This is a genomic window from Kitasatospora sp. NPDC002965 (genome assembly GCF_040611255.1).
Taxonomy (GTDB): domain Bacteria; phylum Actinomycetota; class Actinomycetes; order Streptomycetales; family Streptomycetaceae; genus Kitasatospora.
In genome coordinates this window covers 1-44,270 of record NZ_JBEXNT010000079.1, presented here as the reverse complement: position 1 = coordinate 44,270, position 44,270 = coordinate 1, and the positions used below count along the sequence as shown (strand labels likewise).

The window sequence follows — 44,270 nt, the reverse complement described above, 5'->3', positions numbered from 1 at the left end:
GCCGGGCAACCCACCCACCGGGCCCACGACAACGCCGCTGCACCGACCACACCACCGGTCAGGTCCAGCGGCGTCGTGCATCCCCCACACCCCCCACGGATGCGCAAAACCCCCACCACGCGCGAGACGGACCCGAAAAGGTGTCGCCGCCCGGCCACCGTTGTGGAAGGGTTCGGCCGGTCGGACCGGACGGTCCGGTGCCGCGCCCCTGCCCGCGCCCGGCGCACAGCTCGCACGCGCGCCCATCGGAGGAACGTCCGGATGACCCTGCCCGCACGTCTGGTCCCCCTGCTGGAACAGTTCGACTTCGCGCACCGCCGCCTCTCCGACCGGCTGGCCGGACCGGTGATGGACAGCGGCAACGGCACGGACGTCCCGGTCGGGCCGCTCACCGACGACGAGTACCTCTGGGAGCCGGTCCCCGGCTGCTGGTCGGTCCGCCGCCACGCGGACGGCCCCGGGGAGCGCGCCACCCTGCTCGTCGGCCCCGGCACCTGGGGCCGCGACGCCTCACCGGCCCCGCACCCCGTCCCGCCTCCCTTCACCACCCTCGCCTGGCGACTGAGCCACCTGACCGAGATGCTGGCGCTGCGCGCCGACCACACGACCGGCACCCGCTCGCTGACCAGGGACGACCACCCGGTGAGCGGCGACGCCGACTCCGCGGTCAAGGGCTTCGACAGCGCGGCGGGCGCCTGGCGGGCGACGCTCCTCGCGACCGACGACGCCGCGCTCGACACCGTCGGCCACAGCGCGTACCCGTACGGCAGCGACCCGGAGGATCCGTTCCTCGACATCGTCTGGTGGGTCAACCAGGAGCTGCTGCACCACGGCGCGGAGATCGCCCTGCTCCGCGACCTCCACCGCTCCCGCGCGCGGTCGGAACCGCTCTCCTGACCGGAGCCGCCGGGCCGGACCGGTCACCCGGACCGGTTACGCGGGCCGGTCGCGCGGGCCGGTGGTCACGCGGGCCGGGCCGGCAGGGGGAGCGGCAGCGCGGGCAGCCCGTCGAGGCTGGTGCCGACGTACGGCTTGCCCTCGCAGTAGGTGTTGAACTCCTCGTCGGTCTTCCGCCCGAAGTACTGCGTGTGCAGGTCGCGGTCGCCCTGGTAGTCCATCAGCGGCACCGCGAACCCGCAGGAGTCGCTGACCCGCTCCGCCACCACCAGCACGATCGCCCGCAGCCCCGCCCCGTCGACCGCCGGGTCGAACTCGCCCAGCAGCCCCGCGAACCGCGGGTCGTCGCGGAACACCGCCTCGCCCTTCCCGTGCACCCGGACGACCGTCGGCGGCCCGTCGAACGCGCACCACATCAGCGTGACCCGCCCGTTCTCCCGAACATGGGCGAGCGTCTCCGCCGTGGAGCCCCCGAAGTCCAGGTAGGCGAGGGTGAGTTCGTCGATCACCACCAGCGTCCCCGCCCGTCCCTTCGGCGAGACGTTGACGTGCCCCTCGCCCGCCAGCGGAGCGCTGGCGACGAAGAACACGGGCTGTCGCTCGATGAACCCGCGCAGGCGGCCGTCGATCTTCTCGTATGTCTTTCCCATACGACCATTCTGGCGACTGCGCCGGCCGGGCCGATCGGATATTCGCCATCCGAGACACTCCGGGGCGGCGCTCCCGCCTGCGGCTTCCCGCCCCGACCGGCCGCGACCCCGCCGGGTTGACTATCCTTTGGGGCCTGTTCGCTTCCGATGTTCTACCAGGGTGAGGGGAGTCGGGTCTTGGCCGACACCGGGCTGCTGGCCCACCAGCGTCAGGCGCTGATCGCCGAGATGGTGCGCCGCAGCGGGGCCGTGCGCGTCGCCGAGCTGGTCGATCAGCTGGGCGTCTCCGACATGACCGTGCGCCGCGATCTCGATGCGCTGGAGCGTTCGGGTGTGGTGAAGAAGGTGCACGGCGGCGCGGTCGCCGCCTCGGGCACCGCCATCGACGAGCCGGGTTTCGAGGCGAAGTCCGGTCTGGAGTCCGCCGCCAAGGCCGCCGTCGCGGAGGCCGCGGCGACGCTGGTCGAGCCGGGGAGCGTGATCGCCGTCGCGGCGGGGACCACCGCCTACGCGGTGGCGGCCAGGCTCCTGCACGTGCCGCGGCTCACGGTGGTCACCAACTCCCTGCCCGTCGCCGAGCTGATCCGCTCGGCCGGTGAGAAGGGGGAGCCGGGCTCGCCCTCGCTGCTGCTGACCGGCGGTTCGCCGACGCCGTCCGCCGCGCTGGTGGGCCCGCTGGCCGACCTGGCCGTCCAGTCCCTCCACGTCGACCTGCTGATCCTGGGGGCCCACGGGGTGTCCGAGAAGGCCGGCCTGACGACGCCCAACCTCGCGGAGGCCCAGACCAACCGGGCACTGGTCGCCTCCGCCCGGAGGGTCGCCGTGGTGGCCGACCACACGAAGTGGGGGGTCGTCGCGCTCAGCGGCTTCGCCACGCTCGACGAGATCGACGTCTTCGTCACGGACTCGGAACTCAACGCCCAGGCCCGCAGCACGCTCGCGGAGACCGTCGGGGAGCTGGTCGTCGCACCGCTGCCGGAGGCGTGACCGCTGCCGGAGGCATGACCGCCCGACCGGCAGCGGCGGCCGGGCGCCGTTCCGCCGGACCGAGTCGGCGCCGCCGGCGACGAGACCGCGCCGCCGTTCCCGGACGCCGGGGACGGCGGCGTCGAGCGCCCTCGCACACCCTTCACGCGGTCGCCCCGGGCGGTGCCGAGCCGTGGCACGAGACCGGCCTCGGCGCAGGCCGGGCCGGGACTCCGCGCGCACCCGGCCGTCGGAGGCCGGCCGCGCCGTCCCGACCTCCCGGGCAGCCCGAACGGCCTGCGGTCCCACCGCTGGTTCGCGCCACAACGGACCGCCTCAATCAATCAGAACCCAACCCATTCAAACGTCATGTGAAATATCACACCTTGCAGGCGCTCGCCGTCAAGTCCTGGCAGCTGTCGAGATCGAGCCGTGACAGGCCATATGGGACAAGCAAGTCGCGACTGGACAGGTCCATGCACACCTCTTGAGGGCGCCTCACGGGCATGCCTATGCTGCGTTGCTTTCCGTTTGAAAAACAGACAGAAAGCACCACCTGGCTCCCCCACCCACCTTGGAGCACCCATGCGCAGACCCGCGCCGCGCCTCCTGCCGCGCACTCTGCTCGCCCTCACCCTGGCCGCGTCCGGGCTGGCCGCGACCGTCCTCGGTCCCGCCGCGGCGACGGCCGCCACCCGCCACGCCCCGACCGCCGGACAGGCCGGCCCGACCTCCCCGGAGGCGACGGGTACGGCCCAGGACGGCGGACTCGCCCCCACCCCGCCCATGGGATGGAACTCCTGGAACACCCTCGGCACCGGCGTCACCCAGGAGGAGGTCGTCCAGACCATCGACTTCATGTCCTCCCGCGGCCTGGTCGCCGCCGGCTACGACACCGTCACCGTCGACGACGGCTGGTCAGTGGGCCACCGCGACGGCCAGAGCACCGACCTGGTCAAGAACTCCCACGGCGCGATGCAGCTCTACGACGCCGCGGGCAACCCGGTCAGCGGCACCGACGGCACCGGGTCCGACCCGACCACCGGCCACCTGGTGCCCCACCCGGACCGCTTCCCCTCCCGCGTCGTCGACGGCCGGACCGTCAACGGCATCGAGTACCTGTCCTGGTACGCCCACCGCAAGGGCATGAAGTTCGGTCTCTACGCCACGACCACGTACACCACGTGCCAGGGCCGTCCCGGCAGCCTGGGGCACGAGAGCGTCGACGCCGCCGACTTCGTCGCCTGGGGCGTCGACTTCGTCAAGTACGACGACTGCCCCTACGGGCCGCCCGTCCTGGGTCCCGACGGCCACAACTACGGCACCCAGGGCCAGGGCAGGGAGCTCACCCGCTCGATCTACGCCCGGGTCCAGGACTTCCGCCGCGCCCTGGACGCCGCCTCGGCCGCCCGGAACAGCCCCCGGGTGACCCTCAGCGTCTCCGCCCAGCCCGTCCACACCGGCGTGCCCCACCTGCTGGCCGGCGACGACCCGGCCCGTACCGATCCGGTGGTGGTCGCCGCCGGAACCCCCGCCCGCGAGGCGCCCGGGTACGCGCCGACCGGCGTCTGGTGCGGCCAGGTCGCGAGCCTCTGCCGGATCGGCGGCGACCGCGGCCCCGACCTCGAAGGCGTGCTGTACAACGGACAGTTGCGGACCTCGCTCGGCTACCCCGGCAACGTCCGGCCGGGCAGCTGGAACGACATGGACATGATGTTCGCCGGTTGGCAGGACCCGTACGGCCTGTACGGGGTCACCGACCACTGCACCTGTCACAAGCCGATGACCGACACCGAGTCGCGCAGCGAGATGGCGATCCTCGCCATGATGGCCTCCCCGTTGATCTCCGGCACCGATCTGCGCACCGCGGCGGACTCCGTGCGGACCGACGAGGGGTACACCTGGTCCACCGGCATCTCCGACTCCGCCCTGGCGATCTACAAGAACGCCGACGTCATCGCGGTCGACCAGGACCGTCTCGGCAAGCCCGCCACCCTGGTCGGCGCCCCGCCGACCAGCAGCACCGCCCCGCTCGTCCTCAAGCGCCCCCTCGCGGACGGCGACACGGCCGTCCTGCTCGTCAACCAGGACCCGGCCGGCTCCCGCACGATCTCCACCACCCTCGCCGAACTCGGCCTGACCGGCCCGGGTTACACGTCCAAGGAGCTCTGGACCGGGGCCACCGGCACCGTGACCGGCGCGCTCGGCACCCAGGTCGCCCCGCACGGCGTCGCCATGTACCGCCTCAAGGCGCTGCCGACCACCGTCCCGGCCGCCGTCATCGGCGACGGCCGGTACCACGGCATCAGCGCGGGGGGCACCGGCGGCCAGGCCCTGGAGGTGCGCGGCACCTGCAGCTCGCCCGACGGCTCGACCGTCGGCGTCAACACCTGGTGGAGCTGGCACACCTCGGAGCAGTGGATGTTCAGCCCCAACCCCGACGGCACCGTGCACATCACCGACAACTGCCGCACCGACACCCAGGTGCACGGCACGCTGACCGGAGGCAACGGGCCCGGCTGGGCCGCCTGGGTCCTCAACCGGTACGACCCCGCCAGCCCGCACCAGAAGTGGCGGGTCGTCCAGAACACCGCGACGGGCGCGCTGACCATCACCAACGTCGCCACCGGGCTGGCCCTGAACGCCCCGCAGGCCGCCCCGACCTCCACGGTCGTCATCAGCCCGCCGGACCCGGCCGCCGCAGGCCAGTCCTGGACGCTGCTCTCCTGAGCCACCGCTCCCGCACAGCCGCGTTCCCGCGTTCCCGCACAGCCGCACAGCCGCACAGCCATGGTTCCCGCTCCCCCGCACCAGGGGCGCCGGGCCCGGCCCTCCGGCCGCCCGGCGCCCTCCCCGAACCAACTTCCCCGTGCACCAGCCAGTTCGGTTCCGACCCCATGGAGGACTCGTGCGATCCCCCAACCGCAGGCCGGCCCGCCGCGCAGCGACGGCGCTGACCGCCCTCGCCCTGTTGGCCGGCGGCACCGCCCTGACCACCGGGCTCCAACTCGCCGCCGCGCCCCCGGCGGCAGCCCTCGACAACGGCCTCAACCTGACGCCCCAGATGGGCTTCAACAACTGGAACTCCACCTACTGCGGCGCGCAGTTCAACGAGGCGATGATCAAGGGCATCGCCGACATCTTCGTCAGCAAGGGCCTCAAGGCGGCCGGGTACCAGTACGTCAACCTCGACGACTGCTGGGCACTGCCCGACCGCGACGCCGCCGGCAACCTCGTCCCCGACCCGGTGCGCTTCCCCCACGGCATCAAGTCCCTCGCCGACTACGTCCACGCCAAGGGCCTGAAGTTCGGCATCTACTCCAGCGCCGGCGACCACACCTGCGACGTCAAGGGCTTCCCCGGCGGCCTCGGCCACGAGCAGCAGGACGCCGACCTGTGGGCCTCCTGGGGTGTGGACTACCTCAAGTACGACAACTGCAACAACCAGGGCGTCAACGCGCAGACCCGCTACAAGGCGATGGGCGAGGCGCTGAAGAAGACCGGCCGCCCGATCCTCTACAGCATCTGCGAGTGGGGAAGCACCGGCCCGTGGAACTGGGCGCAGCCGGTCGGCAACTCCTGGCGCACCACCGGGGACATCAGCGACACGTGGCAGAGCATGATCTCCATCGCGCAGGCCAACCAGGGCCTCGCCGGATACGCCAAACCCGGCGCGTTCAACGACCCCGACATGCTGGAGGTCGGCAACGGCGGCATGACGGGCACCGAGTACCGGACCCACTTCAGCCTCTGGGCCCAGATGGCCGCCCCGCTGATGATCGGTACCGACCTGCGCACCGCCGAGCCGGAGACCTTCGAGATCCTCACCAACACCGACGTGATCGCGGTGGACCAGGACCCGCTCGGCCGGCAGGGCACGGTGGTCTCCCGGGAGGGCGGGCTCGTGGTCATGAGCAAGCCCCTGGCGGACGGCAGCCGCTCGGTCACGCTGACCAACGAGGGCTCCTACGACACGACCGTCACCACCACCGCGCAGGCCGTCGGCATCGGCGGCGCGACCTCCTACACCGTCAAGGACCTGTGGTCGAAGAAGTCCACCACCGGCGACGGCACCCTCAGCGCCGTCGTGCCCGGACACGGCACCGCGATGTTCCGCGTCACCCCGCGGTCGCCGGTCTCGCCGCCGAACGGGATGACCCAGCTCAGTGACCTGCCGTTCGGCTCCGTGACCAACATGTGGGGGCCGGTCGAGCGCGACCGCAGCAACGGCCAGCACGAGCGGGGCGACGGACAGACCATCAGCATCCGCGACACCGCCTACCCGAGGGGCCTGGGCGTGCACGCCGGCAGCGACATCGCCTTCCACCTGGGCGGCACCTGCAAGAACCTCGTCACCGACGTGGGGGTCGACGACGAGGCCTACGGCAACGGTTCGGTCGTCTTCCAGATCTACCGGGACGGCACCAGGGTCGCCGACAGCGGCACGCTCACCGGCAAGGACCGGGCCAAGCGGCTGACCGCCGACCTCACCGGCGCGAACGAGCTGCGCCTGGTGGTCACCGACGCCGGTGACGGCACCAGCTGGGACCACGCCGACTGGGCGGGTGCGCGGATCGCCTGCGGCAACGGCCCGGCGGCCGGCACGCACCAGCTCTCCGACCTCGCCTGGTCCTCCGCGGGCAACAGCTGGGGCCCGGTCGAGAAGGACATGAGCAACGGCGGCAACCAGGCCCGGGACGGCCGGACCATCACCATCGCCGGCACGACGTACGCCAAGGGCCTGGGCGTCAACGCGTTCAGCGAGATCGTCTACTACCTCGGCGGCGCCTGCTCCTCGGTCACCACCGAGGTCGGGGTGGACGCCGAGGCGGAGGGCCGGGGCACCGTCTCGTTCGAGATCTACAAGGACGACGTCAAGGTCGCCGACAGCGGCCGGGTCACCTCGGCGACCCCAGCGAAGCGGCTGACGGCCGACCTGGCCGGGGCGAACGAGCTGCGACTGGTCGTCACCGACGGCGGTGACGGCACCAACAGCGACCACGCCGACTGGGCCGCCCCCGTGCTCACCTGCTGACACCGGCACGACGACGGGAGCCCCCGCGCCGGACGGCGCGGGGGCTCCCCAGTGGCCGGGCGCGGCAGGACCGCGGCGTCACCGCTTCATGTAGACGCTGTCCATGAACTCGATGATCTGCCGGTCGGTCAGGCGCTGTCCGTCGCGGTGGCCCATCGCCAGGTCGGCCTCGCTGATCATGCCGACCAGCCGCTCGCCGTCGATGACCGGGATCCGGCGGATCTGGTGCTGCTCCATCTTCCTCAGCACCGCGTCCATGCTGTCCTCGGCCCTGACGCAGTGCAGGTGCCCGGCGAGTTCCATGGCCGTCATCCCGGCCGGGTCCCGCCCTTCGGCGATACATCGGAGGACGATGTCGCGGTCGGTGATGATGCCCTTCAGCTTCTGGTCGTCACCACAGATCGGGAGGGCGCCGACGTTCATGTCGCGCATCATCATGGCGGCCTCGGCGAGCGTCTGGTCGGCGCGGATGCACTGGGCGCCGGTGTGCATGATGTCTCGGGCAGTCGTCACGGGGACTCCTCCTCAGGATCTCCCCCCGAGCACCGGGCAGTCCGGTGCGTTCACCATAGGCACGACGCCGCGGGCCCGCGAGCCCACCGCCCGCGGGCCCGGTGACCGGCCGGTCACCGCCGGGGCCCGGACGGGCCGATACTGGAAGCGTGACGGAGCAGCCGGCCGGTACGTCCGGTGGAGCGACGACGACCCGCGACGTGGTGGACGAGGCGGTCCGGGCCCGGCCCGCGACGGCCCTGCGCCCGTACGTGGCCTGGTACTCGGGGTACCGCCAGCGCGGACTGGCGCCCGCCCTGCACCGGGGCCTGCCGTCCCCGTACCTGACCTTCATCCTCACGCTGGACGAGCCGCTCACCATGGCGGGCCACCCCGACCCGGCGCAGCCCCCCGGGAGCTTCACCACCCTGGTCGGCGGCCTGCACACCGCCCCGGCCCTGATCACGCACGACGGCCGCCAGTCCGGCATCCAGCTCTCGGTGCACCCGCTGGCGGCGCGCGCCCTGTTCGGTCTGCCCGCCGGGGAGCTCGCCGGGCTGGACGTGCCGGCCGAGGCCGTGCTCGGTCGGACCGTCGAACGGCTCCAGGACGCCGTACGGGCGGCGGCCGGGTGGCCGGAGCGGTTCGCGGCGCTGGACGGCGCGCTGCTCCGGCTCGCGCGCCCGTCCGGCCAGGTGCCGCCGGAGGTCGTCCGGGCCTGGCACGTGCTGCGGCGCAGCGGCGGGGCGCTTCCGGTCGCGGACCTCGCCCGCGAGACCGGCTGGAGCGGGCGGCACCTCCAGGACCGGTTCCGCCGGGAGACCGGGCTGACCCCGAAGGCCGCGGCCCGGGTGATCCGGTTCGACCGGGCCCGCCGGCTGCTGGTCCCGACCGGCCCGGTGCCCCGGCTGGCGGAGCTGGCCGTGCGGTGCGGCTACTTCGACCAGGCGCATCTGGCCCGCGAGTTCCGTGCGCTGGCCGGGTGCGCGCCGAGCGTCTGGCTGGCCGAGGAGGGCTCGGACGAGGTGAAGTTCCGAAACGTCCAAGGCGAGCCGGTCGTGGCGGCGCCAGAGTGGGACGCATGACGGCCGACCGGCCGGGCGTCCGCCCCGTCCCGGCCGCCGCTATCCCGAGGAGGCATCCGCCATGGACACCGAGACCACCGACACCGGGGCCACGAGCACCGGGACCACGAACGCCGGGACCACGAGCACCGCGGCCGCGAGCGGCGGGGCCGCACCGGCCCCCCAGGTCTGGCCGAGCCTGCGGGCCGCCGACGCCCGGGCGCTGATCCGCCACCTGGTGGAGGCGTTCGGATTCGAGGAGGTCGTCGCCTACGGCGAGGGCGACTTCGTGACGCACGCCGAGCTGGCCTGGCCGGAGGGCGGCGGGGTGATGCTGGGCTCCGAGCGGCCGACGCCCGAGGGCTCCGCCCCCTGGCCCGGCGGTCCGGGGTCCTTCACCGCGTACGTGGTCACGGCCGACCCGGACGCCGTGCACGCGCGGGCCGTCGCCGCCGGGGCGCGGATCACCGCGGCGCCCGCCGACACCGACTACGGGTCGCGGGGCTTCGCCGCCGCCGACCCGGAGGGCAACCACTGGCACTTCGGAAACTACCCGGGCGCGCCCCGCCCGTCGGCCGGGTGACCCCGGTGGCCGACCACCCACCGGCCGGCCACGCACCGTTCGACGGCGGCCCGGCCGCCGTCGAACGGCTGCGGGCGATCTGCCGGGCGCTGCCGGAGGTCGACGAGCGGGTCAGCCACGGCGAGCCGACCTGGTTCGCGGGCACCGGCCGGCGGGCGCGGGTGTTCGTGATGCTCGCCGACCACCACCACGACGACCGCCTCGCGTTCTGGTGCCCGGCGGCGGCCGGTGCCCAGGAGTTCCTGACCGCCGAGGACCCCGACCTGTTCTTCCGGCCCCCGTACGTCGGCCACCGGGGCTGGATCGGCGTCCGTCTCGATCTTCCGGCGCTCGACTGGGAGCGGGTCGAGGACCTGGTCGCGGACGCCCACGCACTGGTGTCGGGCCGGGCCGGCCGGCCGAGCTAACGCCTCTTTTAGGTCGGGTGACCTATTTTTCTCTCATGACCACCTCCGACACCACCGAAGCCACCGCGGCCACCGCGGCCACCGGCAGCACCGACCACGCCGGCACCCGCCCCGCAGGCGTCCACGACGCCCTCACCCACGACCCCGACGGCCCCGTCCTGCTGGTCGGCGGCTACGGAACGGTCGGCGGGGAGCTGGCCCGCCTGGTCGCCGCCGACCACCCCGTCCTGCTCACCGGCCGGACGGAACAGCGCGCCGCCGCCCTCGTCCAGCAGCTCGGCGGCGCCCCGCACGCGGCCTTCCGCCGCTGGGACCTCGCCGACCCCGCGCCGTTCACGGCTGCGGTGCGCGCCGTCGTCGGCGTCGTCAACGACCCCGACGACCGGGTCCTGCGGGCCGCCGTCCGGGGCGCGGTCCCGTACGTGGACGTCACCCGCTGGACGGCCCGGCTCCAGCGGGCCGCCACGGTGGCCGCCCTGCTGCGCCCGGCCGCCCCGGTCCTGCTCTCCTCCGCCTGGATGGGCGGGGTCACCAGCCTGGTCACCGCCGCCCTGGCCGAGCGGCTCGGCGGCGCGGAGCACGTCGAGACCGCCGTCCGCTGGGACCTCGCCGACCGCGCGGGCGCCGACTCCGTCGAGTTCATGGACCGCCTCGGTCTGGACTACGAGGTGATCCGTGACGGCCGCCGCCGCCCGGTCACCCCGCTCAGCGACGCCCGGACCGTCCGGATCGGCGCCCACCCCACCCGGGTGGCCTGCATCGACACGCCGGAGCAGTTCACCCTGCCACTCGTCCTGGGCACCGCGACCGCCGTCACCCGGATCGGATTCAGCTCCCTGACCAGCACCCGCGCCCTGCTGGCCGCCAAGCACAGCGGCTTCTTCCGCTGGGGCCGGGGCGACCGGTGGGAGCCCGCCCGCCGGGCCCTCCTCCACTCCCCCGGCGAGGGCGGCACCGCCCTCGTGCGCGTCGACGTCTCCCACGCCGGCCGGACCCTCAGCGCCGTGATCGAGGACCGCGCCGGACAGGCCCACCTCACCGCCGTCGGCGCCCTGCTCGCCCTGCGCCGCGTCCTCGGCACCGACGGCGCCGCGCCGCCCGTCGGTGCGGCCTTCCCCGAGCAGACCCCCCGGCCCGCCCGGGTCCTCCCCGACCTGGCCGACCTCGGCGTCACCGTCGAGGTCCGGTCCGCCCACGACACGAAGGCGGCCGCATGACCTCCGCACCCGGGCCCGGCCCCGACGCCGAAGCCACCCCCGTTCCCGACCCCCTCCCAGACCCGCCTCCCGGAACTGCGGCCGGCGGCCGGGGACGGAAGGGGGCGCAGCGGCGGACGGAACTGCTCGACGCGGCGGAGGAGGTGCTGGTCACCGGGGGCGGGGCGGAACTCTCGATGCGGGCCGTGGCCACGGCCGCGGGGGTCCGGCTCGGGCACCTGCAGTACTACTTCCCCACCCACGCCGACCTGGTGGCAGCCGTACTGGAGCGGGTGCTCGGCCGCTCGGCGGAGCGCCTGGCACCGCTGCTGGCGCCGGGCACGGACGACCGGGCCGGGGAACTCGTGACGGCGTTGCTGGCGGAGCAGGAGGACGCCCGGCTGGTGCGCCTGTTCGCCGAGGTGTGGGCACTCGCGGCGCGGGACACGGCGGTGGCGGGCGCCGTCCGGCGGTTCTACGACGAGTACCGGGAGCAGGTGGCGGCGTTCCTGGCCCGGACCCGGCCGGAGCTGCCGGAACAGGTGCGCCGGGCCCGCGCGGCGGTCTTCGTCATGCTGGTGGAGGGAGCCGCCCTGTTCCGCTCCGGGGTGGCGGGCGACCGGGAGCCCGCCTCCGACGGGGAACTGCTCCGGGCCGCGCTGGCGCTGCTCGGCCCCTGAGTCGGCGGCTCCCCCGGACAGGGTCGCGCCGGGTCGGGAGTGCGGGCAGACTGGCCGCAGGGGGCCCGGCCGGGACGCCGTGCCCGCCCGGGCCTGACGACCGGTGCAGGCTCGGAGGCGGCGATGCCGCAGATGCTGGTGGACGGGCGCACGCTCGCGCTCTCGCACCTGGACAAGGTCTACTTCCCGCGGACCGGCACCCTCAAGGGCGAGGTGCTGCGCTACTACGCGGCCGTCCACACCGCACTGCTGCCGCACCTGCGCGACCGGCCGGTGTCGTTCCTGCGCTGCCCGGACGGCGTGGCGGGCGAGGTGTTCATCGCCAAGAACCCGCCCGCCGGGACGCCCCGCTGGGTGCGCACCGTCGAGGTGCCGAGCAGCGGCGGGGACCTCCGTCAGGTGGTGCTGGACGACGGGGCCGCGCTGCTCTGGGCGGCGAACCTGGGCTGCCTGGAACTGCACGTCCCGCAGTGGCACGCGGCAGAGCCCGGGACGGCCGACCGGTTGGTGCTGGACCTCGACCCGGGCGCCGGAGCCACCGTCCTCACCTGCCGGACGGTGGCCGGGCTGCTGCGCGACCGCCTCGCGGAGGACGGGCTGGAGGCGTGGGTGAAGACCTCCGGCGGCAAGGGACTGCACCTGCTGGTGCCGCTGGAGCCGACGCCCAGTCAGCAGGTCTCCGGGTACGCCAAGGCGCTGGCGGCCGAGCTGGAGGCGGCCCACCCGGACCTGGTCGTGCACACCATGGCGAAGGCCCGGCGCACCAACCGGGTGCTGGTCGACTGGTCGCAGAACGCCGCCCGGAAGACCACCGCCGCTCCGTACACCGTCCGGGCGCAGGACCGGCCGACGGTGTCGACGCCGCTGACCTGGGAGGAGCTGGGACGGGCCCGGTCGGCGGAGGCGCTGGTGTTCACGATCGCCGAGGTGCCGGAGCGGCTGGCCCGGCTCGGGGACCTGTATGCACCGCTCCTCGACCCGGAGCGGGCCCGCCCGCTGCCGCGCGCCACCGCCGCCCCGGGACCGACCGGCCCCGCTTCCGCCACCGCTTCCGCCACCGCACCCGCCGCTTCCGCTTCGGCCCGGACGGTGCGCCGGCCCGCCGTGGCGGACCGCGCCGTCCTGGAACCCCCGGTGGAGGTCATGCGCCCGGCCGCCGTCCCGGCCGTCCCGGCGGCGGACGGGCTGGGCGGTTCGGGCGTGCTGTACGAACTGAAGCTGGACGGCTTCCGATGCGTGGCGTTCGCCCGCGGGGAGCGCGTGCCGTACCTGCAGACGCGTTCGGGCCGGGACCTCGCGGCCGACTTCCCGTCGATCGCCGCCGCCGTCGCCCGGCTGCCCGCCGGACTGGTGCTGGACGGGGAGCTGGTCGCCTGGCGCGGCGGCCGGTTCGCCTTCGAGGAACTGCTGCGGACCCGGCAGGCGCGGGCCTCGGAGGACGTGGCGCTCGGGTTGATCGCCTTCGACCTGCTGGCCCTGCCCGGCCGGGACGTCCGGCGGCTGCCGCTGACCGACCGGCGGCGGCTGCTGCTGGCCGCCCTGGCCGACGTGCCGCCGCCGGTCCAGCCGGTGCTGGCGACCACCGACCGGGCGGAGGCGCTGGCCTGGATGGAACGGCTGGCCGACACGGGGGTGGAGGGGCTGGTCTGCAAGGCGGCCGGTTCGAGCTACCGGGCGCGGGGCGCGGGCCACGTCTGGGTCAAGTACCGGCGCGGCGACACCCTGGACGCGACGGTGCGCGCCGTGACCGGACCACCGGCCCGGCCGCGCGCGCTGGTCCTGGAGCTGGACGACGGACGGGTGCTGTTGTCGTCCCCGCCGCTGTCGCCGCTCCAGTCGCGCCGGGTGGCGGAGGCCGCGGCCGGCCGGCTGGGCCCCGCGGTGCACGATCCCCGGTACGGGGCCGTCCGGCCGCTGGCCACTCCGCTGCGGGCCGAGGTGACGGTCACCGGGCGGACGGCGACCGCGACCTTCGTGCGGTTGCGCGGAGACTGATCCGGGCCCGCCGAACGGCCCGTGACTACTCCGGCGTGCGCGGGGCGGGGCGTTCCGCGGCGGGCAGTTCCGTGACCGGGCCCGCCGTGACCGGGCCCGCCGTGACCGAGCGTTCCGTGACCGGGCGTTCCGCGGCGGGCGGTTCCCCCGTGGCCGGGTGACCGGCGGCGGTGTGGCGCGAGGGTTCGGGCGTGTGGGCGGTGGGCCACGGCGGGGGCGGGCCCTTGCCGGCGGGCGCGTGCGCGAACTCGGTCACCAGCACCTCCTCGAAGGCCGGCAGGTCTGCCGGCTTCCGGCCGGAGACCAGCACGCCGGGGCCGTCGCGGCAGACATGGACCGGTTCGTCGACCCAGTGGGCACCCGCGTTGACCAGGTCGGTGCGGATGCCGGGCCAGGACGTGAGCGTGCGTCCGCGCACCGCGTCCGCCTCGATCAGCGTCCACGCGCCGTGGCAGATCACCGCGACCGGCCGACCCGCGGCGCACAGGTCGCGGACGAATCCGACGGCGTCCCGGTCCAGCCGCAGCCGGTCGGGGCCGGCGACGCCGCCGGGCAGCACCAGCGCGTCGTAGTCCGCCGGGTCCGCCTCGCCGACCACGTCGTCGACGGGGAAGGTGTCCGCCCGCTCCAGCCCCCGGAAGGCCTGGACGCGCCCGGGACGGGTGGAGAGCAGCCGGGGCGTGCCGCCGGCCTCGGCGACCGCCTGCCAGGGAGAGGTCAGTTCCACCTGCTCGGCGCCCTCGGGCGCGACCAGGAACGCGACCGTCCGCCCGGTGAGGACGACGAAGGTCATCCGTCCCACCCCGCTCTCGTCAGCTCCGGTCCCGGAAGGGTCCCGGCGGCCCCGTACGGGCCGTTTCCGTCAGGGACCGGGAGTGCCGGTCCGGTGTTCGTCCTGCACGTAGTGGTCGTCCAGGGCCGCCCGGCCGTGCGCGGTCAGGCCGCCTCCGGTGTGGTCGACCGCGGCGGGCGGCGGGGCGGAGCGGATCCGGGCGCGCGGGCAGTCGAGGTGGACCACCAGCTCCAGGTGGTCGATCCGGGCGACGAGCCCGACCGGGACCAGCACGGGGGCGCCCGGCACCCACGGCCGGGTGTCCACCAGCAGATGGTCCCCGGCATCCTGCTCGACCCGGCCGAGCGGACCGTCGGTCGCCTCGACCTCGTAGCCGACCAGCGTCAGGTCGGTGCTGTGGTGGGAGCCCGGACGGTACTCCCACAGGTCGGTCGTCATCACGCCTCCGGGTCGTCCCAGGGCCGCCGTTCGCGGTGCTGCCGGTGCTCGCGATCCTGGCGGCGGTCACCGTGCGGGCGCCGGTCACGGCGGTCGCGGCGTTCTCGGCGGCGGCGGGAGCCGCCGCGGTCGTCGGGTCCACCGGCCCCCTTGGCGAAGTCCGGGCCGCCGGCGGGATACCGCCCACCGGGATCCCGTCCGCCCAGGTCCGGACCGCGCAGGTCCGGCCGGCGGGCCGAGTCGCCCAGGTCGTCCACACCGCCCTGCTGGTGCCGGTGCTGGTGGTGCAGCAGCGCCGCGATGCCGGCCGCGAGGGCGACACTGCCCGCCCACAGCACCGCCACCCCGATCAGCACGGCCGCCGTGGGCTTCCGCACCGCGATGCTGAGGCACACCGCGGACATCACCAGCCCCGTCATCGCCACCCCGGTCGGTACCCGGCGGGCGAGGCCGCGTACCGCACGCCGGCCGCGGCTCGGACGTTTGGCGCCCATCGTGCTCAGCCGCCGGTCGAGGCGGCTGTCCTGGCGCAGGTCGTCCTCGATCTCCTCAAGGAGACGTCGCTCCCGTCCGCTCAACGCGGGTCCGTCCATCTCGGTCACCTCCGGGCTTCCGGTGACGGTGTCCACTCCTCCGGGCGAATGCCCGGTCCGGTATGTGCTAACCGCTCCGGCCCCCGGGCGCGACGGCGGCCGGGAGACGGCCGGCGCCGAACGCCCGGGGCCGGGCGAGCAGGCTGTCGTCCAGCACGCGCAACAGGGCGACGGCGTCGCGGTGCACCTCGGCCGCGCCCGCCGCCCGCAGCTCCGGGGCGGTCGCGCCGCCGCCCCGTACGGCGACACAGGGCACTCCGGCCCGGCGCGCCGACCGCACTTCGGGAACGCTTCCGGCGACGAACACCGCGTGGGACGGCGTGCCGCCCACCAGACCGAGCCCGGCTCCGAGCGGATCGGACCCCGGCGCGGTCACCGTGAGTACCGGTGCGCCGACCGGTCCGGGGGCGGTGAGGACCACCGTCCAGCCCCGCGCGGCGCACTCGCGCAACAGTTCGGCGGAGCCGGGCGACGCACCGCGCCAGTCGGTCCCGAAGAGTGCCGCCGAGATGACCGTCATGGCTCACCGATCCCGTTCCGCACCGCGTACCGGCGCGCCCTTCCAGACTAGGCCCGCACCCCCTGCCTCCGCCCGGCGCGACGGCGTCCGCGCAGCTCGGGGCGGGACCGGAGCGGTGGCGCCGCCGGGTGGACCGGGACGGGAGCACGGGGCCGGCCTCCGCCGCGGCGCGCAGCGCGCCCGCCCGCTCACCCGGAGTGATCGCGGCCACGGGACGGGCGGTCCGGCGGGCGAGCGGCCGGGCGGTCCGACGGTCGGGCGGGCGGAGCGCGCGGGTCGGTGGCGAGGCGGCGCGGGCGGTGTTGCCGAGCAGCCCCCGCCGGCCCGGTCGACAGCGGCGAAGGCGGCGGCGTCCCCGCTCCTCCGGCCGACGGCGCGTCGGTGGTGCGGAGCGGGTGCCGGAGGGCGAGGTCCGGGTCGGCCGGGGCCGACGGCGCGACGCGGCGCACGGGCGTGCCACGATCGGGGCATGCGCGACCTCGTCACCGTCCACACCGCCCGGTTGGACCGCGCGGCCCGGGAGGCGGTCCGGGGCCTGCTGTCCGAGGAGTTCGACGACCTCGCCGAGGAGGACTGGGAGCACGGACTCGGCGGCCTGCACGCGCTCGTCCGGGAGGACGGCCTGCTGGTCGGCCACGCGTCCGTGGTCCAGCGCCGGATGCTGCACGGCGGGCGCGCGCTGCGCACCGGCTACGTCGAGAACGTCGTGGTCCGGGCCGACCGGCGCGGGCGCGGCCACGGCGCGGCACTGATGGCGGCGTTGGAGGAGGTGATCCGAGGCGGGTACGAGCTGGGGGCGCTCTGCGCGGCGGACGATGCGGCGCGGTTCTACGCCGCGCGCGGGTGGCTGCCGTGGCGAGGTCCGCTCGCCGTGCTCGCTCCGCAGGGCCCGGTAGCGACCCCGGAGGAGGAGGGCGCGGTGTTCGTGCTGCCGGGGGCGGCCCCGCTGGACCTCGGCGGGCGGTTGGCCTGCGACTGGCGCGACGGCGACGTCTGGTGACGGGCTCCCGTCCGGTGGCCGCCGGGGTCGGACGGGAGCCCGCGGACCCCCCGGCCCCGGCCCGGCCGGAGCCGGGGTGACGGGCTCGGGCCGGGCCGGAGCAGGGGTCAGATGCGGGCCAGGTACCCGTTGTCGACGAGCCAGAGCACGTTCAGCCTGGACGGGCCGTTCGGCACCAGCGCGGCGTCGAGCTGGTACTGGAAGCCGTAGCCGGGCTGGCCGAACCAGGGCGCGATCGGGCCGGCGTGCACCTTGAACGGCTTCAGGACCTTGTAGTCGTGGTAGTTGCAGGGTGCGGCCGGGTTGCTGTCGAGGCTCTGCGGCGGGATGGAGCGGCTGGCGTAGGGCAGGCCCTCGGGGGCGAGGAAGGAGCCGTACTCGCTGCCGTAACGGTCGATGTTCTGGTTCGGGTAGAGGGTGATCTCGAACTCGATGGGGGTGCCGTCGGGCAGGGTGACGTACCCGTTGGCGGGCGGGTAGATCCAGCCCGGGGCGCCGTTGTTGGCGGTGGGGCTGTAGTAGGTGGCGAGGAACTGCTCCTCGGTGAGGTTTCCGGTGCGCTTGTAGCCGATCAGCTCTCGGCCTACCGGGCCCCGGGTCGGGAGGTCGGCGGGACCGAGCCGAGGGTCCCCGTGGTGGTCGGCCTCCGAGCACTCGTTCGAGGGAGTCGTCGCGGCCGCCCGGGCGGCGAGCACGTCGGGGGCCGAATCGGCGGCCGCCGGGATGCTCGGGACTAGCAGGGCCACGACCGCGGCGAGCGGTGCGGCGAACAGGCGAAGGCGAAGGCGCACGATGTCTCCGTCGTGAAAGTCGTCGGGTGGGTCGGGTGGGTCGGTGGTCCGGTGGCCGGTCGGGAACCGGCGGCCGTTCGGCGCCGGCCGGGGCGGCCGGTGACGGACGGTGGCAGGCCGCAGGGCGCGGCCGGCCGGATCCTCCCGGACACCGGGCGATCAGTCACCCTCCGTGTCCGGGCCGCGACCTAGGCAAGCGGATCATCTGACCCCGCGTCAACACGCCAGGCCCGCAGCGCCGTCGATTCCCCCGGATTCGGCCAACCTGCGCACGCCGGCCACCGGGGGCGCGCAGACTGGAGGGTCACGCCCCCTCCCGTCGCGGTCTCCGCCGCGCGGCGGCCGGAGCGGACCGGCGGCGCGAGTCCTCGCCGCGGGACCTGGCGGTCAGCCCCGGCTGCTCGGCGCCAGCCGACCCAGCAGATGGAGCAGCCGGTCCAGCGCGTCGCGGGAGTTGGGCTCGGTCAGGTTGACCATCAGACGGAACGCCACCTTCAGCACGGCCGGGTTGCCGAGTCCGGCGGCCCCGGCCGCGCCGAGCAGCCGGGGGCGGCCCAGGGCCTCGGCGACGAGCCTGCCGAGCGCGAAGTAGCCGTCATAGGCGGCGCGCAGCGCCTGCGGGTAGGCGCGCAGGGCGAGTTCGCGCCCCCGGTCGGTGCGCCGCGCCAGCGCCTGGACGACCGTCTCGGCGGCGAAGCGGCCGGACTCCATCGCGTAGGCGATCCCCTCGCCGGTGGCCGGGCTCACCGTTCCGCCCGCGTCGCCGACCAGCAGGAGTCCGTCGGCGTAGTGGGGCTGGCGGTTGAGCCCCATCGGGAGGGCGGAACCGCGGACGGGCTCGGTGACCCCCTCGGGGGTGTAGCCGTACTCGGGCGGCAGGTCGGCGCACCAGCGGCGGAGCAGCTCGCGCCAGTCCACCTCACCGGCCACGGCGCCGGTGTCGAGCACCCCCAGGCCGACGTTGGCGGTCCCGTCGCCCATCCCGAACACCCAGCCGTAGCCGGGCAGCAGGCGCCGTGCCGGGTCGCCGGGGTCGCGCAGGTCGAGCCAGGCCTCCAGGTAGCGGTCCTCGTGGCGCGGGGTGGTGAAGTAGGTCCGGTACGCGACGCCCATCGCACGGTCGGTCCGGCGGTAGCGCTTCATCGCGAGCGAGAGCCGGGTGGAGTTGCCGTCGGCCGCGACCACCAGCGGCGCGCGGTAGACGACCGGGCGGCGTTCCTCGCCCAGCCGGGCGGTGACACCGGTGATCCGGCCGGACCGCTCGTCGATCATCGGGCCCGACACGTTGGCGCGTTCGACCAGCCGGGCACCGGCCGAGGACGCGCGGCGGGCGAGCAGCTCGTCGAAGTCCGCGCGGCGCCGGACCAGCCCGAAGCCGGGGAAGGCGGACAGCTCGGGCCAGTCCAGTTCCAGCCGGCGCCCGCCGGCGACCAGCCGCAGGCCGCGGTTGTGCAACCAGCCGGCCGACTCGGAGACGTCGATGCCCAGATCGACCAACTGCCGTACCGCACGCGGGGTCAGGCCGTCGCCGCAGACCTTCTCGCGGGGGAACGACGACTTCTCCAGCAGCAGCACGTCCAGCCCGGTGCGGGCCAGGTGGTAGGCGGCGGTGGAACCGGCCGGACCCGCGCCGACGACGATCACGTCGGCGCTGTCGACGTCCGGACCGTCGGGGCCGGCACCCTCCGCTGTGCCCCGGTCCCGGTCGGGACCGGCCGCGTCGGGACCGGCCGTCGCCGGGGCGGTGCCCGGGTGGCCGGTGCCCGGGCGGGCGGGGTCGGTGGACGACTGCTCTGCTGGGCCGGGCATTCGGCGCTCCCACGGGTGTCGGTCGGTCGGTTCGGCGGCGGACTCGGCGGACCTCGGCGGTCTCAGACGATATGGACACTGTCCGCCGCGCCGCGCCCCGACACGCGGACCCGTTCCGACGACCGGTGGGGACCGGCCGTCGGGAGGCCCCCGGGGGCGGGCCCGGAACGCCACCGCGCCCGCCGCCGGGTCCCGCTACCGGACTCCGCTGCCGGGTTGTGCCGTCGGAAGCCGCCTTCGACGACGGCGCCGGAGAACGCCCCCTTCCGGATGTTCCACTCGGTCAGGATCCGGTCGTACCCGCCGTTCCGGATCAGCCGGCCCACCGTCTTCGCCCGGACGTCCCGCAAGGTGGTTCGTCCTGGCCGGTGCCGTGCCGGACGGCCACCGTGCGGCCGCAGAGCTCTCCGGGGCGCAGAGGTCCAGCGGGTTGCCCGCCTCGACCACCATCGAGGTGCCGGGCGCGAAGTGGTGGACGAAGTGGTCGACGAAGTGGTCGACGAAGTCGACGCCCGCGTCGGCCCGGCGGCCGTCCTCGGCGGCCCCGAGCCGGCGCTGCCGGGTGTCGGCGGCCGGCGGACATCGCCAGGTCCGGGTGCCCTGACTGGACGGCCGGAATCAGCCGGTCGAAGGGCAGGTCGGTGAACGCGACCCGCAGGCCGAGGTGGCGCCCGATCGCCCGGGCGAGCTCCGGATCGAGCCCGGCGGGGTCGCCGGGCGGGCCCTTGAGGTCGTCGCCGGGGCACACGACGCGGGCGGGCCGGCGACCGCTCCCGGTCACCGGCCCGCCCGGTCCGTCCTGCTCCCCCGCGGCCGCGGGGCCGTGTCAGGGATTGATCGCCAGCACCACGTAGGCCGCCAGGATCGCCAGGTGCACCCCGCCCTGGAGCGGTGTCGCCCGGCGCGGCATGACCGTCAGGGTGCCGACGATCAGGGTCAGCACGAGCAGCACCAGGTGCGAGGAGTCGAGGCCGAGCACCAGCGGGCCGGTGAGCCAGATCGAGGCGATCGCCACCGCCGGGATGGTCAGGCCGATGCTGGCGAGCGCCGAGCCGAGCGCCAGGTTGAGACTGGTCTGCACCCGGTTGCGGACCGCCGACCGGATCGCCGCGATGGTCTCCGGCAGCAGCACGAGCAGGGCGATCACGACGCCGACCACCGAGGCGGGCAGCCCCGCGGAGTCCACGGCCGACTCGATGGTCGGCGAGACGCCCTTCGCCAGGCCGACCACCGCGATCAGCGCCACCCCCAGCAGCATCAGGCTGGTCACGGTCGCACGGACGGTCGGCGGCGCGGCGTGGTCCTCCTCGTCCAGCACCTTGCCCTCCGGCGTGACCGGCAGGAAGTAGTCCCGGTGCCGGACCGTCAGGGTGGCCACGAACAGCCCGTACAGCAGGAACGACGCCGCCGCGGCGAAGGCCAGCTGGGCGGGCGCGAACTGCGGGCCCGGCGAGCTGGTGGTGAAGGTCGGCAGGACGAGGCTCAGCGCGGCCAGGGTGCCGATGGTGGCGAGCGCCGCGCCCGTCCCCTCGGCGTTGAACACCGCCACCCGGTACTTGAGGGCCGCCACCAGGAGTGACAGACCGAAGATGCCGTTGCAGGTGATCATCACCGCGGCGAACACGGTGTCGCGGGCCAGCGTCGCGGCCTTGTCACCGCCGTCCGCCATCAGCGTCACGATCAGCGCCACCTCGATGACCGTGACCGCCACCGCCAGCACCAGTGAGCCGTACGGCTCCCCCACGCGGTGGGCGACCACCTCGGCGTGGTGCACGGCGGCGAGCACGGCGCCCGCCAGGAAGCAGGACACCAGGGCCACCACCCAGCCGGGCAGATCGCGGTGCCAGGTCAGGACGAGAACGAGGAAAGCCGCCGCTGGGACGGCGGTGGTCCACTGGGTGGCGGCCGATCGGAGCTTGGTGAACATGCGGCCGAGCATCGCATCCCGGAGTGCTCGCGGCCGGGTGACACCGCCGGGGAGGGCGAGGATGTGGCCCACCTCATGTACCGGAACCGCCCTGGTCAGCGTACTCGGCGAGGTAGCCGAGGACCTTGGCGACATGCGGCTTCACCCGCTCGGGGACGCCCCCGGCGTCGGCGACCGTCTTGTCGCTCGTCCGGTAGCCGGCCGCCACCAGGGCGGGCAGACCGGTGGTGAAGCCGCGCTGTTTGAACCGCTGGTCGAGCCAGCAGACGTAGTTGCCCATCGAGGCGATCGCGTCGGCCGGATCGAGGTGGTTCTTCACGCCGTCGTGGTCGCCGTCCTGCGCCCAGGCGTTGAAGACGGCCGGCGTCCACATGGCGACGCCGTACTCCCCCGTCGCGGGGCGGGCGGCGGCCGGGTCGAAGCCGGATTCCGCCTTGAGCATCGCGGCCAGCAGGACCGGGGTGATCTCGGGTTCGGGACAGCGGCGGGCGGCGTCGTCGATCGGGCCGCGCAGTGCGGCGGGCACGTCGGCACCGGGCGGGATCGCGCCGGGCAGCGGGGCCGTGACCGCCGGCCCTGCCGCGGACCCCGGCCGGGGGGCGGCCGGCTCCGGGGCTCCGGAGAGGGCGAGCAGGGCACCGGCCGCCGCGAGCAGCGGGGCCACCGCCGCGCGGCGGCGCCGACGCCCGTTGGCGGCCGTCCCCGGCGGGGCGGGGTCCGGAGAGCCGGGGGCCGGAGAGGCCGGTGGTCCGGCGGCTCCCTGCGGGGCGGCCTCCCGGAGGGCCGTGGCGAGGAGGGCCGCGAGGTCGACCTCCGAGCGCCGGGCCCGGTCGGCCGCCAGGCAGGCGGTGACCAGGGGCCGCCACGGCGCGGGGAGCGCCCCGTCGAGGCGGAGCGGGGCGGCGCCGCGCGCGTAGGCGAGGGCGGCCAGCGAACGGGCCCGCGCGGTCGCGCCGAGGAAGGGGTGCAGACCGGTGAGCACCTGGTGGGCGAGGACGCCGAACGCCCAGAGGTCGGCACTCGGCCGGAGTGCGACCCCGCGGGCTCCGGTCCGCTGCGACCACCACTCCGGCGGGACGTGGTCGGGCGAGCCGAGCGGCGGGGCGTAGGCGTGGGTGCCCTCCAGTTCGGCGGTGAGGCCGAAGTCCGCGAGCTTGGCGGTGCCGTCGGGCATCAGCAGGACGTTGCCCGGCTTGAGGTCTCCGTGGACCCAGCCGACGGCGTGCATGTGGGTGAGGCCGGCCCCGACCTCGGCGAGGATCCGTTCGGCGCCGGGGACGGCCCCGGGCGGGCCCGCCGAGGCGAGGACGTCCTGGAGGCTGCGGTCCGCGCGTTCCATCACCAGGGCCACCGCTCCGTCCAGGCCGGGGTGGGCCCGGTCCCGGACGGTGACGACGGCGAGGGTGCGGATCAGGTGGGGGTGGTCGGCGAGGCGGCTGAACCGCATCTCGCTGCGGGCGACCTGCTCCATGGTGCGGCGCTGGCCGGGGCTGAGCAGCGCGGGACGGAGGAACTTGACGGCGGCGTCCGGAGGTTCGGCCGACCCGGGAGCCGACCCGGGGGCGGTCCCGTCCTTGCGGGCCGCGTAGACGCTGCCCCACGCGCCGGCCCCGATCGGCTCGCCGACCAGGTACCCGGCGACGGGGTAGCCCGGCGGCACCTCGAACACCGGCTCGCCGAGCGCCTGTTCGTCCGTTCCGTCCGTGGCCACCTCGACCGCCGCCCGTCCGACCGCCGCCCGTCCGACCGCAGCTGCGGCACCGGCCGGTGCCGCCCCGGCCGGATCGCCCGGGACCGGCTCGGCCGCGCGGGCCCGGTCGAGCGGTTCCACGGCGGGTCAGCCGGTGCGCCGCGGCGGGAGCAGCGTCAGGTGCTCCTCCCGTACGAGGTCGAACTTGAGGGCCAGTGCCACCAGTTCCTCCCGCTTGCCACCGGCGCCGCCCTCGCCCGGACCGTCCTCCGGCGCTTCGCGGAGCCGGAGCTTGCTCGCCACCAGGTAGTCGATGTGGTAGTTGACGGCCGAGCGGGTGAGCCCCGCACAGGCCGGCAGGGCACGCAGCCGGGCCACCACCTCGGTCGCGCCGGGGACGGCGGCGGCGGACGGCGAGCGCAGCCGCGGTTCGCAGAGGGCGAGCAGGACGAGGAAGTACTTCGAGGTCGGGTCGAGGGCGAACGGGCTGACCGTCCGCTCGCCGCCCGCGCCCGCCGGCGAGCCCGGCACGCCGTCCAGGTAGGCGTGCTGGGGGGCGAAGACCTTGAAGGCGACCGGTTCGCCGAGAGCCGGCAGGAGGATCCGGGAGAACTCGAACGGAACCGGTGCGCCGAGCCGTCCGGGAGCGACCTTGACGTGCTCGCCGGCCCCTTCGAGGTTCTCGACGACATAGGTCGCGGTGGCGCTGAAGTTGGAGAGCCGCCAGTAGTCCTCGGCCGCGGTGATCTCGCCGGCGCGGCGCGAGACGCCCTGATCGGCGATCGGCACGCCGATCGGGCGTCCGGGCTCGCCGCGCCCGAACTCGACGGCTTCGCCGGGGCCGAGGTGCAGCAGCGCGGGGCGCCGGGGCGGGGCGGTGCGCGGTGGCCGGGTCAGCCGGGCGAATCGGCGGTCGGGCGGTACCGGCGGGCGGGGGTCGGGAAGTTGCACGATGACCGTGTCCATGCAGGTCACCTCCGTGGGTCGGCTCGATCGTAGCCGTCCGAACGGCCCCGCGCCGGTCCGCCACCCGTACGAGTGAACGCCGTGTCGGAGGGCGCCAGTTGGGTGGTGCGAGCCAGGGGTGTGCGCCTCCTCCGCAGGAGGGAGGAGGGTCCTCCTCCGATCGGCCGGCGGACCGGGGCCGACCGGCCGGGAGACCAGGCCGATCGGCCCGCCGATCGGGCCGGTCGGCCGAGGGACACGCCGACCGCGGACTGTCAGGGTTTCGCCATGGACACCAACAACTCCCCCTCCCTCCCGCCGGGTTCGCCGTCCGACCCGGGCCGCCGGACCCTGCTCGGCGCGTCGGCGGCCGGGCTGGTGGCAGCCGCCGCCGGCCTCGGGGCCGCCGGGCAGGCCCAGGCCGCACCCGCCGAGCGGCGCAGGCCGCGCCGGTTCGAGGACCGGTCGGTGCTGATCACCGGCGCCACCTCGGGCATCGGCCGGGCCGCCGCCCTCGCGTTCGCGGCGGAGGGCGCCCGGGTCGGCTTCTGCGGCCGGCGCGTCGAGGCGGGCCGCCGCGTCGAGCAGGAGATCCGCCACGCCGGGGGCGAGGCCACCTACTTCCCGGCCGACGTACGCGATCCGGCCCAGGTCGAGCGGTTCACCGACCAGGTGGCCGCGCGGTACGGCGGGCCGGACATCGCGGTCAACAACGCCGGTATCGGCAGCAGCAAGCAGCTCCACGAGCTCACCGTCGCCGAGTGGGACGACGTGCAGGACACCAACGCCCGGGGCGTCTTCCTCGCGGTCAAGTACCAGGTCCCGTACATGCTGCGGGCCGGACACGGGGTGATCGTCTGCACCTCCTCCGCCTCCGCCGAACGGGCCCGGCCGAACGGCGCGGCCTACTCGGCGAGCAAGCGGGCGGTCCAGGGCATCGTGATGTCCGCCGCGCTCGCGTACGGCGCGCAGGGCATCCGGATCAACGCGATCCTCCCGGGCACCACGGACACCGCGTTCGTGCGACCGCCGGGCGTGCCGGACGCGGACTGGGCCCGGTTCAAGCGGGCTTTCGGGCCGCTGAACGTGGAGGGGCTGGAGCGGATGGCCGAACCGGAGGAGATCGCCCGGGCCGTCCTGGCGCTCGCCTCGGACGACTTCTCCTACCAGACGGGCACCTCGGTCCTGGTGGACGGCGGGGCGTCGGCCGGACGCCGGATGGTGCTGCCGCCGACCACCTGAGGGTAGTCGCGACGTCACCGGCGTGATTGCTGAATGTAGTTGAACGGTCACCTTGGGTGTGATGCAGCACACACGGCACATGTCCACGATCTGTGCAAGACTCGTCCCACAGAGTGAGATTCCCTTTCATTCCAAGGAGGTTCATATCATGCGCGCTCGTATCGCAGCTCTGATAGTGGCGGCGGCAGGGATCACTGTGGCGACGATCCTCCCGGCCTCGGCTGCGGCAACGACCGGCGACGCCGCGGGAGCGGCCTGCACGACCCTCGTCAACCACCCGTGCGCATGGCAGGAGAAGGACGGCGGAGGAGTCGTCGGGGTGGCCCAGGTGGTGGCCGACCCGGCGCAGCTGACGTTCGTCCGGGTCGAGGTCCGCACCCAGCACGCCTGGGGCAGCCCGTGGGTGACGGTCGCGTCCGCGGCCAACGTCACCCACGGGTTCGCCAGGGCCGTGACGCCCCGCGTGGTCACCGACGACCTCAAGCTCGTCTGCGCCACCGGCGGCCCCGCGCTGGACGCGGCGCAGTGGGTGACCACCTGTACCGGCCCGTTCTGACGCCCCGTCCGCGCCAGAAGGGTTCATGAGCCGGGGCCCCGCGCCCCTGCCCAGGGCCGGCCGCCGGTCCCGCAACCGGCGGCCGGCCCGTCCCGCGCGCCACCCGGGTCACGAGCCTGCCGACAATGCGCCATCCTCGCTCCGAAAGCCGCCCGCCGCGCACAACCCTCCTCGGAGCATGGGATTTTGCACTACCTTGGTATTGCGTGGAGCGGGGCGGGCCGCCCACCCGACAGGTGTGCGCCCGAGTGGCCGCGCCGGCCGCTGCACCGTGTTCCGCCCCGCCGCCGAAGCACCGACGGGGAGGAAGGGGGAGCGCGTCCATGCCCGACGGAAGCGCCCGATCGACCGGGGCCGCCGATGGCCACCTCACCACCACGACCGCGCCGCGCGGCGACACTCCGGCCGGGGGCGGCACCGGCCCCGGCCTCGCACCGCCGCGCGGGCGACTGGCAGGCCGCCGCGCCACCGTCGACGCCGTCCTGCGCAACTCGCCGCTCCAGCCGCTGTTCCGGCTCGCGGCCACCCGCCGGCTCGCGGTGCTCGCCTACCACGGCGTGGACGACCCGCAGGTCTTCACGCTCCAGATGGAGCGTCTGGTCCGGATCGCCCGTCCCGTCTCGCTGCCCGCCGTCGTGCAGGCCGTCCGGACCGGTCGGCGGCTGCCGGCCCGCAGCGTACTGGTCACCTTCGACGACGGCGACCGCACCGTGCTCTCCGAGGGGCTGCCCGTCCTGACCCGCCTGGGCATCCCCGCGGCGGCGTTCGTGGTGACCGATCTCGTCGACGGCGACCGGCCGTTCTGGTGGACCGAGGCCGCGTTCCTCGCCGCGCACGGCGGCACCGCCCACCGGCTGGCCGACTGCCCGCCGGGCGCGGTGGTCCGCCGGATGAAGACCCTCGCCGACCACGACCGTCGCGCCGCCCTCGCCGAACTCCGCGAGACCGCCACCGAGCCCGCACCCCGCCAGGAACAGCTCACCCGCGAGGACCTCCGGACGCTGCGCCGGCACGGCGTGGAGATCGGCAACCACAGCGCGGGCCACGCGTGTCTGGACCGGTGCGACGACGACACCGTCCGCGACGAGATCGCCCGCGCCCACGACACGCTCACCGGCTGGCTGGACGGCGAGCCGCCGACCGCCTTCGCCTACCCCAACGGCAACGTCGACCCGCGGGCCGACGCGGAACTCCGGCGCCTCGGCTACCACGTCGGCTTCCTCTTCGACCACCGGCAGGACCGGCTGCTCCCGCCGAACCCGCTGCGCATCAGCCGTCTGCGGGTCAACTCCACCACCGGCCGGGACCGCTTCGACACCATCCTCTCCGGCCTCCACCCCACCGTCCACCACCTCCGCGGCGGTGCCTGAGCGGGGCCCGGACCTCACCGGTGGTGGTGGACCCGGACGGCCTGCGCCGAACGCCGCCACCGGGCGACCGGATTCCGGGAGAATGCGGACCGGCCCGCGACCGGCCGCCGATCGGCGGTGCACCGGGGGCGGGAGAGGCGTGGGGGGCTGGAGACGTGGGGACGAGGCACACCGATGCGGCGGGTTCGTTGCCGGCCGTTCCGGAACAGGCCGGGGCGGTGCCGGCCGGGGCGCAGTCGGCCGGAGCGAGGCCGGTCCGGTACCGGACGGCCGCCCTTCCGCCGGAGGTCGTCGACGGATGGCGGGAGTTGGCGGCCGGTGAGCCCGGCGGATCCTGGTTCACCACACCGGAATGGGCACTCGCCTGGTGGGAGACGGTCGGCGCGCGCGAGGGCGCGGGGTCGGAGGCGGGCGAGATCGTGGTCTGGCAGGAGCCGGACGGCCGGGTGTCGGCGGTCGTCCCGCTGCTGCGGACCACCCGGCGGCTCCACCCGCGGGCACCGGTCGCCGTCCCGTGCCTGACGGTCCTCGGTTCCGGCCCGGGCGCCGCGGACCACTGCGGGTTCGCGGTCGCACCGGAGCGCCGGGCCGACGTGGCCGACTGGCTGGCCCGGCGAGGCCGGCGCCGCAGCCTGCTGCTCACCGACCTCGACCCGGACCAGGCGGACCTGCTGCCGCCGGGCGCGGTGGAGATCGGCCGCACCCCCTGCCCGCGCGCCGATCTGACGGCGGGGCCGGACGCGCTGGGCTCACGCCAGTTCCGGGCCGACCTGCGCCGCTACGGCCGGAAGCTGGCCGCCGAGGGGATCACCTTCCGGTGGGTGCCGCCGGCCATCGCGGACGCCGAACTCGCCGAACGGTTCGACCTGTTGAAGGCGGCGGTGCGGCTGCACCGGCTGCGCCGGGCCGCGCTCGGCAGGCCGACCACCTTCGACGCCGCCCGGGCGCCGCTGCACGTCCGGGTGATCGAGCGGGCCGCCGCGACCGGCCGCGGCGAGGGCCCCGCCTTCCTGGTCGCCGAACGGGAGGGCGAGGTGGTGGGCGCGCTCTACGGCTTCCAGTGGAAGCGCACCTTCTCCTACTACCAGATCGGCTGGGACCAGACCTGGGCGCCGCAGCGGCTCGGCACCGCGGTGATCGCCGAGGCGATCCGGGCCGCCGCCGGACAGCGGCTGTCCACCTTCGACTTCCTGCGGGGCACCGAGCCCTACAAGTACCGCTTCGACGCGGTCGACCGGGAGGACGTCTCCTGGCTGGTGCCGCACGGCGCCTCGGGCGCGCTGCTCGGACTCAAGTACCGGGCGAAGGTCGCCCGTTCGACCTGATGCGGCCCCAGCTCTGTGCAGCGGGGTCGGACTACCGCCGGCCCTCCAGCCAGCCGGCGAACGCGTCCAGGGCGGGGCCCGGGTCGCGCCGGCCGAGGCCGATCCGGAACCGGTCGGTGGGCGTCGGGGTCAGGTCGGAGCGGTAGATGGAGGCGGGCAGCAGCAGGACGCCCGCTTCCTCGACCAGCCCGGTGCAGAACGCCTCGACGCCGTCCCGGCCGAGGTAGCGCGGATAGGCGACGCAGCCGCCGTCCGGGGTGCGCCACTCGAAGAGGTCAGCGAAGCGCGCGAAGAACGCGTCGAAGAGCGGGAGGTTGGCGTCGATGACGGCCCGGTTGCGGCTCAGGATCCCCTCGCGGGCGTTGATCGCGATCCGGGCCAGGATCTCGCTGGGGGCGGAGTTGCAGATCGTGGTGTAGTGCTTGGCGCGCTCCAGCCGGGAGCGCAAGTCGCGGTCGCGGCAGGCGATCCAGCCGATCCGCAGGCCGGGCAGGCCGAGCGACTTGGAGGTGACGTTGAGCGAGAGGGCCCGCTCGGAGAGGTCCGCGGCCTGCGGCAGTGTGCGGGCCCGGTCACGCTCCAGGCCCCGGTAGACCTCGTCGCTGAAGAGGTGGATTCCGCGCTCGTCGCAGAGTTCGGACAGCCGGGCGAAGTCGGCGGCGCCGATGACCTTCCCGGTGGGGTTGTTCGGGAAGTTCACCGAGACCACACGGGTGTTGGGGCGCAGCGCGGCGGTGAGCTCGTCGAGGTCGAGCGCCCAGTCCCGGTCGGGGTCGAGGGCGACGCCGGTGACCTCGCAGAGGGAGAGCGGCACGGTCTCGGCGGACTGGTAGTTGGGGGTGAGGACGACGGCGTGGTCGCCGGGGCCGAGCAGCACCTGCATGGCGAGGTTGAGGGCCTCCTGGGCGCCGCCGAAGCAGATGACGTCGTCGGCGTCCACCCGGTCGTACATGCCGGCGATCACGTGCCGGAGCGCCGGGTCGCCGAAGGTCTCGGTGTAGCCGAGGGTGAGGGACTCCCAGGCGTGGCGGTCCTCGGGGCCGGCCAGGGCGAGGAGTTCGGACATCGCCATGGTCTGCGCGTCGGAGGCGGTGAGGTGGTGGCGGGCGGTGAACTCCCAGCGGGAGAAGTAGGTTTCCAGCCGGAAGTCGGGCAGCTCGGTCATCTCTCGGTCCTCGGTGCTCGGTTCTTCGGTGTGCGGTTGCCCGGTGCGCGGTCCGCCGGTCGGGGATCCGGCGCCGGTTCGGGGACGGGCTCGGGGGCGGGGACGGGGACGGGGACGGGGGCGGACCCGTCGCGGAGTTCGGCGAGCAGGGTGTAGACGGTGGACCGCGACACCTTGAGCGCGGTGGCGACGGCCGGCACGGCCCGGCGGACGGCGAGCACCCCGGCCTGGTCGAGTTCGCGGAGCACGGCGAGCCGGTCCTCGCGGCCGAGCCGCTCCGGAGGCCGGCCGTGGGCCCGGACGTAGCCGCCGATGACGTCGTTCATCCGCTCGGTCCAGTCGTGCTCGAAGAGCGGTTCCGGGCGTGGGGCCGTGGGGGCGGCGAAGCCGGCCAGGAGGGCGGCGGCGTGTTCGAGCGGTCCGCGGTCGAGGTTGACGCAGAGGACGGCGGCGGGGCGTCCGTCGTCGTCGCGGAGCACCGCGCTGACCGAGGAGAGCCGGCGGCCGTCGGGCAGCAGTTTCGGGTAGGGGCCGTAGACGTCCGGGGCGGACTGGTCCAGGGAGTCGAGTTCGCCGAGCAGGGACGGGTCACCGGGGGCGCGGCCGCCCATCGGGTTCCAGACGGCGAGCACCTCGTCCCGGACGGCGTCGTGCAGCACCACCTCGGCGTAGGGCCCGAGCAGCAGGGCCACCGCCCGGCAGACGGGCTCCCAGGTGCGGGCGCGCCGGTCGGGGTTCTCTGGGGTCATGTTCGGACTGTACGTCCAGACTGGACGTTTCGTCCAGCAGTGGCGCGGGGCCTGCGCGACGACGGGCCCGCCCCCGGTCGGGGGCGGGCCCGTCGCGGAGAGGCGGTCAGTCGCAGCTGATCAGCAGGCCGAGGGTGGCCCGGCAGGTGCGGGCGGCCGCGTCGTTGGCGGGCGCGGTGTCGACCGGGGCGCCGGCCGTGCGGGTGGTGGTGACGGTGAACGTCCGGCCGAGGTTGAGCAGGCCGACCTGGACGGTGAAGTGGCGCGTGACGGAGGCGCCGACGGCCAGCGGCTGGGTGAGGGCGCAGGTGAGCTTGGAGGCCACGATGGCGCAGTCGCCGCTGTACGAGCCGAAACCGGCGGGCAGCGACGAGGTCACGGTGGCGGCGGTGACCTGGCCGGGACCGTTGTTGGTGAGGGTCAGGGTGTAGTCCACCCGGCCGCCGAACAGCCCGGGCACCGGGGTGGCGGCGAGCGCGACGCCGAGGTCGGCGGCGGGCGCCTGGTACTCGAACCGGTCGGCCGTCACGACCGCACTGGTGCCGCCCGGCGTGGTCACCCGGACGTCCACCGTCCCGGCGGCGGCCGAGGCGGGCGCGGTGGCCGTGCACGCGGTGTCGGTGCAGGAGAAGGAGGCCGCGTTCCCGGCGGCGCCGAAGCTGACCGCGGTGGCGCCCGACAGGTCGGTGCCGGTGACGGTGACGACCGTGCCACCGGCCTGCGGACCGCTCGCCGGGCTGATCCCGGCCACCACCGGAACCGGCAGCGGGAAGCCGAGGACGGTCACCGTGTCGCCGCCGAAGTCGGCGAGGTAGCCGCGCCGGCCGTCGGGGGCGAGCGCCAGGGTGAAGGGGTTCGCCCCGACCGGGACGGTGGCGGTCACGGCGCCGCTCGCGGCGTCCAGCACGCTGAGCGTGGAGTCGGCGTAGTTGGAGGCGTACACGTACCGGCCGTCGGGGGCGACGGTCACGGCGTACGGGTTGGCCCCGACCTGCACGGTGGCGGTGACGGTGTTGGTGGCGGTGGACAGCACGCTGACGGTGGAGTCTCCACCGTTCGCCGTCCAGAGCCTGGATCCGTCCGGGGCGAGCGCCAGGCCGAAGACGCCGTGGCCGACGGGGACGGTGGCGCTCACCGTGCGGGTGGCGGTGTCGATGACGTCGACCTGCTGGGCGCCGGACGCGGCGACGTAGACGTGCGCGCCGTCGGGGGCGACGGCGACCCCGTGCGGCTCGGCGCCCACCGGCACGGTCGCGACGACGGTGTTGGTGGCGGTGGACAGCACGCTCACCGTGCCGGCGTCCGCGTTGCTGACGTACGCGTGGGCGCCGTCGGGGGCGACGGCGACCCCGAAGGCGCCTGCGCCGACGGGGACGGTGGCGGTCACCGCGGCCGTGGCGGTGTCCACCACGCTGACCGTGCCGTCGAGGTGGTGGGTGAGGTAGGCGTGCCCGCCGTCCGGGGCGAACGCGACCGCGTAGGAGCCGGTGCCGGCGGTGACGGTGCCGGTCACCGTGCCACCGGCGGTGTCCAGGACCGTCACGACGCCGCTGCTCTGGCTGGTCACGTAGGCCCGCCCGCCGCCCGGGGCGACCGCGACGCCCGCCGGGTAGGGCGCGACGGCCACCGTGGCCGTCACGGCGGGCGGCGGCGCGGCCGCGGCGGCGGTGCCGGGCTGGACCAGCAGGGCGGCCGTGGCGGCGGCGGTGGCCGTCACGGCCGTCCAGTAGCGGCGCGGGGCCGGGCGTTGTCTCACGGAAGATCTCCAGACTCGTCGAATCGGTGCACGTCACAGCGGTGCTCGTCCCGGCCGCGCCCGTCACGCGGCGGCGGTCACGCCGGTGCGCGTCACGGTGGCGCCGGTGGCGGCGTTGCCTGTCACGGCAGCGCTCGTCACGGCGGTACCGGGCGGGCCGCCCGTCGGGCGGCCCGGGGGGACGCCCGGACCGCCCGAAGCGTAGAAGGCCGACTGACTGAGTGTCAGGAGATGACTGCGATTGTCTTGAAATATTCAAACTCGGTCAGTCGGTCGTCACCCGAACTTTCCGCGGAGGACCGGCCACCCCTCTGCCTCCGGGCCGGATGTGGAACTATTGTTATCAAAACTATCGTTCGACATTCGATAGTTTCTGGCGGACTAGACTCGCCTGAGAGCACCAGCCCGTGGACACCGGAGAGGAACGGCAGCGATGACCGAGGAAGGACGGCCGGAGGTCCCCACCCGGACCCTCGTCGAGGGCATGGTCCGCGCGGACGGCACCGTCGACGCGGGCGAGCTCTACGCGGTGGCGGGCGAGCTCGGCATGACCGACCAGCAGGTCCGCCTCTGCATCAAACGGATGGCCGCCGACGGGCTGCTCGTCCAGGAGGGGCGCGGCCGTCGGGCCGTCCTGCGGGAGACCGACCGGGCCCGGCGCGCGGCCGAACCCGAGGTCGACTTCGTCCGCCACATGTACGCCCAGGACGCCGGGCTCGCACCGTGGGACGGCCGGTGGCACCTCGCCGCCTTCGCCGTCCCCGAGTCCGCCCGTGCCGCCCGCGACGCGCTGCGCGAGTTCCTGGTCCGGCTCGGCGGCGCGGCCGTCCAGGGCGGCGTCTACGCCGGCGCCAACAGGTGGGAGCCGTACGTCGAGGCCGAGGCCGAACGGCTCGGCGTCGGGGACTGCGTCACCCTGCTCACCAGCACCGACCTGCGGGTCGGCGGCGAGAGCGACCCCCTCCGCCTGGCCCGTCGGCTCTGGCCGCTCGACGAACTCGCCGACGGCCACCGGCGCCTGGCCGCCGTCGCCGCCGACCGCCTGGCCCGGCTCACCGGCCGCTCCCCCGCCCCCACCCGGGTCGAACGCCTCGCCGTCGCCCTGGAGCTCGCCGCCGAGTTCACCCGGGCCACCGCCGACGACCCGCTGCTGCCGCCCGAGCTCCTCCCCCGCCCCTGGCCCGGCGCCGAGGCCCGCGCCCTCACCGCCGACTGCTGGCGCCTGCTGCGCCGCGCCGAGCGCGACGACCCCGCCCCCGGCCCCCGCTTCTTCCGGCGCTACGACGAGGCGATGACCGAGATCACCGGTGAGTCCCAAAGCTCCTGACGGGTCGTCCGGCAGGTCGTCCGGCAGGTCGTCGGACTGATCGTCCGGCAGGCGTTCACGAGGCGGCGTCCGCCGGCGGGTCCGCTCCCCAGCCGTCGAGCAGGGCCCTCAGCCGCGACGCCGACCGGGCGCCCCGGTCCCCGGGGGTGTCGGTGGCCTCACCGCCCCCCGCGCCGCCCCGCACACCGCGCGTGCGGTCCTCGGCGACGAGCCGGAAGATCCGGTCGGTGAGGTCCTTGACGACCTTGGCGTAGCGGTCCGGATCGGTGTGGAAGGCGAAGGCCGCGGCGGGCAGCAGGACACCGGCGGTCTCGGGCACCGACCTCGGGATCGGCGACCGGCGCAGCAGGGCGTCGGCGGCGGCGCGGAGGTTGGCGTCCACGCCCCGGGGGAAGAGATCGAGCAGGGTGCTGCCCCCGAGCGCGGTCAACGGGGCCGAAAGCAGGGCCCTGACGGTCGGCCGCAGTCCCTCGGGCGCCGGCCCGCGCCCGGCGGCGTGCTCGGCCCAGTGGGCCCGCAGCTCCTTAGCCGCCTCCTCGCCCCCGGCCTCCGCCAGGGCGTCGGCCACCAGAGCCACCCGCACGCGGGGCGCGGGGTAGCGCGGGCTCGGCGGCCCCTCCGGGGTGAGTGCCACGAAGTCCGCGAGGATGAAGGCGAACCCGGAGCCGGCGCACAGGGCGCCGTACAGGTCGGCGAAGACCTCCGGCAGCCGGTCGGTCCACCAGTCCGGGCCCTCCGCCGTCCGCCGCAGCACCTCGGACAGCTCGCCGGTGAGCCCGAACGCGTCCAGGACGCAGTGGCCGACCTCATGGGCGGCCAGGACGGCCTCCGGCAGGTGCCGGGACTGGACGAACGGCAGCCCCACCAGCGGCACCGGCAGGGCGCGCAGCAGCTCGTCCACCCGCGCCTGCCGGTCCTCGGACACCAGGCGCGGCAGGGCGAACGGGACGGCGTGCGCCGTGAGGTGGACCAGCGGTGGTTCCACCGGGAGGATCTCCGCGCCCGACACGGAGGAGGCGGCGGTGAGCGCGGGCCGGTAGCAGGACCAGACGAAGTCGTCCGCCAGCAGGAGGAAGTCCCCGAGCGACCGGTCGTGCCGCTGCGTGAGTGCGCCGCGCAGCCGCCACCACACCTCCTGGAGGAGGCCGAGTTCGGTGTCGGCCCGCCGGGTCTCCGCCTCCCGCACCCGGTCCAGCAGCGGGCGCAGCGCGGCGTTCACGGCGAGGACCTGGGTGTGGTGCTGCGGGAAGGGCGCCCCGGCGCCGCCCCGGCCGGCGCCACCCTGACCGGCGCCTGCCTGACCGGCACCGCGCGCCCCGCTCGTGGATTTGGCGGTGAGGGCGAGCCAGTGGTCGAGATCGGCCGCGAGCCCGTCGACCCGGGCCAGCAGCGCCGCCCGTCGCCGCTCACCGGCGTTCACGGCCGCGCTCCGGCGGTGGCCCCGGCCGCGGCCGGGCTCCCGGCCCCGCCGACGGCTGTGTGCGGGGTGCCACGGAGCGCCGGCACGGCGGACGGACCGGTCACAGCGAGGTCCAGAGCGGCAGCAGGAGGCCGGTCGGCAGGGCGCTGAACAGCGCCGGGAGCGCGACGGTCGGCCGGGGGACGCCCAGTTGGTCCCGGGTGAGCTCCGCGACCACGACGGCGGGGTGCCGCCCGGTGAGCAGCCCGTGGATCAGTCGCCGCCGGGCCCGTTCGCTCTCGCCCGGGCGCCGCAGGAACGGGCCGATGGCCACCACGGCCGCGAAGTCCCCTCGGGCCAGGACCTCGGCGGCGAACAGGTTCCGCAGGACCAGCTGACGCATCGCCTCCTCGCGCGTCCCCGGATCCACCGCCTCCAGGACGAGGACGCTCTGCGGGGGGCGCCGCCATCCGAGGTACTCGCCGAGACCGGCGGCGTCGCTCCCGCCCCGGGAGTCCCAGTGGACGTTCAGCTTGCCCGACGATTCACGGAAAGTCCCCTGGACGTGCAGGAGTTGGGGGCCCGACGCGGAAGCACCGAAGCGCCGCGAGCGGGCCGGTGCGACCAGCCGGGCAAAGTGCTCGGCCTCGTACACCGACGACAGCGGCGCCATCGGCGCCATCGGCTCCCGGACAGCGGTGTGCTGCTGGGCGCGCGCCTCACGGGTGCCGGCGAGCACCCCGACCCGGACGGCGGCGTGGGGTTGGGCCCAGAGGCTCTCGACGAAGCGGCCGAGGGGCACGGACGGCGGGGCGTCGAAGGGTGCGGCCTGCCGGAGGTTCTGCACGACGGTCCGGAGCCGGCCGAGCGCCGCCGCCTCCCCGCTGCGCCCGGGGAGCCCCCGGTAGAGGTGAAACCCGTCCGGCGGGACCGTGAGGTGCGCCAGGGCCGCCTCCCACGGGGCGGCGAGCAGGGTGGGCTCGTACCCCGGGACCTCCAGCCGGAGGCCGCGGACCTCCTCGGAGCGGAGCAGGCCGTCCAGGGCCTCGTCCAGCAGGAAGCCGCGGGTCTTCTCCACCCAGTCCGCCGCCGAGGAGGAGAGCGCCGACTGGAGCTCGTCGGGACTGCGGAGCCAGTCGTCCGCGCGGACGGCCGTCCGCAGCAGACTCACCCGGGCCCCTGGACCGGTGGACCTCAGGAGGTCGATCTCCAGGACGGACGGCAGTCCGCGGAACCGGGTGTAGGCGGTGAGCACCAGAACGTGTTCCCGCCACTCGACGTCGACCTCACCGGCCCCGGGAGCACCGTCCCCCTGGTCGAACAACTGCTCAGGAGACAGGCCGAGTTCGGCGTACAGACCGTGCGCGAACTCGGCCGGCGGGCCCGTCTCCCCGGGATCGGCGCCCGCCTGGGCCGCCGTCCGGGCGAGCAGTGCCGCGCACCTCGCCCTGGCGAGGCTGGGATCCCGCTCCGCCAGCAGCGACCAGGCACGGGCGACGCTCCGCCCGGCCAGGTCGCCCCGCCCCGACCTGAGCGCCACCAGCGTCTGGTAGGTGAGAACGACGGCCGCCGCCTCGGGCGCCTCCGGGTAGGCCCGTTCCAACGCGTCGGGGAGGCCCTGGAGCATGACGGCGTCGAGCGCGCCGATGTCACCGAGGACGTCCGTCTCCAGGTCGAGACGGCGCAGCCACACCGCGCTCTCGGCCGGGGCGAGCTCCCCCGCGCAGGCGCGGGCGAGGTCGACCGCCTCCTCGGACCGTCCGAGCACGCGGAGCAGTTCGGCGTAGGTCAGGCCGAGGGCCGCCGCGTCGGAGCCGGAGTTCCGCCGGGGACCGGGCCCGCAGAGCTCGGTCAACCGGGCGGCGGTGGGACCGGTGACGGCGAGCGGCCGCCGCAGCTCGTGGAGGCGTTCCAGCGCCACCAGGCGTGCCCCCGGGGACCCGAGGGGGGTCAGGGCCTCGACGAGCTCGCCCACGAGCTCCTCGTCCCGCGCGGGTCCGACGCCCGTCAGCAGGCCGAGCACCCAGACCACCCGGTCCGGCGGCGGTGCGGCCGACCTCTCCGCGGACCGCGGACGGTCCAGCTGCCAGGCCGCCGCCTCGGGCCACCGGGCGAGCTCCGCGAGGATCGGGACCGGGACGTCCGGGGCGGGAGCGTGCTCGGACGGACCGGCCAGCCGCAGCACCCGGCCGACCAGCTCCGAGGCCTCGCTCCGGCTGCCGCCCCCGGTCACCAGCAGCCGGGCCGTCCCCACCAGCGCGGACATCCGCTCGTGGTCGGTGACGGCGCCCTCCTCCAGGGCGGGCCGCAGCGGCGCCATCGCCGCGCCGGGCGCCCTGAGCATCGCGTACGCCTCGCCGCGGAGCACCAGGCCCCGCAGGGTCACCGCAGGTTCGCTCCCCCCGTCGGACAAGCCCTCCAGCGGGCCGTCCTCGGCGAGGACGAGGCCGGGGCGGTGGAGCCGGAGCGCCGCCCGGCCCGCCCACTCGGCCGTCCGGCGGCGGTCCCCGGAGCCGAGGCCCCGGTGCACGGCCAGCACCTCCTCGAACCGGCCGACGGCGAGGAGCAGCCTCAGGTGCAGCTCGGGCGCGGTCCCCGCGTCGAACCGCGGCAGCCAGGAGGCGGCGTGGCCGACCAGGCCGGAGTCCAGCAGGCCTGCCACGGCCTCGACCGACTGCTCCGACAGCGGCCCCCCGTCGGGCGCCGCCAGTCGGTCCGCCTGCACGAACGACTCCTGGGCCCGGTCGCCCTGCCCCTCCGCCAGCAGGGCGCACCCGGTGAGGTGGTGCAGTTGCGCCGCGGTGTCGCGGTCCGCGAAGCCCGGCTGCCGCTGGACCCGGGTGAGCCGGCTCCAGGCCTCCCCGAGCCGGCCCAGCCGGAGCAGCAGGGCCGCCGAGAGCAGCTCCACCCCGACCGCCAGCTCCGCGTGCGACTCCTCCGCCAGCAGGCCGGCGGCCTCGTCCAGCCGGGCGATCCCGCGTTCCCACGCCGTGGGGTCGGTGGCGCTCGCGGCGTTCCGGCCGAGCAGCACCAGGGCGCGGGCCCGGGCGACCGCGGAGACCTTCACCTCGTCCAGCAGCTCCGGCGACACCAGTGCCTCGGCCAGCGGCGACAGGCGGTGGTCCCGGCCGGCGGAGCGCTCCGAACCGACCAGACGGGCCCAGGTCGCGGCGCCCTCCTGCGGGTCCGCCGAGAAGCGGTGGTAGAGCTCCTCCAGCTTCCACTGCTCCCAGCGCTCCGGCTCCGCCTCGGCCCGCCGGGCGAAGTGCTCGGCGAGATCCCGGTCGAGCAGCCGGGACACCTCGTGGTCAGCGAGCAGTCGGCGCAGCGGGTGGCGGACGGTGCGGTCCAGCACCAGGCCCTCGGGGTCGTCCGGGTCCCGGTCGACCCAGGCGGCGTCACCGGCGTACCGGCTGAGGGCGGCCCAGAGGTCGGGGATCTCCCCGCCGTCGTCGGTGAAGCCGGGCACGGCCCGCAGGAAGATCGGGATGTGCAGTTCCTCGCGCTTGTCCAGGCGCGGGTCGTCCGCCGTGTTGCTGCCGCGGATCCCGCGGCGCAGGTGCGGGAGCATCACCTCCTGGACCAGCCGCAGGGTGAGCCGCCGGGGGATCACCCCGTACCGGAGGAGCCAACGGATCCGGTCGTCGTGGACGCGTTCGAGGACCCGGTCGATCGCGTAGAGGAGGCCGGGCCCGGAGGAGGCCCGGACCTGGTCGGCGGTGAGGTCCGCGGCCAGGTCGGCGAAGAGGGCCAGCGTGTACGGCAGGCCGTCACTGCTCTCCACCACGGCCGCGCGCAGCTCGGGGTCGGCGACATCGCGCACCTCCCGCAGGTAGTCGTCCGCCTCCTGCGGGTCGAAGGACTGGAGCCGCACCGGGACGGCGGGCAGCGGTACGGCATCGGCGAGGTCGTACCGGCCGGAGAGCACGATCCGGAGCCCCTCCGCCGCCAGCGCCCCGGAGAGCACCTCCGCCAGTTCGTTGATCCGGCCGCCGTCGCGGAGGACGACCTCCTCCAGGGTGTCCAGGACCAGGACGGCCCGGGTGCCCCGCCGCCGGAGGGCCTCGTCGAGGACGGCCACGAAGCGCCGCTGGATCGAGGCGCCACGGTGTCCGAGGGCCGCCCGCCCGGCGAGCCACTCGGCCGCCACCGGGCTGCGGTTCCTCGGGAGCGCCGCGAGGTCCGCCGCGTGCTCGTCGAGGAGTTCGCCGAACGGTGCGCCCGGGAGCTGCTCGTTCAACTGGGCGGCGGCCTCCAGGAGGAACAGTGCGGGGTGGGCGACCGCCAGGGCCGGGTCGCACCGGTCGAAGTCCAGGTGGGCACAGGGCACCGGGACCGGGCGCTCCTGGCAGTGCCTGGCCATGAACCAGCGCAGCAGCATGGACTTGCCGGAGCCGCCGGTGGCGTGGATCCGCAGGACCGCCGGGCCGTCGGCCTCCAGCAGGTCCCGCAGCGGCTGTTCGGCGCGCGCACGCCCGTAGTAGCCGGCGGTCCGGTGGTGGTCGGGCCGCCAGAGGGCGCGCGCCCGGACCCGGACCCGGGCCTCGGCGACGACGGCCCCGAGTTCCTCCGGCAGGAGCGCGGCGACCTGCGGGTCGGTGACGGCGTCCACGAGGTCGTGGCAGCGGGCCAGGTCGAACCGGCGGTCGGCGGCCTCGAAGGCGGCTCGGAAGGCGTCGGACTCCAACGCCCCCGCGATGGCGAGCTGCCGCAGGCTGCCGGGTTCGTCCCCGGCTTCGGCGTAGCGGGCGGCCAGTGTCGCGGCGAGCTCTCGGAGCTGCCCCGGCGCCTCCCCGCCCGGCGGCAGTCCGGTCCACCAGTCGTCCCAGCAGGGGAAGCGCAGCAGGGCGACGATCCGGTAGTGGTCCGGCCGGGCTGAGTGCTCCAGCAGGCCCTGGTCGAGCAGGTCGGCGACGTCGACCGGGCTGTCGACCGCGAGCACGGAGTGGTACAGCTCCCTGGTGAAGTCCGGGACGACGCTGCAGCGGCGGAGGACGTCGCGCCGGGTGGGGTCGAGCCGGGCCAGGAGGATCCGGGCGAGCGGGTCGCCGCGGCCGACGAGCTCGACGAGATCCTCCGGGGCCGGCCCGACCCCACCCGGGCCGGTGGGCTCGTCGGGCCCATGGGGGGAAGCAGGACCGTTGTCGGTCATCGGGGCACCCGTCGTCCTTCCTTGAACAACGTCATACCGTCCTGCAGCATTGCCGGTGTCAGGTGGGTGTGCCGTTTGACGAGGATGGCCATGAACTCCTTCCACTGCTCCACACTGTCCGCTTCCACGTCCCTCACCCGGCCGTAGTCCCCCACGACCTCGGTGATCTCCCCGGGCGCGAACGCGCCGAGCGGGATCCGCCGGACGGTGTCGCGCAGCGGATAGGGCAGCAAGTCGGCCTCCTCCTCGTTCAGAGCCAGGATCACCTTCGCACGCCCGTCCGGGCGGACGGCCAGCGGCTCGATCAGGTGCGGGACGATCAGGTCGGCGACGGCCCGGTGCTCCAGCCTGCCGAGACCGGCCAGGGCGAGGACCAGTCCGGTGTCCTCGCCGAGCCCGAGCAGGGCGTCGGCGAGGTGCCGAAGCGCGGTGTGCCGGCGGTCGGCGACGTGACCGACGCTGTTGCCGGGCACGGTCTCCTGCCAGACCCGGTCGGGTTCGAGGGACAGCCAGGGTTCGTTGTCGTCGGTCGTCCAGCCGTCGTGCAACTGGGCGAGCCGGTGCTCGAACCGCTGGAGCGGTTCGAGCCCGGGACCGGCCGGCCCGAGCTGGTCGACGATCGTCCGGACCAGGTCCAGCCAGGTCGCGGTCCGGCCGAGCGGGCGGAGGTCGCTCCAGACCGTGCGGGCACCGTTGCGGTACCAGATCTGCAGGGCGGACCGGACGAGGGTGGCCTTGCCGCTGGCGGCCTCGCCGACGACGGCGCTGACGGGCGCCGCGGGGCCGGTCGGCGCGAACCCGTCGAACAGCGCGCGGCGTTCCCGGACCCGGTCCACCGCGTGCCCCAGGTTCCACCGACGGTCGGTGAACCGCTTCTCGGCCTCGGCCTTGCCGCGCAGCGCGGCGTACCGCCCCAGCACGACCTCGGGGTGGACCCGGGCGGCCAGCACCGGCAGGGCCCAGTCGGTCCCGTCGACCTGGTCCACGAGCAGGGCGAGCCGGGCCGTCCGCACGGCCCGGTCGACGCTCTCGCCACGGCCGAGGGCCGTGTAGAACTCCGCCGAGAACCGGCAGGCGGTCCCGGACTCGATGTCGCCGTTCATCCCCACCACCGCCGCCGCACCACCGCGGAGCAGGGCCGCCAGGAGCGGCCCGGCCGCCGGTCCGGCGGTGTCGCAGGCGTTCAGCACCACCAGCCTCGGCCGGTGGCCGGCCAGGAAGGCGTGGACGTTGTCCCCGGTGATCGACCAGGGCTCGGTGCCGGGCGGGCGGATCGTGAGCAGGCCCCGGTCCCCCGCGTCCCGCTGCTGGTGGCCGATCACGTGCAGGACGTGCGGGGCCACCTCCCGCAGGGTCTCGGCCAGTGCCCGGGAGGTCGGGGCCCGCACCACCTCGACGTGCCACTCCCCGGACGGGCCCCCGAGCCGGGTGCGGATCCGCTCGATCTCCTCGTCCGCCCTGATCAGGGGGTCCGTCTCGCCGACGACGACCAGCACGCGGAGCGGCAGGTGCAGGGCGGCCGGAGGGTTCTCGGCGCCGAGCAGGGACGTCGGGCGGTCGATCCGGGTGAAGGTGAGACCCGGATCCCCGCTGACGCAGAGCGACTCCGCTCCGTCGGCATGGGTGACCAGTTCCCACGGGAGTTCGCGCAGTGCCGCCGGGCGGATGTCGAACAGGGTCCGGGCCTGGCGTCCGTTCTGGTGGCACGTGCGGACTTCCTCGATCCACGGACCGAGGAGGCCGAGCGCGTCCAGGGCGTCCCGCAACAGGCCGGCGACGGTACGGACGGCCTCGGGCAGCGGCGCCCCGGTCTCGAAGAGGTCCCGGCAGAGGCTGCGGTCGTCCACGGACAGGCACTCGTCGGTGAAAGCGGCGCCCTGGTGGACCGGGCGGGGTGAGCCGCCCTCCTCCGCGGGTCCGAAGGCGAGAAGGGTCGGATGGGCGCCCGAGGCGTTCGCCTCGCCGATCCGAATCAGGGTCGTGAAGGGCGGAAGCCACCCCGGTTCGTCGGCGTCCACCAGGCTCAGCCTACCCGTCGCTCCCGCAACACCTGGGCGAACTGCTCCAGTTCGACCATACTCCACGACCGCGGGGCGGCGGCGGACGGCCGGGCTTCCTGGGCTCCCGGCGGCAGTTCGGCGGCCCGCGAGGCACCCGGGCCGGCCTTCCCCGCCGTCCCGCCGCGCTCGGCGTCGGCACCGAGCGAGATGGCGGTCAGCAGACCGTTCAGGACCTCGCTGTCGCCGCGCGCGGCCTCGGCCGCCGCCCCCTGGCGGCCGGCCTCGGCCCGCGCGTTCGCCGCGTCCTCCCGGGCCGCGGTGAGCGCGCCGCGCTGCACCGTCCCGCCGAACGCCAGCCCGGCGGCGGCGAAGACGATGGCCTCCAGCCCGGCGAAGAGGAACACCAGCCGGTCCCAGTTGGCGTCGCCCCGCTTCACGGCGAGGAACACCATCATCGCCGTGTAGCCGAGGAGGACGGCACAGATCAGGAAGTAGATCGACCAGTGGATCGGCGGCGCGTCCGCTCGCGCGGGCGGCTCGGCCGACCCGCCCTGGTTCCGGCCCGGCCCGGCCGGCCCCCGCCCCGCTTCGGCATCCCTGTTCGGCATTCCGTGTACCCCTCCAGTCCGCACGGGCCCGTCGGCGCCTTCGCAGCCCCCCGGCCGACGGTGGTGCGAGTATGCCAGAAACGGAACGGCCCTGATCTCCTCTGCGGGAAAACGGACTTCACGAACCGTCAGCACGTTCGCCCGGACGTGCGCGGCCCGCACACGCCTCCGATCGGCGGAGGGCGTGCGGGCCGCGCTCGGGCTCGGCGGTACGGGCGCCGGGCTGGGGGCGGCGGGCTGGGGGCACCGGGCTACGGCGTGCCCGCAGGCACCGTGGGCCTCGCCCGGTCGGCCGCTGCGCGGGCGGTGCGCTCCGCCATCAGCTCGGACGGGCGCAGCCGCCAACCGCGTTCGCGCAACGCGCCGCTGACCCGCAGGGCGATCAGCGAGTCGCCGCCGTGGGCGAGGAAGTCGTCGTCCGGCCCGAAGCCAGGCGCACGAAGCAACTCGCCCAGCAGGATCACCAGTTGGTCCACCACCGGAATGTCCCGAGGATCCGCCGGGGCAGCCTCGGCGGCCACCGGGGGGTGCTCGGCGGCGGCCAGGGCGGCGACCGCCCGGCGGTCGATCTTGCCCGAGGGGGTGAGTGGCAGCCGGTCGAGGACGAGGAACGGGCCCGGGACCATGTAGGCGGGCAGCCGGGAGCGCAGGCGGTCGCGGACCTCCTCGGGGGTGGGCCCGTCGGGAGTGCGCGAGATGCCGGCGCCCAGCGTCCGGCCCCCGGCCCCGTCGTCGAGGGTGACGGCCGCGGCGGCGGTCACGCCCGGGGTGTCCAGCAGGTGACGGTCGACCTCGTCGAGCTCGATCCGGTGGCCGCGGACCTTGACCTGGTTGTCGAGCCGGCCGAGGAACTCCAGGTCCCCGCCGGGGTGGCGGACCACCTGGTCCCCCGTGCGGTACATCCGCGGGTCCGGCGCGGCCGGGGAGCCGGGCACGTCCGCGAACGGACCGGGCACGGCGGCGAAGGGGTCGGGCCGGAAGCGGTCGGCGGTCCGGTCGGGGTCGTGGAGGTAGCCGGCCGCGAGCAGCGGGCCGCCGATCCACAGCTCGCCGGCGCGGCGATCTTCTCGAAGTTGGGGCCGGCGTCGCCGTTGTTCAGGACCACCTCGGGACGCGCGTCGCCCCACTTGTCCTTGACCCAGGGCCACTG

The 44,270-nt window shown here is 75.3% G+C and carries 35 protein-coding genes and 2 pseudogenes; 17 read left to right on the top strand and 20 right to left on the bottom strand.

Going from position 1 to position 44,270, the window contains the following annotated elements:
• Positions 1-261: 261 nt before the first annotated feature.
• Positions 262-897, top strand: coding sequence for a DinB family protein (locus ABZY91_RS26725; protein WP_355405559.1), 636 nt, complete (start codon positions 262-264; stop codon positions 895-897).
• A 65-nt stretch (positions 898-962) separates the two neighbouring features.
• Here the strand turns inward: ABZY91_RS26725 and ABZY91_RS26720 are convergent, their stop codons facing one another.
• Positions 963-1,547 (bottom strand): pyridoxamine 5'-phosphate oxidase family protein, encoded by a 585-nt coding sequence (locus tag ABZY91_RS26720; RefSeq protein WP_329881866.1) that lies wholly within the window; start codon positions 1,545-1,547, stop codon positions 963-965.
• Positions 1,548-1,724: 177 nt separating this feature from the next.
• Between ABZY91_RS26720 and ABZY91_RS26715 the strand changes: the two genes are divergently transcribed.
• The 3 genes from ABZY91_RS26715 to ABZY91_RS26705 all read left to right on the top strand — a co-directional run bounded on the left by ABZY91_RS26715 (position 1,725) and on the right by ABZY91_RS26705 (position 7,548).
• Positions 1,725-2,534 (top strand): DeoR/GlpR family DNA-binding transcription regulator, encoded by an 810-nt coding sequence (locus ABZY91_RS26715; protein WP_355405558.1) that lies wholly within the window; start codon positions 1,725-1,727, stop codon positions 2,532-2,534.
• A gap of 564 nt (positions 2,535-3,098) precedes the next feature.
• Entirely contained in the window at positions 3,099-5,243 is a 2,145-nt protein-coding gene (locus ABZY91_RS26710; RefSeq protein WP_355405557.1) for an alpha-galactosidase, read from the top strand.
• Positions 5,244-5,421: 178 nt separating this feature from the next.
• Positions 5,422-7,548 carry an NPCBM/NEW2 domain-containing protein gene (locus tag ABZY91_RS26705; RefSeq protein ID WP_355405556.1) on the top strand — a complete coding sequence of 709 codons (2,127 nt, stop codon included), beginning with the start codon at positions 5,422-5,424 and terminating at the stop codon, positions 7,546-7,548.
• Between the two features lie 78 nt (positions 7,549-7,626).
• On the opposite strand, the gene ABZY91_RS26700 is transcribed toward ABZY91_RS26705, so the two are convergent.
• Entirely contained in the window at positions 7,627-8,061 is a 435-nt protein-coding gene (locus ABZY91_RS26700; RefSeq protein WP_329951074.1) for a CBS domain-containing protein, read from the bottom strand.
• Between the two features lie 149 nt (positions 8,062-8,210).
• Between ABZY91_RS26700 and ABZY91_RS26695 the strand changes: the two genes are divergently transcribed.
• The 7 genes and pseudogenes from ABZY91_RS26695 to ABZY91_RS26665 all read left to right on the top strand — a co-directional run bounded on the left by ABZY91_RS26695 (position 8,211) and on the right by ABZY91_RS26665 (position 13,965).
• On the top strand, positions 8,211-9,125 hold the full coding sequence (locus tag ABZY91_RS26695; protein ID WP_329881862.1) for a helix-turn-helix domain-containing protein: 915 nt from the start codon (positions 8,211-8,213) through the stop codon (positions 9,123-9,125).
• A gap of 61 nt (positions 9,126-9,186) precedes the next feature.
• On the top strand, positions 9,187-9,687 hold the full coding sequence (locus ABZY91_RS26690; RefSeq protein ID WP_355405555.1) for a VOC family protein: 501 nt from the start codon (positions 9,187-9,189) through the stop codon (positions 9,685-9,687).
• A 5-nt stretch (positions 9,688-9,692) separates the two neighbouring features.
• Positions 9,693-10,094 (top strand): MmcQ/YjbR family DNA-binding protein, encoded by a 402-nt coding sequence (locus ABZY91_RS26685; RefSeq protein ID WP_355405554.1) that lies wholly within the window; start codon positions 9,693-9,695, stop codon positions 10,092-10,094.
• A gap of 35 nt (positions 10,095-10,129) precedes the next feature.
• The gene (locus tag ABZY91_RS26680) at positions 10,130-11,311 is read left to right on the top strand and encodes a saccharopine dehydrogenase (protein ID WP_355405553.1); all 1,182 of its coding nucleotides are present in this window, start codon (positions 10,130-10,132) and stop codon (positions 11,309-11,311) included.
• Positions 11,308-11,970 carry a TetR/AcrR family transcriptional regulator gene (locus tag ABZY91_RS26675; protein WP_355405552.1) on the top strand — a complete coding sequence of 221 codons (663 nt, stop codon included), beginning with the start codon at positions 11,308-11,310 and terminating at the stop codon, positions 11,968-11,970. The genes ABZY91_RS26680 and ABZY91_RS26675 overlap by 4 nt, the downstream gene beginning before the upstream one ends.
• Positions 11,971-12,093: 123 nt before the next feature.
• A pseudogene (gene ligD / locus ABZY91_RS26670) lies at positions 12,094-12,972 on the top strand (non-homologous end-joining DNA ligase); the annotation flags it as partial.
• Between the two features lie 141 nt (positions 12,973-13,113).
• Entirely contained in the window at positions 13,114-13,965 is an 852-nt protein-coding gene (locus ABZY91_RS26665; protein ID WP_355405561.1) for a DNA ligase, read from the top strand.
• A 241-nt stretch (positions 13,966-14,206) separates the two neighbouring features.
• On the opposite strand, the pseudogene ABZY91_RS26660 reads toward ABZY91_RS26665, so the two are convergent.
• The 4 genes and pseudogenes from ABZY91_RS26660 to ABZY91_RS26645 all read right to left on the bottom strand — a co-directional run.
• A pseudogene (locus ABZY91_RS26660) lies at positions 14,207-14,758 on the bottom strand (type 1 glutamine amidotransferase domain-containing protein); the annotation flags it as partial.
• A 69-nt stretch (positions 14,759-14,827) separates the two neighbouring features.
• Complete coding sequence (locus ABZY91_RS26655) at positions 14,828-15,196, bottom strand: PRC-barrel domain containing protein (RefSeq protein WP_329951079.1); 369 nt, start codon at positions 15,194-15,196, stop codon at positions 14,828-14,830.
• Positions 15,196-15,789 carry a DUF3040 domain-containing protein gene (locus tag ABZY91_RS26650; RefSeq protein ID WP_355405551.1) on the bottom strand — a complete coding sequence of 198 codons (594 nt, stop codon included), beginning with the start codon at positions 15,787-15,789 and terminating at the stop codon, positions 15,196-15,198. Before ABZY91_RS26650 ends, ABZY91_RS26655 begins: the two co-directional genes overlap by 1 nt.
• A 67-nt stretch (positions 15,790-15,856) precedes the next feature.
• The gene (locus tag ABZY91_RS26645; RefSeq protein ID WP_355405550.1) at positions 15,857-16,309 is read right to left on the bottom strand and encodes a hypothetical protein; all 453 of its coding nucleotides are present in this window, start codon (positions 16,307-16,309) and stop codon (positions 15,857-15,859) included.
• A 469-nt stretch (positions 16,310-16,778) separates the two neighbouring features.
• Between ABZY91_RS26645 and ABZY91_RS26640 the strand changes: the two genes are divergently transcribed.
• Complete coding sequence (locus tag ABZY91_RS26640; protein WP_355405549.1) at positions 16,779-17,309, top strand: GNAT family N-acetyltransferase; 531 nt, start codon at positions 16,779-16,781, stop codon at positions 17,307-17,309.
• A gap of 107 nt (positions 17,310-17,416) precedes the next feature.
• Here ABZY91_RS26640 and ABZY91_RS26635 read toward each other — a convergent pair whose 3' ends face one another.
• The 6 genes from ABZY91_RS26635 to ABZY91_RS26610 form a co-directional block, all read right to left on the bottom strand.
• Positions 17,417-18,100 (bottom strand): TNT domain-containing protein, encoded by a 684-nt coding sequence (locus tag ABZY91_RS26635; RefSeq protein WP_329951083.1) that lies wholly within the window; start codon positions 18,098-18,100, stop codon positions 17,417-17,419.
• A gap of 387 nt (positions 18,101-18,487) precedes the next feature.
• Positions 18,488-19,909 carry a geranylgeranyl reductase family protein gene (locus tag ABZY91_RS26630; protein ID WP_355405548.1) on the bottom strand — a complete coding sequence of 474 codons (1,422 nt, stop codon included), beginning with the start codon at positions 19,907-19,909 and terminating at the stop codon, positions 18,488-18,490.
• A 313-nt stretch (positions 19,910-20,222) separates the two neighbouring features.
• Positions 20,223-20,657 carry a transporter substrate-binding domain-containing protein gene (locus tag ABZY91_RS26625; protein ID WP_355405560.1) on the bottom strand — a complete coding sequence of 145 codons (435 nt, stop codon included), beginning with the start codon at positions 20,655-20,657 and terminating at the stop codon, positions 20,223-20,225.
• Between the two features lie 78 nt (positions 20,658-20,735).
• Entirely contained in the window at positions 20,736-21,836 is a 1,101-nt protein-coding gene (locus tag ABZY91_RS26620) for an ionic transporter y4hA (protein WP_329881848.1), read from the bottom strand.
• A 73-nt stretch (positions 21,837-21,909) separates the two neighbouring features.
• On the bottom strand, positions 21,910-23,667 hold the full coding sequence (locus tag ABZY91_RS26615) for a serine/threonine-protein kinase (RefSeq protein ID WP_355405547.1): 1,758 nt from the start codon (positions 23,665-23,667) through the stop codon (positions 21,910-21,912).
• 6 nt (positions 23,668-23,673) lie between these two features.
• A complete protein-coding gene (locus tag ABZY91_RS26610) occupies positions 23,674-24,492 on the bottom strand; it encodes a serine/threonine protein kinase (RefSeq protein ID WP_329881846.1) in 819 nt (272 codons plus the stop codon).
• 267 nt (positions 24,493-24,759) lie between these two features.
• Here ABZY91_RS26610 and ABZY91_RS26605 point away from each other — a divergent pair, with 267 nt between their 5' ends.
• The 4 genes from ABZY91_RS26605 to ABZY91_RS26590 all read left to right on the top strand — a co-directional run bounded on the left by ABZY91_RS26605 (position 24,760) and on the right by ABZY91_RS26590 (position 28,964).
• Positions 24,760-25,713 carry an SDR family NAD(P)-dependent oxidoreductase gene (locus ABZY91_RS26605; protein WP_355405546.1) on the top strand — a complete coding sequence of 318 codons (954 nt, stop codon included), beginning with the start codon at positions 24,760-24,762 and terminating at the stop codon, positions 25,711-25,713.
• A 148-nt stretch (positions 25,714-25,861) separates the two neighbouring features.
• Complete coding sequence (locus ABZY91_RS26600) at positions 25,862-26,269, top strand: hypothetical protein (RefSeq protein WP_355405545.1); 408 nt, start codon at positions 25,862-25,864, stop codon at positions 26,267-26,269.
• Between the two features lie 323 nt (positions 26,270-26,592).
• A complete protein-coding gene (locus ABZY91_RS26595; RefSeq protein ID WP_355405544.1) occupies positions 26,593-27,639 on the top strand; it encodes a polysaccharide deacetylase family protein in 1,047 nt (348 codons plus the stop codon).
• Positions 27,640-27,794: 155 nt separating this feature from the next.
• A complete protein-coding gene (locus ABZY91_RS26590; protein WP_355405543.1) occupies positions 27,795-28,964 on the top strand; it encodes a GNAT family N-acetyltransferase in 1,170 nt (389 codons plus the stop codon).
• A 31-nt stretch (positions 28,965-28,995) separates the two neighbouring features.
• Here ABZY91_RS26590 and ABZY91_RS26585 read toward each other — a convergent pair whose 3' ends face one another.
• From ABZY91_RS26585 to ABZY91_RS26575, 3 genes are all read right to left on the bottom strand, one after another.
• Positions 28,996-30,129: an aminotransferase class I/II-fold pyridoxal phosphate-dependent enzyme gene (locus ABZY91_RS26585; RefSeq protein WP_355405542.1), complete on the bottom strand. Its 1,134-nt coding sequence runs from the start codon at positions 30,127-30,129 to the stop codon at positions 28,996-28,998.
• Positions 30,126-30,878, bottom strand: a complete 753-nt coding sequence (locus ABZY91_RS26580) for a PAS domain-containing protein (protein WP_355405541.1) — start codon at positions 30,876-30,878, stop codon at positions 30,126-30,128. Before ABZY91_RS26580 ends, ABZY91_RS26585 begins: the two co-directional genes overlap by 4 nt.
• Before the next feature lie 106 nt (positions 30,879-30,984).
• Positions 30,985-32,634, bottom strand: a complete 1,650-nt coding sequence (locus ABZY91_RS26575) for a beta-propeller fold lactonase family protein (protein ID WP_355405540.1) — start codon at positions 32,632-32,634, stop codon at positions 30,985-30,987.
• Between the two features lie 433 nt (positions 32,635-33,067).
• On the opposite strand from ABZY91_RS26575, the gene ABZY91_RS26570 reads away from it, so the two are divergent.
• A complete protein-coding gene (locus tag ABZY91_RS26570) occupies positions 33,068-33,961 on the top strand; it encodes a PaaX family transcriptional regulator C-terminal domain-containing protein (RefSeq protein WP_355405539.1) in 894 nt (297 codons plus the stop codon).
• A 55-nt stretch (positions 33,962-34,016) separates the two neighbouring features.
• On the opposite strand, the gene ABZY91_RS26565 is transcribed toward ABZY91_RS26570, so the two are convergent.
• From ABZY91_RS26565 to ABZY91_RS26545, 5 genes are all read right to left on the bottom strand, one after another.
• Positions 34,017-35,381 carry a hypothetical protein gene (locus ABZY91_RS26565; RefSeq protein WP_355405538.1) on the bottom strand — a complete coding sequence of 455 codons (1,365 nt, stop codon included), beginning with the start codon at positions 35,379-35,381 and terminating at the stop codon, positions 34,017-34,019.
• Positions 35,382-35,481: 100 nt separating this feature from the next.
• Positions 35,482-40,512: a hypothetical protein gene (locus ABZY91_RS26560; RefSeq protein ID WP_355405537.1), complete on the bottom strand. Its 5,031-nt coding sequence runs from the start codon at positions 40,510-40,512 to the stop codon at positions 35,482-35,484.
• Positions 40,509-42,530 carry a CHAT domain-containing protein gene (locus ABZY91_RS26555; protein WP_355405536.1) on the bottom strand — a complete coding sequence of 674 codons (2,022 nt, stop codon included), beginning with the start codon at positions 42,528-42,530 and terminating at the stop codon, positions 40,509-40,511. Before ABZY91_RS26555 ends, ABZY91_RS26560 begins: the two co-directional genes overlap by 4 nt.
• A 5-nt stretch (positions 42,531-42,535) precedes the next feature.
• A complete protein-coding gene (locus ABZY91_RS26550; RefSeq protein WP_355405535.1) occupies positions 42,536-43,120 on the bottom strand; it encodes a hypothetical protein in 585 nt (194 codons plus the stop codon).
• Positions 43,121-43,371: 251 nt separating this feature from the next.
• Positions 43,372-44,022, bottom strand: a complete 651-nt coding sequence (locus tag ABZY91_RS26545) for a non-ribosomal peptide synthetase (RefSeq protein ID WP_355405534.1) — start codon at positions 44,020-44,022, stop codon at positions 43,372-43,374.
• Between the last annotated feature and the right edge of the window lie 248 nt (positions 44,023-44,270).

Excerpts from the sequence above, each read along its gene's own strand:
- ABZY91_RS26570 (WP_355405539.1), top strand. The coding sequence starts at position 33,068 with ATGACCGAGGAAGGACGGCCGGAGGTCCCCACCCGGACCCTCGTCGAG.
- ABZY91_RS26710 (WP_355405557.1), top strand. The coding sequence starts at position 3,099 with ATGCGCAGACCCGCGCCGCGCCTCCTGCCGCGCACTCTGCTCGCCCTC.
- ABZY91_RS26720 (WP_329881866.1), bottom strand. The coding sequence starts at position 1,547 with ATGGGAAAGACATACGAGAAGATCGACGGCCGCCTGCGCGGGTTCATC.
- ABZY91_RS26725 (WP_355405559.1), top strand. The coding sequence starts at position 262 with ATGACCCTGCCCGCACGTCTGGTCCCCCTGCTGGAACAGTTCGACTTC.
- ABZY91_RS26560 (WP_355405537.1), bottom strand. The coding sequence starts at position 40,512 with ATGACCGACAACGGTCCTGCTTCCCCCCATGGGCCCGACGAGCCCACC.
- ABZY91_RS26600 (WP_355405545.1), top strand. The coding sequence starts at position 25,862 with ATGCGCGCTCGTATCGCAGCTCTGATAGTGGCGGCGGCAGGGATCACT.
- ABZY91_RS26650 (WP_355405551.1), bottom strand. The coding sequence starts at position 15,789 with ATGGACGGACCCGCGTTGAGCGGACGGGAGCGACGTCTCCTTGAGGAG.
- ABZY91_RS26630 (WP_355405548.1), bottom strand. The coding sequence starts at position 19,909 with ATGCCCGGCCCAGCAGAGCAGTCGTCCACCGACCCCGCCCGCCCGGGC.
- ABZY91_RS26655 (WP_329951079.1), bottom strand. The coding sequence starts at position 15,196 with ATGACGACCGACCTGTGGGAGTACCGTCCGGGCTCCCACCACAGCACC.
- ABZY91_RS26585 (WP_355405542.1), bottom strand. The coding sequence starts at position 30,129 with ATGACCGAGCTGCCCGACTTCCGGCTGGAAACCTACTTCTCCCGCTGG.
- ABZY91_RS26545 (WP_355405534.1), bottom strand. The coding sequence starts at position 44,022 with ATGTACCGCACGGGGGACCAGGTGGTCCGCCACCCCGGCGGGGACCTG.
- ABZY91_RS26620 (WP_329881848.1), bottom strand. The coding sequence starts at position 21,836 with ATGTTCACCAAGCTCCGATCGGCCGCCACCCAGTGGACCACCGCCGTC.
- ABZY91_RS26595 (WP_355405544.1), top strand. The coding sequence starts at position 26,593 with ATGCCCGACGGAAGCGCCCGATCGACCGGGGCCGCCGATGGCCACCTC.
- ABZY91_RS26690 (WP_355405555.1), top strand. The coding sequence starts at position 9,187 with ATGGACACCGAGACCACCGACACCGGGGCCACGAGCACCGGGACCACG.
- ABZY91_RS26665 (WP_355405561.1), top strand. The coding sequence starts at position 13,114 with ATGCGCCCGGCCGCCGTCCCGGCCGTCCCGGCGGCGGACGGGCTGGGC.
- ABZY91_RS26645 (WP_355405550.1), bottom strand. The coding sequence starts at position 16,309 with ATGACGGTCATCTCGGCGGCACTCTTCGGGACCGACTGGCGCGGTGCG.
- ABZY91_RS26580 (WP_355405541.1), bottom strand. The coding sequence starts at position 30,878 with ATGACCCCAGAGAACCCCGACCGGCGCGCCCGCACCTGGGAGCCCGTC.
- ABZY91_RS26640 (WP_355405549.1), top strand. The coding sequence starts at position 16,779 with ATGCGCGACCTCGTCACCGTCCACACCGCCCGGTTGGACCGCGCGGCC.
- ABZY91_RS26605 (WP_355405546.1), top strand. The coding sequence starts at position 24,760 with ATGGACACCAACAACTCCCCCTCCCTCCCGCCGGGTTCGCCGTCCGAC.
- ABZY91_RS26550 (WP_355405535.1), bottom strand. The coding sequence starts at position 43,120 with ATGCCGAACAGGGATGCCGAAGCGGGGCGGGGGCCGGCCGGGCCGGGC.
- ABZY91_RS26675 (WP_355405552.1), top strand. The coding sequence starts at position 11,308 with ATGACCTCCGCACCCGGGCCCGGCCCCGACGCCGAAGCCACCCCCGTT.
- ABZY91_RS26680 (WP_355405553.1), top strand. The coding sequence starts at position 10,130 with ATGACCACCTCCGACACCACCGAAGCCACCGCGGCCACCGCGGCCACC.
- ABZY91_RS26610 (WP_329881846.1), bottom strand. The coding sequence starts at position 24,492 with ATGGACACGGTCATCGTGCAACTTCCCGACCCCCGCCCGCCGGTACCG.